This window comes from Pseudomonas sp. URMO17WK12:I12, assembly GCF_000514395.1.
Lineage (GTDB): Bacteria > Pseudomonadota > Gammaproteobacteria > Pseudomonadales > Pseudomonadaceae > Aquipseudomonas > Aquipseudomonas mucoides.
Window position 1 is genome coordinate 657,844 of the sequence record NZ_KI911392.1, and the last position, 57,671, is coordinate 715,514.

The following is a 57,671-nucleotide window of genomic DNA, read 5'->3' on the forward strand; positions in this document are numbered from 1 at the left end:
TCACCAGGTGCAGCGCCTCACGCCAGAGCGCTTCGAGCAAGCGGTCGGCGATAAAGCCGGGCACTTCCTTGCGCACATGCAGTGGACGCATGCCTAGGGATTCATACACTTTCATCGCCGCTTGAACGGCTTCGGGCGCAGTGTTTTTGCCACCGACCACTTCCACCAGCGGCAGCAGGTAGACCGGGTTGAACGGGTGGCCGACCACACAGCGTTCCGGGTGGGTTGCGCTCTCGTAGAACTCGCTTGGCAACAGGCCAGAAGTACTCGAGCCGATCAAGGCATTGGGCTTGGCGGCGGCGCTGATTTTGCTGTGCAGTTCCAGTTTAAGATCGAGGCGCTCGGGGGCGCTTTCCTGGATGAAATCGGCGTCGCGTACGCATTCTTCAATCGTCGCGACAAAGCGCAGGCGATCCTGAGAAGCACCAGGCGCCAAGCCTTGTTTCTCCAGTGCGCCCCACGCGTTGGCGACGCGTTTGCGCAGGGCGGCTTCGGCACCGGGCGCCGGGTCCCAGGCGATCACGTCAAGGCCATGGGCGAGGGCGCGGGACACCCAGCCGCTGCCGATGACACCGCTGCCCAGGGCTGCGAAGGTTTTGATTTCGGTGATAAAAGTCATGGCGACGTCCTGAAAGAATTCGGTGGTCCCGTAGGAGCCGAGCTTGCTCGCGATGGCGTCGGTAAATCCGGCACATTTTTGCGGCCGGGATACCGCAATCGCGAGCAAGCTCGGCTCCTACAGAGAGAGGGTTCGTGTTAACCGCGCTTGGTCAGGCCCATTTTTTCCCGGCCTTGCGCCGGCGTCAGAACCCGGGCGCCGAGGCGGCTGAGGATTTCGCCGGCGCGTTCGACCAGTTGGCCGTTGGTCGCCAGTACACCCTTGTCCAGCCAGATGTTGTCTTCCAGACCCACCCGAACGTTGCCGCCGAGCAGCACCGCTTGCGCTGCCATCGGCATCTGCATGCGACCGATACCAAAGCCTGCCCACACGGCATTGGCCGGCAGGTTGTCGACCATGGCTTTCATGGTGGTGGTGTCGGCCGGTGCGCCCCACGGGATGCCCAGGCACAGCTGGAACAACGGGTCGTCGAGCAGGCCTTCCTTGATCAACTGCTTGGCGAACCACAGGTGACCGGTGTCGAAGATTTCCAGCTCGGCTTTCACGCCCAGCTCTTGAATGCGTTTGGCGCCGGCACGTAGCTGGGCCGGGGTGGACACGTAAATGGTGTCGCCATCGCCGAAGTTCAGGGTGCCGCAATCGAGGGTGCAGATTTCCGGCAGCAGTTCTTCGACGTGGGCCAGGCGGGTCAGCGGCCCGACCAGGTCGGTGTTCGGGCCGAACTCCATCGGGTTCTCGCCGGCACCGATTTCCAGGTCGCCGCCCATGCCGGCGGTGAGGTTGACGATGATGTCAACGTCGGCCTCGCGAATGCGCTCCATCACTTCACGGTACAACGCCACGTCACGGCTGAACTTGCCGGTTTCGGGGTTGCGCACGTGGCAGTGGACCACGGTGGCACCGGCCTTGGCGGCTTCCACGGCGGCGGCGGCGATTTGTTTCGGGGTGACCGGCACGTGTGGGCTCTTGCTGGTCGTGTCGCCAGCACCGGTGAGTGCGCAGGTGATGATGACGTCGTGGTTCATGAGGCGGTTCCTTACAGGCGAGTGTTTTTCAGGAGAAAAGCCGGACGTAATAGTCCCGTTCGCAGCCCGCTCGGGCTGCGAATCGGTGGTTCGGTTCCAGGATTTATTTACTGGTCAGTTGCAGGTTTTCAGCCGCTGGTTTGCCATCGAAGGTGGTCACGCCTTCGAGCCAGCGCTGCTTGTCTTGCGGGTGATCTTTCAGCCATTGCTTGGCCGACTCGAAGGCGTCCTTGTGATCCAGCAGCGGCTGCATCATCCGGCTCTCGTCTTCGGCGGTGTAGGTCAGGTTGCTCAGCAAGCGACCGATGTTCGGGCACTGCTCGGCGTATTTCGGCGCGGTGACGGTCCAGACCGTGGCCATGCCTTCGTTTGGACCGAGGGCGTCGTCACTGCCGGTGAGGTAGGTCATCTTCACGTTGACGTTCATCGGGTGCGGCGCCCAGCCGAAGAACACCACGGCCTCGTTGCGGCGCACGGCGCGATCCACGGCGGCCAGCATGCCGGCTTCGCTGGACTCGACCAGCTGGAATTTGCCGAGGCCGAACTGGTTCTTGGCGATCATCGCCTTGATCTGGGTGTTGGCGCCCGAGCCAGGCTCGATGCCGTAAATCTTGCCGCCCAGTTCCTTCTCGAACTTGGCGATGTCGGCGAAGGTTTTCAGGCCCTTGTCGGCGAGGTACGTCGGTACGGCGAGGGTCGCGCGAGCGTCTTTCAGGCTCGGGGCTTGCAGCACTTTGACCTGGTTGCCATCGACGAACGGGGTGATGGTCTGGGTCATCAGCGGGTTCCAGTAGCCGAGGAACAAGTCCAGGCGCTGGTCGCGGATCCCGGCGAAGATGATTTGCTGGGACGCGCTGGTTTGTTTGGTGTTGTAGCCGAGGCCATCGAGCAGGACCTGGGTCATGGCGCTGGTGGCGATTACATCGGTCCAGTTCACTACGCCCATGCGTACGTTCTGGCACGATGCGGGTTCGGCGGCCATGACGCTGGCGCTCAGCAAAGCGGTACCACTGAGTGCAAGAACACAGCTGCTGATCAGTCGTTTCATCTCAGGTTCCTCGGCAGTTCGTTTATTGTGAGTTCCGGTGTCTGATGCGCCGGTGATGCCAAGTTACGCAGCTAAGCCCCCATGAAAGCGCACCACGGCGACCAGCTCTTGCACTGCAGCGACCTGTCCTCTTGAATGCCGCTTGCAAGTGGCGTATCAACGTCAAACGCTACCCGCCCTGACGTTACCCGCCTATCGAGTGCGCTCCATGTCCCAGGATTTCTACTTCTTGTTGATGCCGGGTTTCTCGGCGATTGGATTTATCTCGGCCATCGAGCCGCTGCGGGTCGCCAATCGCTTTCGCGGCGAGCTGTATCGCTGGCATGTATTGAGCGCCGACGGCGGGGCGGTGCTGGCCAGCAATGGCATGTCGGTCAACGCCGACGCGGCGCTGGAGCCGCTGAAGAAAGGTGCAACCCTGTTGGTGGTCGCCGGTTTCGAACCGCTGAAATTCGCTACCCCGGCGCTGGAACACTGGTTGCGCCGGCTGGACAACGAAGGCGTGACCCTCGGCGCCATCGACACCGGCAGCTTCATTCTCGCCGAGGCCGGCCTGCTCGACGGCCATCGCCTGACGCTGCACTGGGAAGCCATCGACGCGTTCAAGGAATCGTATCCACAGCTGAGCGTCACCCAGGAGCTGTTCGAAATCGACCGCCGCCGCATCACCTCGGCCGGCGGCACCGCCTCCATCGACCTGATGCTCGACCTGATCGCCCAGGCCCATGGCCCGGAACTGGCGATCCAGGTCAGCGAACAATTCGTACTCGGCCGCATTCGCCCGCGCAAAGACCACCAGCGTATGGAAGTCGCCACGCGGTATGGCATCAGCAACAAGAAGCTGGTTCACGTGATTGGAGAGATGGAGCAACACAGCGAGCCGCCGCTGAGTACGCTTGAGTTAGCCGAATCGATCAAGGTGACGCGGCGCCAGTTGGAGCGCCTGTTTCGGTTGCACCTGAACGACACGCCGAGCAATTTCTACCTGCGCTTGCGGCTGGAGAAGGCCCGGCAGTTGCTGCGACAGACGGACATGAGTGTGCTGGAGGTGAGCATTGCGTGCGGTTTTGAATCGCCGTCGTATTTCACCCGCAGCTATCGGGCGAAGTTTGCGCGGTGCCCGCGCGAGGATCGCCGACGGCTAGGGGATGGGCGAGAGCTGGTCTGAGCACAGATTCCAACAACAAGAAAACCTGTGGGAGCGAGGCTGCTCGCGAATGCAATCTGTCAGCCGCCATTGATGTCGACTGACCCACCGCTTTCGCGAGCAGGCTCGCTCCCACAGTTATGATTTGGTGTGGATCTTATTTCTTCATTAAAGCCGAGCAGGCTGCTTTGTAGGCTTCATGCTGATACTTGTTCAGCGTCGCCGGCAGTTCCACGTTGTGCTTCTTGCTCTGCGCATTGATCGTCTGCGGCGACAGCAGCGTCACCTCGCAATTTTCCAGCAGCTGAAACACACCCTCGATCTTGAACGTGGTCGGTCCACCGGCGAACTCGCCTTTCTTGCTGCGCTTCTTGATCGCGATCCGGTCGATGGAGTTCTCGCGTACAAACGACGCCACCTGAGCGGCGAAGACTTTGACGTTCGCGGCTTCGTCGTCATCGTCGAGGGCGATTTTCTTGGTGGGCAGGGCTACGTGACTCAGCGTCTGACCGTCTAGGGACGCGACGGCAATGATCGCTTCGCTGCCTTTGATTTCGATGCCGCAGATTTTCATTTCGATCCCTTTCACAAATGGTTGTGTGCAGCCTACAGCTCAAGTTGATTAGCCGTGATGCCAAACGCCGCGGCAATTTTCTCGCGGGTGGCCTTGCGAGGCTTCGCTACAGTCTCTTGCTGGGCAAAAGCAGGTTGAGAAATGCCCATGCGTTTGGCCACCTCATCCTGTGTAAGGTTCAGGTGCTCACGCCAGGCGCGAATCGGCGTCGCGCCATCGACGATGCGGCTGACCACTTCATGGGGAATCAGATCGGGCTCAATCTTCTGCGCCACATATTGCGCATAGGGAATGACCACAAACGCAGGATTCCCCTCTGCGTCATTGATGATTTGAACGTCAGTAGGTGCGTTCATCGCGTTTTTTGACCTCTTGAATACTGACCACTTTGATTGCGCCATCCCAGTCGAACATGACTCGATAGTTACCCACTCGAAGTCGATAGGCGTAGTCATGACCGACCAGTGCTTTGACATTGCCTATATCAGGCATGTCAGTCAGCACCGTGACGGCATCACGAACCTGGATCTGGTGAACGGAATGCAATTTCAGAAGCTGCTTAACGGCCTTTCGAGTCCAGTGAATGCTGTTCATGGGAGAATATAAGTCTTTTATAAGATTTTCCAATCGTTACTTATATTTCTCTCTCGGCCAATTAACGAAGCATGTCGGGATGTTACCCAGGCAATAGGGTCTGCTGCGAGGTGTAGGGAGTGCTGTAGGTTCAGTCAGCAAGGTTTGTAGGAAACAGCATCTCTTGAGAATCGAAAGCCGGCGAAGGTGCCAGCTTCTGACGGAAATACAGCGTCACTCCTGCCCAATCGACTCCAAAAACTCCGATCGCTCATCACTCATCCGCGCCACGCAATCATTCTGCGCAATGGTGAATGCCTTGCTACCACTGGTCGCTGGAAACGCTTCAACCGCGCAATCCGCATCCCGGGTCTTCAGCCATTGCTGTTGGGCGGCTTTGAGTTTGGCGGTGATGTCGGCCAGTTGTGCCGGGTTCTTGCCGTAGGCCGTTTGCATGCGTTCGGCCAGGCCCTGGTAGTTTTCTTTGAGCAGGTCTTCGGCGGTGGTTCGGCTAAAGGCCGAGCATTCGAGGGTCTGGACGTCGTTTTCGACTTTGTCGCAGGGGTTGTCGTCGGACTCTTCTGCCGCGTGTACGCCGGTCGCTATCAGTGCCAGAGCCAGGAAGATCGATTTCATTGCGTCGCCGCCTCAATCCAATAGTGCATTCAGTAATGCCGCGAATTCTGGCCCATGCGCAGGCCCTTGAACAGGTGGGCAATCGTGCCCCGCGGCGACCCTTTGTCGCGGATTGACGCTTTCGGCAAACCCCCTGTCGTTTTTGCACCCGGCTGCCCCGTCCCTCAGGCATATGCTGGCCCCAAAGCGCCGGCACACGATTCGGCGCATGAATTGCCAATAGGGGACAGCCTGATGAGCCCAGCCGAATTGCACGCCGACAGTATCGTTATCGACGGGCTGATTATCGCCAAGTGGAACCGTGAACTGTTCGAAGACATGCGCAAGGGCGGTCTGACCGCAGCCAACTGCACCGTGTCGGTGTGGGAGGGCTTCCAGGCCACCGTCAATAATATCGCCGCCAGTCAGAAGCTGATCCGCGAGAACAGCGACCTGGTGATTCCGGTGCGCACCACCGCCGACATCCGTAAGGCCAAGGAGCAGGGCAAGACCGGCATCCTGTTCGGCTTCCAGAATGCTCACGCGTTTGAAGACCAGATCGGCTATGTCGAGGTGTTCAAGCAGCTCGGCGTCGGCATTGTGCAGATGTGCTACAACACCCAGAACCTGGTGGGCACCGGTTGCTACGAGCGCGATGGCGGCCTGTCGGGTTTCGGCCGTGAAATCGTCGCCGAGATGAACCGTGTGGGCGTCATGTGCGACCTGTCCCACGTCGGCTCGAAAACCTCCGAAGAAGTCATTCTCGAATCGAAGAAGCCAGTGTGCTACTCGCACTGCCTGCCGTCGGGTCTGAAAATCCACCCGCGCAACAAGTCCGATGAAGAACTGAAGTTCATCGCCGATCACGGCGGTTTCGTCGGCGTGACCATGTTTGCGCCGTTCCTGGCCAAGGGCATCGATTCGACCATCGACGACTACGCCGAAGCCATCGAATACACCATGAACATCGTCGGCGAAGATGCCATCGGCATCGGCACCGACTTCACCCAGGGCCATGGCCAGGACTTCTTCGAATACCTGACCCATGACAAGGGCTACGCCCGCCGCCTGACCAGCTTCGGCAAGATCATCAACCCGCTGGGCATCCGCACCGTCGGCGAGTTCCCGAACCTGACCGAAACCTTGCTCAAGCGCGGTCATTCCGAGCGCGTGGTGCGCAAGATCATGGGCGAGAACTGGGTCAACGTCCTCAAGGATGTCTGGGGCGAGTAAACCCCTTTCAAACAACGATTCCTGTAGCAGCTGCCGAGGTACGAGGCTGCGTTGCGGTCCGCAGGACCGCCCTCGGGGGCCGCTTCGCAGCCCAACGCAGCCTCGCAGGCTCGACAGCTGCTACGGGACAACAGCACAACGAATTTTTCTGGAGTTAAGTTTCCATGGCCAAGATCGCCCCGCAATTACCAATCGAAGTCGACAGCGAAACCGGTGTCTGGACCTCCGACGCCCTGCCAATGCTGTACGTACCGCGTCACTTCTTCGTCAACAACCATATGGGCATCGAGGAAGTGCTGGGCGCCGAAGCCTACGCCGAAATCCTTTACAAGGCCGGCTACAAATCCGCCTGGCACTGGTGTGAAAAAGAAGCCGAATGCCACGGCCTGGAAGGCGTCGCGGTGTTCGAGCACTACATGAAGCGCCTGTCGCAACGCGGCTGGGGCCTGTTCAAGATCCAGGACATCGACCTCGACAAAGGCACTGCCAGCGTCAAGCTCGAACACTCGGCGTTCGTCTACGTCTATGGCAAGGTCGGGCGCAAGGTCGACTACATGTTCACTGGCTGGTTTGCCGGTGCCATGGACCAGATTCTGCAAGCCCGCGGCAGCAAGATCCGTACGGTTGCCGAGCAAGTCTACGGTGGCTCCGAAGAAGGCCACGACGACGGTTTGTTCACCGTCAAGCCGTTGTAAGTCGAGGACCCTGCCATGGCTTTCGAAGCAATGTTCCAGCCGATCCAGATCGGCAAACTGACCATCCGTAACCGCGTGCTCAGCACCGCGCACGCCGAGGTCTATGCCACCGACGGCGGCATGACCACCGACCGGTACGTCAAGTATTACGAAGAGAAAGCCAAGGGCGGGATCGGCCTGGCGATTTGCGGCGGTTCCTCCAGTGTGGCCATCGACAGCCCGCAAGGCTGGTGGAAGTCGGTCAACCTGGCCGACGACCGGATCATTCCGCATTTCCAGAACCTGGCCGATGCCATGCACAAGCATGGCGCCAAGATCATGATCCAGATTACCCACATGGGCCGTCGTTCGCGCTGGGACGGCGAGCACTGGCCAACCCTGCTGTCGCCGTCGGGCATCCGTGAACCGGTGCACCGCGCGACCTGCAAAACCATCGAGCCGGAAGAAATCTGGCGGGTGATCGGCAACTACGCCAGCGCCGCAGCGCGGGCCAAGGCCGGTGGCCTGGATGGCGTCGAACTGTCCGCCGTGCACCAGCACATGATCGACCAGTTCTGGAGCCCACGCGTCAACAAACGTACCGACGAATGGGGCGGCAGCTTCGAGAACCGCATGCGTTTCGGCCTGGAAGTCCTTAAAGCGGTACGCAAGGAAGTCGGTCCGGACTTCTGCGTCGGCATCCGTCTGTGCGGTGATGAATTCCACCCGGACGGCTTGTCCCACGAGGACATGAAACAGATTGCCAAGTACTACGACGACACCGGCATGATCGACTTCATCGGTGTCGTGGGCTCGGGTTGCGACACCCACAACACCTTGGCCAACGTTATCCCCAACATGAGTTATCCACCGGAGCCGTTCCTGCATTTGGCGGCCGGTATCAAGGAAGTGGTCAAGGCCCCGGTCCTGCACGCGCAGAACATCAAGGACCCGAACCAGGCGACCCGTATTCTGGAAGGCGGTTACGTCGACATGGTCGGCATGACCCGTGCCCACATTGCCGACCCGCACTTGATCGCCAAGATCAAAATGGGCCAGGTCGACCAGATCAAACAATGCGTCGGCGCCAACTACTGCATCGACCGTCAGTACCAGGGCCTGGACGTGCTGTGCATCCAGAACGCCGCGACCTCCCGTGAATACATGGGCGTGCCGCACATCATCGAGAAGTCGACCGGTGTGAAGCGCAAAGTCGTGGTGGTCGGTGCCGGTCCTGCCGGGATGGAAGCGGCGCGCGTGTCGGCGGAACGTGGCCACGACGTGACCCTGTTCGAGAAGAAAGAATTCATTGGCGGCCAGATCACCACCGCTTCGAAAGCCCCGCAACGGGACCAGATCGCCGGTATCACCCGCTGGTTCCAGCTGGAGCTGGCACGTTTGAAAGTCGACCTGCGCCTCGGCGTGGCGGCGGATGCGGCGACCATTCTCGACCTGCGTCCGGACGTGGTGGTACTCGCTGTCGGCGGTCATCCGTTCCTGGAGCAGAACGAGCATTGGGGCGCGGCTGAAGGCCTGGTGGTCAGCAGCTGGGACATCCTCGACGGCAAAGTGGCGCCGGGCAAGAACGTGCTGGTCTACGACACCATTTGCGAGTTCACCGGGATGTCGACCGCCGACTTCCTCGCCGACAAGGGCAGCCAGGTTGAGATTGTCACTGACGACATCAAGCCGGGCGTGGCGATTGGCGGCACCTCGTTCCCGACGTACTACCGCAGCATGTACCCCAAAGAAGTGATCATGACCGGGGACATGATGCTGGAGAAGGTCTACCGCGAAGGCGACAAGTTGGTGGCGGTGCTGGAAAACGAATACACCGGCGCCAAAGAGGAGCGGGTGGTGGACCAGGTCGTCGTCGAAAACGGCGTGCGTCCGGACGAAGAAATCTACTACGCCCTGAAGGAAGGCTCGCGCAACAAAGGCCAGATGGACATCGAAGCCCTGTTCGCGATCAAGCCGCAACCTTCGTTGAGCGAGGCGGGCGATGGCTACTTGCTGTTCCGCATCGGCGACTGCGTGGCGCAACGCAACACCCATGCGGCGATCTACGACGCGCTGCGGTTGTGCAAGGATTTCTAACGGCTTGCACATGACCCTGTGGGAGCGGGATTACCCGCGATAGCGGTGGGTCAGTCAATGCAGATGTGACTGACAAAATGCAATCGCGGGCAAGCCCGCTCCCACAGGAACCGAGTCAGGCATCTCGACCTGCAAGACCCCGAGGTCTTTGGGAGCTCCACCATGTTGAACACCCTTCTTCCAATCCTGTTGTTCGCCGCCCTGGGCCTTGCGGTCCTGGGCGCGTTGCGGCGGGTGGCCATGTGGCGCCGGGGCCGAGCCTCGAAAGTCGACCTGATCGGCGGCCTGTTCGCCATGCCCAAGCGCTACATGGTCGATTTGCACCATGTCGTCGCGCGGGACAAATACATCGCCAACACCCACGTCGCCACGGCCGGTGGTGCGGTGGCGTCCATTGTGCTGGCGATTCTGGTGCACGGTTTCGGCCTGCATAACCGCATCCTCGGTTACGCGCTGCTGTTGATGACGGCCGTGATGTTCGTCGGCGCGATCTTCGTTTACCTGCGTCGACGCAACCCGCCGGCGCGCTTGTCCAAAGGCCCGTGGATGCGCCTGCCGAAAAGCCTGTTGGCGTTCTCGGCATCGTTTTTCCTGTTGACCCTGCCGGTCGCCGGCATCCTTCCGGAAAACTTCGGTGGCTGGCTGGTGGCGGCGATCCTCGGTGTCGGCGTGCTGTGGGGCGTTAGCGAACTGTTCTTCGGCATGACCTGGGGCGGGCCGATGAAGCACGCCTTCGCCGGTGCCTTGCACCTGGCCTGGCACCGTCGCGCCGAGCGTTTTAACGGCGGCCGTTCCACCGGTTTGAAACCGCTGGACCTGAACGATCCGACTGCGCCACTGGGCGTGGAAAAACCCAAGGATTTCACCTGGAACCAACTGCTCGGCTTCGACGCCTGCGTGCAGTGCGGTAAATGCGAAGCCGCGTGCCCGGCCTATGCCGCCGGCCAGCCGCTGAACCCGAAAAAACTGATTCAGGACATGGTCGTCGGCCTGGCCGGTGGCACCGATGCGAAATTCGCCGGTAGCCCGTATCCAGGCAAAGCCATTGGTGAGCACGCGGGCAATCCGCATCAACCGATCGTCAACGGTCTGGTGGACGCTGAAACCCTGTGGTCCTGCACCACTTGCCGTGCCTGCGTCGAGGAATGCCCGATGATGATCGAGCACGTCGACGCCATCGTCGACATGCGCCGCCATCTGACTCTGGAAAAAGGCGCGACCCCGAACAAGGGCGCCGAAGTCCTGGAAAACCTGATCGCCACCGACAACCCGGGCGGCTTTGCGCCGGGCGGGCGGATGAACTGGGCGGCGGACCTGAACCTGACGTTGATGAGTGAGAAGACATCCGTCGATGTGCTGTTCTGGGTCGGCGACGGCGCCTTCGACATGCGCAACCAGCGCACCCTGCGCGCCTTCGTCAAAGTGCTGAAAGCGGCCAAGGTCGACTTCGCGGTGCTCGGCCTGGAAGAGCGCGACAGCGGTGACGTGGCCCGGCGTCTGGGCGACGAAGCAACGTTCCAGCTGTTGGCCAAACGCAACATCCAGACCCTGGCCAAATACAGCTTCAACCGCATCGTCACCTGCGACCCGCACAGTTTCCACGTGCTGAAAAACGAGTACGGTGCCTTCGACGGTAACTACCTCGTGCAACACCACAGCACTTACATGGCCGAAATCATCGGTGCTGGCGCCCTGAACCTTGGTCAGCACAAAGGCAGCAGCGTGACCTATCACGACCCGTGCTACCTCGGCCGCTACAACGGCGAATACGAGGCACCGCGTGAAGTGCTGCGTGCCCTCGGCATCGAAGTGAAAGAAATGCAACGCTCCGGTTTCCGCTCGCGCTGCTGCGGCGGCGGTGGCGGCGCGCCGATCACCGACATTCCGGGCAAGCAACGGATCCCCGACATGCGCATGGAAGACATCCGCGAAACCGGCGCCGAGCTGGTGGCCGTGGGTTGCCCACAATGCACCGCGATGCTCGAAGGCGTGGTCGAACCGCGTCCGCTGATCAAGGACATCGCCGAACTGGTGGCCGACGCGTTGCTCGAAGATGCCGCACCAAGCAAACCGGCTGCACCGGCCCAACGTGAACCTGCGGAGGCCCACTGATGAGCGACATTATCCGCCGCGACCCCCGCGCCGAATGGATTGCCCGTAACCGCTTGCACCCGCTGCACGCGGCCATGCAACCGGCGCAACACAGCTGGATGGGGCCCAACGGCGTCATCCGCAAGAATCTGCACGGCATCGGTTTTATCGGTCCCAACGGGATCAAGCGCATTGACCGCAGTGGCGCTCAGCAGGGCGGCGCGACCAAGCGCACGGCTGCTGTTGAAGTGCAATTGCCGCTGCATCAAGTGCCGGCCCCGGCGTTCTACATCAGCGTGGTGCCGGACATGGTCGGCGGCCGCCTGAGCAGCCACGACCGCGACTTGCTCGGCCTGGCTCATCAGTTGGCCGGCACGGACGGTGCGGTGTTGGCCGTGGTCTTCGGCGAACACAAGGAAAACGCCTTTGCGACGGCGGGCGTTGATCGCTTGCTGGTGCTGGAAGGCGAAGAATTCAGCGGTTATGCACCGGAACAACGAGTCCAGGGCCTGCGGGCTGTGGATAACCAGTTCAACCCACGTCATTGGTTGTTGCCGGACAGTCGTAGCGGTGGCGGTGAACTCGGTCGGCGCTTTGCCGCCGCACTGGGCGAACGCCCGGCCACGCGGGTCTGGCAGGTCAAGGACGAGGAATGCATCGGCCGCGCCGGTGCGGGGTTGCAAGACCTTGCGCGCCCGGTTGCACGCTTGATTCTGGCGGCGGCCGAATGCGCCGAACCGGTCAGCGAAACCCGTCACGAAGCACTGCCGGTGGAGTTATCCACAGCCGTGGCACGTAGCCTGTCGCGCATCGAAGACTTGGGCGCGGTAGCGGTGGACCCGGCGGCCATTCCCATGGCCGAAGCCGAGTTCATCTTCTCCGGCGGCAACGGGGTCAAGGACTGGGGACTTTTCCACAGGACCGCCGAGGCGCTGGGCGCCACCGAAGGCGCGTCCCGTGTGGCGGTGGACGATGGGTTCATGGCGCGCGACCGTCAGGTCGGCGCGTCCGGCACCTGGGTCACCGCACGGGTTTATGTGGCGGTGGGCATTTCCGGGGCAATCCAGCACCTGCAAGGCATCGGTGCCTGCGACAAGGTGGTGGCGATCAACCTCGACCCTGGCTGCGACATGATCAAACGGGCCGACCTGTCGGTGATCGGCGAGAGCGCCGAGATTCTTCAAGCCTTGATCGATGCGGTAGCGGCTTACCGCAACGACGCCAAGCGCGATGCGGCTTAAGGGAAGGAAAGGGTTATGAGCACGAAAATCATCAGCCTGGTGTCCATCGGCGCCCACCCGACCTCCGGCCGGCCACGTCGCGCGGAGCAGGATGCGCGAGCGGTGGAACTGGGCCTGCAACTGGCTGGGGATAACCTGCAAGTGCTGCATGCCGGCGACGTCGCGGAACCGGCGCTGCGCGCTTATCTGGGCATGGGCCTGGAGCAGTTGCAGGTGCTGGAACAACCGTCAGGCGCCGATGCCTTGCCGGCGTTGACCGCTTATTTGCGCGATGCCGGGGCGCAAGTCGTGCTGACCGGCAGTCAGGCGGAAACCGGTGAAGGCTCGGGCATGTTGCCGTTCCTGCTGGCGGAAAGTCTCGGCTGGCCGCTGGTGGTCGGTTTGGCGCAGGTGGAATCCATCGACGGCAATTCGGCGCTGGTGCTTCAAGCCTTGCCGCGGGGTCAACGTCGTCGCTTGAAAGTGCGCCTGCCGTTTCTCGCGACGGTGGATAACGCTGCACCGAAGCCTCGGCAAAGCGCTTACGGCCCGGCCCGGCGTGGCGTGTTGCAAGCCGATGATGTCGAAGTGATCGACGATGAACTGTTGGCGGTCGCCACGTTGCAACCGGCCAAACCCCGGCCTAAACGCCTCAAGGTGATCAAGGCCAAGAGCGGCGCCGACCGGATGAAAGCGGCGACAGCCAAGGCCAGTGGCGGCGGCGGGCAGGTGCTCAAAGGCGTTACGGCGCAAGCGGGGGCCGAGGCCATTCTCAAATTGCTGATCGAAGAAGGCGTGGTCCGCTAACCGATCACCCCCACACCTCTAAAACTGTAGGAGTGAGCCTGCTCGCGATCGCGGTGGTTCAGTCGACATTTATCTTGAATGTCCGTCCGCCTTCGCGAGCAGGCTCGCTCCCACAAGGAAAAACAATGACTGTTGAATTTCGTTCGGCCCTGCGCGCGGATGCGCGGGAGATTGCTCGCTTGTTCCAGATTTCATCAGAGGGCGCTTCGGATTACATCTGGAGCCAGATGGCAGAGCCCGGCCAGGACCTGTTGGACGTTGGTGCCCTGCGCTATGCCCGCGACGATGTGGACTTCTCCTGGCAAAATTGCCTGATCGCCGAGGCAAACGGGGAGGTCATCGGGATGATGCACAGCTACGTGATGCGCCATGACCCGATGGCGGCGCCCGTCACCGACCCGGTACTGGCGCCGTACGCCACCCTGGAAATCCCCGACACCCTCTACATTTCCAGCCTGGCGCTGCATGAGGGCTGGCGGAACCAGGGCCTGGGCAAACAATTCCTCGCTTACGCCTACGACCGCGCCAACCAGTTGGGCCTCAATGGCCTGAGCCTGATCGACTATGCGGCCAATACCGGCGCCCGGCGGTTTTACGAGCGGCATGGCTTCCGTATCGTCGACACCTGCCAGATCACGCCCCACCCGATGATCCGGGTCACAGGCGAAGCCTATCTGATGTACCGGCCGTAGGGCTGCTTTCCGCCCTACCGCTCGGTGAACTACAGTTTTGCTGTGCGCTGGTTAAGGGTGCAGCACGGTTCACGGAGCTTTCAGACGTTCAGCGCTGAGTCGTAAAACCCGTTTTCAGGCGTGGGTTGAACATGAAGGCGTTGCGTTGGCGTGCGGCCTGGTTGCTCTGTGGGGTGATGTGCGTGCCGGCCGGGTTGATGGCGGCTGCCAACACTGAAGCCGATCAGGATTTTTATCAGTGGCTGGAGTCGGACCAAGGGCAAACAGCCTCCTTGGCCCAACTGCGCCAGCGCTGCGACAAGGTCGTGGACGCTACAAACAATCTCAACTGTTCAGTGTCCGTGTTCGCCCGCATGTTCGAGGCCAAAGCCGCCAATCAATTGCCTGATTACTATCTGGCAATCAAGCGCCGCCATGCTCAGGCCATTGCGAGTGACCCCGAGCTCAACGTCCTGTTCTCCATGTTTGGCCGTCAATCGATCGCGACCCTGCGCGCGGTCGGCGATTTTTCGGTGTCCAGCACCAAACGGCATGAAGTCCTTACGGTTTATCCGCTCCCCAGTGACGGTTACGTCACGGACGAAGTGCTGCCGTACATCGACGTCAAAGCTGCCAATGGCGTCTCTTCACGCTTTATTGTCGATACCGGCGCACCGCAAACCCGGGTCAACGCCGAAACTGCGAAGCGCATGGGCATCACGCTGTTAACCGACTCCCATTACGGCTACAGCACGTTTTATGGCGAACATGACCTGTCGGCCAAGCTCGGGGTTTTTCATTCGTTGACGGTCGGCGGGAGCGAGTTCCGCAACGTCCTGGTGTTTGTCAGTGACCGGGATAACTTGTTAGGACTGGATCTGGTCGGCAAGCTGGGGCGTTTGAAGCTCACGAAAAAAACCCTGGAACTCAACGCGCAACCTCCCGCGCGGTGCGATTCGCCGGTGACCTATTCGCGCGCAGACATCAATCAACGACTGACCATTGCTGCACGGCTGGATCGTCGGGCGACGCTGGCGATTCTTGATACAGGTAATGTGGATTACTTGACGTCGGCCTCCCCCGGTGACTTGCCTGTTCACGTCGCCGAAAACTCGCGACACCAGACGTTCAAAGGCGAGTTGGATTTGTCTGGCGACGTCCGGGCAATCACCTACAAATACTATCCAGGCTTCACCATTCCTCCGTCTTTGGTGTTCGGGCAGTACGTGCCTTCGATTTTGCTCGGGTGGCGGGCATTCAATGACTATGAATTGAACCTGGACCCGCTTTCGGGTCGCTCGTGCCTGAATAAAATCTGATTTACCCACAAAGCCTGTTAGCGCTTCTGTGGATAACGTGTTCGCCCCTCGCTACGACCTATGCAAATCAAGGCCTGTAAGCCTTCGTACAAAAAACAACCAACCTAACGTGCGGTTTTTACAGGCTTTTTGCGGTGGATAAGGTTTCTCACTGTTCAATACTTGCCCCCAATCTCTGTTGGCGCTTCTGTGGATAAGATGTTTGCTAACCGCTACAGGCTATATAAACCGGGCTATTCGGGTGCTTGGTTAAAAAATGATCAAATCATGGGTTTGGACCGCTAAACATGCCGAATACCCCTATTTATCGCGGCTTTCAGCGGTTTTCCACAGATGTGCAGAAGTTGCCCCCAAAGTCTGTTGGCGCTTCTGTGGATAAGGTGTTTGCCATCCTCTGCAGGCCACGTAGAACGTGCCCCACAAGCTTTCGATCAAAAAATAACCAGCGACTGTTAAAAACCAGGCTTCTGGATAAGTCACGGATTTTCTTCGGTTTATGTGGAGAAAGTTTTGTGTAAAACCACACTTGTCCCCAATAGCTGTGGGTGGAGGTGTGGATAACTTGTTTGTGGAAGGCTGGGAGGTGCGTAGGGCATAGCGCTGAACGGAATAGATCATATTTCGTACAGTTCTGAATCGGGGAAAGGGTATCGGGGGCGGGGAAGGATGGGTTGTTGGGGAGGGCGCCATCGCGAGCAGGCTCGCGCCTACATTTGATCTGTGTCGGTCACAAATCCCTGTAGGAGTGAGCCTGCTCGCGATGCTTTTAGCTCTGTCAGCCTTGAACAGGAACGCCTTTGAGGTACGGTGCCGGCTCGGCCCCGAGGTTGTTCAGCAAACGCTCGCTGTACCAATCCACAAAGTTCACCACGCCAAACTCATAGGTCTTGGAGTAAGGCCCAGGCTGGTACGCCGTGGAGTTGATGCCGCGCTGGTTTTCTTCCGCCAGACGACGGTCCTGGTTGTTGGTTTCATCCCACACTTTGCGCATGCGTTCTACGTCGTAGTCCACGCCTTCGACTGCGTCTTTGTGCACGATCCACTTGGTGGTGACCATGGTTTCCTGAGCGCTGATCGGCCACACGGTGAAGACGATGATGTGATCGCCCATGCAGTGGTTCCACGAGTGCGGCAGGTGCAGGATGCGCATCGAGCCCAGGTCGGGGTTCTTGATGCGGCCCATGAGCTTGGCGCAGCCCTGTTTGCCGTCCATGGTCATCGACACGGTGCCTTTGAGCAGCGGCATGCGCACGATACGGTTACGCAGGCCGAAACTGGCGTGGGCGTACGGGATCTTCTCGGCTTCCCAGGCAGCGGCGGAGGCGGCGACGTGGTCCTTGAAGGCCTGGTCGGCGCGCGGGTCGGTGACGTCGTCCCATTCCAGCAGGGTTTTCAACAGTTCCGGGTGCGATGCGTTGCAGTGGTAGCACTCGCGGTTGTTTTCCAGCACCAGTTTCCAGTTGGCTTTTTCGTACAGGTTGGTCTGGATCGCCACCTTGGTGTTTTCCATGTCGTACGGTTCCATGTAATGGCTCAACGTCGACAGGAAGTCATCAATGGCCGGCGGGTTCTCCGACAGGCTGATGAAGATGTAACCACCGGCGGTCTTCACGTTCACCGGTTTGAGGCCGTACTGCTTCATGTCGAAGTCGGCGCCCATTTCGGTGCCGGCGAACAGCAGGCGGCCGTCCAGTTCATACGTCCACTGGTGGTAATGGCAGACCAGTTTGGCGACCTTGCCTTTTTCACTGGTGCACAGACGCGAACCGCGGTGGCGGCAGACGTTATGGAACGCATGCACCACGCCGTCGGCGCCGCGAATCACGATGATCGGGTTCTTGCCGACTTGCAGGGTCAGGTAGTTGCCCTTGGTCGGGATCTCGCAGGTCATGCCGGCGATCAACCATTCTTTCTGGAAGATTTCCTGCATGTCGATATCAAACAGCCGCTCGTCAGAGTAAAACGGCTGCGGCAGCGAGAAAGTCCGCTCGCGCTCTTGCAGCATCTGCGCGGTGGCCTTGCGTGCGGGTTCCAGTGGATCGCCCAGGCTCAGGGTAGTGGTGACGTCCATCGTGTATTTCCTCAAGGCCATCTGCGTGGCCGCGAAAGTGGCTGATCAGGTTTGCTACGCAAGGTGTAAAGGATGTGTCTTGGTATGGGGCGAGTGTGGGGCCGGCGTTGCCCGGAACCTTATCTACGAGCGACATGGCCCACTCTGTTCCCGACGCGCAACCCCCGGTAGTTGGGGCTTGGTCGCGATAAGTATGTGAATGTCGCAGATAGGTAAATGGGTGGTTCGCACGTTACGCAGAATCGCCAACATAAGGCCGAGCATCGGCGGTGGAGAACAGCATGTCCAACAGCTTCCTGAATCCGGTAACGACCCAGACCTGGGCCAATGGTCGTCACATCGTCCGTTGCGTCAAAGTCATCCAGGAAACCTGGGATGTGCGCACCTTCTGTTTTATGGCTGACCAGCCGATCCTGTTCTTTTTCAAGCCGGGGCAGTTTGTCACCCTGGAGCTGGAAATCGACGGCGTGCCGATCATGCGCTCCTACACCATTTCCAGCTCGCCATCGGTGCCTTACAGCTTCTCGGTGACGATCAAGCGCGTGCCCGGCGGCAAGGTCTCGAACTGGCTGCACGACACTCTGCATGAAGGTCAGGAGCTGGCGGTGCATGGCCCGGTCGGGCTGTTCAACGCCATGGACTTCACCGCGCCGAAGGTGCTCTACCTCAGCGGTGGTGTCGGCATCACGCCGGTCATGTCCATGACGCGCTGGTTCTATGACACCAACGGCAACGTCGACATGGTGTTTATCCACAGCGCCCGCTCGCCCAAAGACATCATTTACCACCGCGAGCTGGAACACATGGCGTCGCGGATCGACAACTTCAGCCTGCACCTGATCTGCGAGAAGCATGGTCTTGGTGAACCGTGGGCCGGTTATCGCGGTTACCTGAACCACAAGATGCTCGAATTGATGGCGCCGGACTTCCTCGAACGCGAAGTCTTCTGCTGCGGCCCGACGCCCTACATGAATGCGGTGAAGCGCATGCTCGAGACCGCCGGTTTCGACATGTCGCGTTACCACGAGGAATCGTTCGGTGCGACGCCACCGGAAGCCCGCGCAGACGCCGTGGAGCAAGCCGAGCAAGCAGCGGATGCACCGGAAATCGACGTGGCAGACCTGCATCAGGTGGAATTCACCGCCTCCGGCAAAAGCATTCGTGTGGCGCCGGGCGAAACGGTGCACGCGGCTGCGGCCAAGCTTGGGCTGTTGATACCGAAAGCGTGCGGGATGGGGATTTGCGGTACGTGCAAGGTGATGAAGCTGGGTGGCGAGGTCGAGATGGACCACAACGGCGGGATTACCGAGGAAGACGAAGCCGAAGGGTTCATCCTGTCGTGCTGCAGCGTGCCGAAGGGCGACGTGCGTATCGAGTTCTAAACCTGTGGGAGCGAGCTGGCTCGCGATAGCGTTGGATCAGTCAATATCAATGTTGAATGTTCCGGCGTCATCGCGAGCAAGCTCGCTCCCACAGTGGTTTGTGTTTCAGTCCACGAATAAGTCGGGCATCAGCTTGTCGTTGGTGCCGGGCTCAAAGCGGTAGTGATCGAATTCGGTCACGCCATGCTCCCGTAGAATCTCCTCATCAATCAGCAATCGCCCGGTGATGCTGCGACCGCTGCTGTCCAGAATGACGTGGGCGGCATCGGCCATGATTTCGGGCGTTCGCGCATGCTTGAACGATTCCCGTGAGCCAAGCTGAAACTCAATAGCGGCGGTGGCGATCATGGTCTGTGGCCACAGCGAATTGACGCTGATGCCGTAATTTTTGAATTCCTCGCTCATGCCAATCGTCAGCATGCTCATGCCGTATTTGGTCACGGTGTAGGGGCTGTACTGGGCGAACCACTGGGTCGCCAGGTTCAGCGGCGGCGACAGGTTGAGAATGTGCCCACCGGTTTTTTTCAGATAGGGCAGGGCAGCCTGGCTGCACAGCAACACGGCGCGGGTGTTGATCTGGTGCATCAGGTCGAAGCGCTTGAGTTCGATGTGTTGAACCCCGGTCAGCTTGATCGCCCCGGCGTTGTTGATCAGCGCATCGATGCCGCCGAAATGTTCGTTGGCCTGGGCGAGCGCGTTGCGCACGGCATCTTCGTCACGCACATCCACCTGCAAGGCCAGCGCCTTGCCTCCCGCTGCCTCAACTTCCTGCGCCACGCTGAAAATCGTGCCCGGCAACTTCGGGTGCGGCTCGGCGCTTTTGGCCGCAATCACAATGTTGGCCCCATCCCGCGCAGCTCGCAGCGCGATCTCACGACCAATCCCACGGCTGGCACCGGTAATGAACAGGGTTTTGCCTTGTAAGGACATGCGTACGCTCCTGATTATTATTGTCTGAGCGGATAGAGATGGCTCGCCAATCAATGTAGACCAAGAGTTTCAGGGTGAGTGATCAGGGGAGGGGGAAAGGGGGTTTGTGGCGAGGGAGCTTGCTCCCGCTGGGCTGCGAAGCGGCCCCGAATACTGAGAATGCGGTCTGTCTGGCAGACCGCATTGGCTGGTTCTACGACGGCTGCGCCGCCGAGCGGGAGCAAGCTCCCTCGCCACAGGGGATCGGGTTGCTGTTTGAAGGAATCAGCGGGACATGACTTCGCGGATGTCGGCGGCCAGTTCGCGTACGCGTTCTTCTTCGGTGTCCCACGAGCACATGAAGCGTGCGCCGCCGTTGCCGATGAAGGTGTAGAAGCGCCAGCCCTTGGCGGTCAGTGCGGCGATGGCCGGTTCCGAGAGTTGCAGGAACACGCCGTTGGCCTGCACCGGGAACATCAGTTCCACGCCCGGGATGTCGCTCACCAGTTCGGCCAGCAACTGTGCGCAGCGGTTGGCGTGGTGGGCGTATTTGAGCCAGGCGTCGTTTTCCAGAATCCCGACCCACGGGGCCGAGAGGAAGCGCATCTTCGAGGCCAGTTGACCGGCCTGTTTGCAGCGGTAGTCGAAGTCTTCAGCCAGTTTGTGGTTGAAGAACAGAATCGCCTCGCCGACCGCCATGCCGTTTTTCGTACCGCCGAAGCACAATACGTCTACGCCGGCCTTCCAGGTCAGGTCTGCCGGGGAGCAGCCGAGGAACGCACACGCATTGGAGAACCGCGCGCCGTCCATGTGCAGGTTCAGGCCCAGCTCTTTGCAGGTGGCGCTGATGGCGCGAATTTCTTCCGGGGTGTAGACGCTGCCGACTTCGGTGGCCTGGGTCAGGGTCACGACGCGCGGTTTCGGGTAGTGAATGTCCTGGCGCTTGAGAGCGACTTCGCGGATCGATTCCGGGGTCAGCTTGCCGTTTTCAGTGCGGGCGATCAGCAGTTTGGAGCCGTTGGAGAAGAATTCCGGTGCGCCGCATTCGTCGGTTTCGACGTGGGCGGTTTCCGAGCAGATCACGCTGTGGTAACTCTGGCACAGCGACGACAGGGCCAGCGAGTTGGCGGCGGTGCCGTTGAAGGCGAAGAACACTTCGCAGTCGGTTTCGAACAGTTTGCGGAAATCGTCGGACGCGCGAGCGGTCCATTCATCGTCGCCGTATGCGCGCTGGTGGCCGTGGTTGGCCTGTTCCATGGCCGCCCAGGCTTCAGGGCAGATACCGGAATAGTTGTCGCTGGCGAATTGTTGGCTCTTATCGGTCATGGCCCTGCTTTCCGTGGTCGAGACGCCTATGGTGAAGCGACTCGTGGTCAATGATGGTGCGCACTTTACCGAAGATCATCCGGGGAGCACACGCGATGCGTCTGACAGAAAAATACAAAGACGACGGGCAATTATGCACATGACTCAACGGGATGGGGCACTGGATCTGCTCAAGTGGCTGGCGCTATTGAGCATGGTGCTCGATCACCTGCGATATGTCGGTTATTCCGTCGATCTGCTGTATGTGCCGGGGCGGCTGGCGTTTCCGTGGTTCTGTCTGGCGATGGCGGTGAATGTTTCCCGTGCACGGGAAGTGCCCCATCAGTGGCGTTATCTGGGCTGGTTGCTGCTGTTCAGTGCCATCAGTGAGATCCCTTACAGGTTGTACATTCCTGATCCCGACACCTTGAACGTGTTGCCCACGTTGGCGCTTGGGCTGTTGGTCGCGCGGGGCTGGCAGCACCCGACGCTGCAATCGCGACTGTTGGCGGTCGCCGCTTTGACGCTGGCGGCAGTGTTCCCGGAGCGACTGATGTTTGGTTTCTTCGGGGTGTTGTTGCCGCTGGCGATGTTGCTGGTGATCCGGCGTCCCTGGTATTTCGCGCTGCTGCCGGGGCTGGTGTGCCTGGCGGCCAATGAATGGCGGGTGCTGATTCAAGCCGCGAAGCTGGGCAATAGTGCTGCGGTGCCAGGCATCGCCGCTTGTCTGATTGCGCCACTGTTGGGGACGCTGCTTTTGCGACATGCCAAAGGCATTCATCCACTGCCGATGCGGCGTTGGGCCTATGCCCTCTATCCGCTGCATTTTTTCCTGCTGCTACTCGTCCGCCAAATCGTCACCTGACCGCTGTGGGAGCGGGTTTGCTCGCGATATCGGTTTGTCATTCAACAGGGATATTGACTGACCCGCCGCCATCGCGAGCAAGCTCGCTCGCACAGGGATCTCTGGTGGTTCGGGGACCGTGTCCGGTCAGGCATTTCGGCTCATGTCGTAAACGCACCTTTGCGTGGCGTCCGTAGGCATTTGGCCTGTCTGCGCCGGTCATACCATCGCATCCAAAGGGCACTGTCGAAACACCAGTGCCTTACCGAGACGAATGGCGCATAGATGCCGCTGGGAGAGACGCGATGTTCAGCAAGCAAGACCAGATCCAGGGTTACGACGATGCACTGCTGGCGGCGATGAATGCCGAAGAGCAACGTCAGGAAGATCACATCGAGCTGATCGCGTCAGAGAACTACACCAGCAAACGCGTCATGGAAGCGCAAGGCAGTGGCCTGACCAACAAATACGCCGAAGGCTATCCGGGTAAGCGCTACTACGGTGGCTGCGAGCACGTCGACAAGGTTGAAGCCCTGGCCATCGAACGCGCCAAGCAACTGTTCGGTGCCGACTACGCCAACGTCCAGCCGCACTCCGGCTCTTCGGCCAACAGTGCTGTGTATCTGGCGCTGATCCAGCCAGGCGACACCATCCTCGGCATGAGCCTGGCCCACGGTGGTCACCTGACCCACGGCGCCAAAGTGTCGTCCTCGGGCAAGCTGTACAACGCCGTGCAGTACGGCATCGACACTAAAACCGGGTTGATCGATTACGACGAAGTCGAGCGCCTGGCCGTCGAATGCAAGCCAAAAATGATCGTTGCCGGCTTCTCGGCTTACTCCAAGACTCTGGACTTCCCACGTTTCCGTCAGATCGCCGACAAGGTCGGTGCCCTGCTGTTCGTCGACATGGCGCACGTTGCCGGTCTGGTGGCTGCTGGTCTGTACCCGAATCCGCTGCCGTACGCTGATGTGGTGACTACCACCACTCACAAGACCCTGCGCGGTCCACGTGGCGGCCTGATCCTGGCCAAGGCCAACGAAGAAATCGAGAAGAAGCTCAACGCCGCCGTTTTCCCGGGTGCCCAGGGCGGCCCGCTGATGCACGTGATCGCTGGTAAAGCGGTGTGCTTCAAGGAAGCGCTGGAGCCGAGCTTCAAGGCTTACCAACAACAAGTGATCGACAACGCCCAGGCCATGGCCGGCGTGTTTATCAAACGCGGCTACGATGTAGTGTCCGGCGGTACCGATAACCATCTGTTCCTGGTCAGCCTGATCCGTCAGGGCCTCACCGGCAAAGACGCGGATGCAGCACTCGGTCGCGCCCACATCACTGTGAACAAGAACGCTGTCCCGAATGATCCACAGTCGCCGTTCGTCACCTCCGGCCTGCGCATCGGCACCCCGGCGGTGACCACGCGCGGCTTCAAGGTGACCCAGTGCGTCACGTTGGCCGGCTGGATCTGCGACATCCTCGACAACCTCGGCGATGCCGATGTCGAGGCCAATGTTGCGCAGCAAGTATCGGCCCTGTGCGCGGACTTCCCGGTTTATCGCTGAGCGCGGTTTTGGAGTAAATGACTATGCAACGCTACTCGGGCTTCGGCCTCTTCAAACACTCCCTCAGCCATCACGAAAACTGGCAGAAAATGTGGCGCACGCCGACCCCGAAAAAGGTCTATGACGTAGTCATCGTCGGCGGTGGCGGGCATGGTCTGGCGACCGCCTACTACCTCGCCAAGGAACACGGCATCACCAACGTGGCCGTGGTCGAGAAAGGCTGGCTGGGAGGCGGTAACACCGCGCGCAACACCACCATCGTTCGCTCCAACTACCTGTGGGACGAGTCGGCGCACCTGTACGAACACGCGATGAAACTGTGGGAAGGCCTGTCCCAGGACCTGAACTACAACGTGATGTTCTCCCAGCGCGGCGTTTACAACCTGTGCCACACCCTGCAGGACATTCGTGATTCCGAGCGTCGGGTCAGTGCCAACCGCCTCAACGGCGTGGACGGTGAACTGCTCGATGCCAAACAAGTAGCCGACGAGATTCCGTACCTCGACTGCTCGAAAAACACCCGCTACCCGGTGATGGGCGCGACCGTCCAGCGTCGCGGCGGCGTGGCCCGTCACGATGCCGTGGCCTGGGGCTTTGCCCGTGCCGCCGACGCCTTGGGCGTGGACCTGATCCAGCAGACCGAAGTGATCGGTTTCCGCAAGGAAAACGGCGTGTGCATCGGTGTTGAAACCAATAAGGGCTTCATCGGCGCCAAGCGCGTCGGTGTGGTCACTGCCGGTAACTCCGGGCACATGGCCAAACTCGCCGGTTTCCGTCTGCCGATCGAATCGCACCCGCTGCAAGCGCTGGTGTCCGAGCCGATCAAGCCGATTATCGACAGCGTGATCATGTCCAACGCCGTACACGGTTACATCAGTCAGTCCGACAAGGGCGACCTGGTGATCGGCGCCGGTATCGACGGCTACAACGGCTACGGCCAGCGCGGTTCGTACCCGGTGATCGAACACACGATTCAAGCCATCGTCGAGATGTTCCCGGTACTGTCCCGCGTCCGCATGAACCGGCAGTGGGGCGGCATCGTCGACACCACGCCGGATGCCTGCCCGATCATTTCGAAAACGCCGGTACCGAACATGTTCTTCAACTGCGGTTGGGGTACCGGTGGCTTCAAGGCGACACCTGGCTCGGGCAACGTGTTTGCCGCGAGTCTGGCCAAGGGTGAAATGCACCCATTGGCTGCACCTTTCTCCATCGACCGTTTCCACAACGGTGCGTTGATCGATGAACACGGCGCTGCTGCGGTTGCCCACTAACAGGAGAAATCCCCATGTTGCATATCTTCTGTCCTCACTGCGGCGAACTGCGCTCCGAAGAGGAATTCCATGCATCCGGCCAGGCGCACATCCCGCGCCCACTGGACCCGACCGCCTGCACCGACGAGGAGTGGGGCGACTACATGTTCTTCCGCGATAACCCTCGCGGCCTGCACCACGAGTTGTGGGACCACGTTGCCGGTTGCCGTCAGTACTTCAACGTCACCCGCGACACCGTGACCTACGAGATTCTCGAGACCTACAAGATCGGCACCAAGCCGCAGTTCACCGACAAGACTGAAAGTCCGAAAGCGGCCGCGCAGGCTCTGGGAGCTAAGGTATGAGCCAGATCAATCGCCTGTCCAACGGTGGACGGATCGACCGCAACAAAGTGCTGAACTTCACCTTCAACGGCCAGAGCTACAAAGGCTTTGAAGGCGACTCGCTGGCCGCTGCACTGCTGGCCAACGGCGTCGACATCATCGGTCGCAGCTTCAAGTATTCCCGTCCGCGCGGCATCTTCGCGGCGGGCGCTGAAGAGCCAAACGCCGTGCTGCAGATCGGCGCGACTGAAGCCACGCAGATTCCAAACGTACGCGCCACGCAACAAGCGCTGTATCAAGGCCTGGTCGCCACCAGCACCAACGGCTGGCCAAGCGTGAACAACGACATGATGGGGATTCTCGGCAAGGTCGGCGGCAAGCTGATGCCACCGGGCTTCTACTACAAAACCTTCATGTACCCGCAATCGTTCTGGATGACTTACGAGAAGTACATTCGTAAAGCCGCCGGTCTTGGCCGCTCGCCAACCGAGAACGATCCGGACACCTACGACTACATGAACCAGCACTGCGACGTGCTGATCGTCGGCGCTGGCCCTGCTGGCCTGGCGGCTGCACTGGCTGCTGCGCGCAGCGGTGCCCGAGTGATTCTCGCCGATGAGCAGGAAGAGTTCGGCGGCAGCCTGCTCGACTCCCGCGAAAGCCTCGACGGCAAGCCTGCTGCCGAATGGATCGCCAGCGTCATCGCCGAACTGAAAGACACCCCGGACGTGCTGCTGTTGCCGCGCGCCACGGTCAACGGTTACCACGACCACAACTTCCTGACCATCCACGAGCGCCTGACCGATCACCTCGGCGACCGTGCTCCGATTGGCCAGGTGCGTCAGCGCATCCACCGCGTTCGCGCCAAACGTGTCGTGCTGGCGACCGGCGCTCACGAGCGTCCGCTGGTCTACGGCAACAACGACGTGCCGGGCAACATGCTTGCTGGTGCTGTGTCGACTTACGTGCGCCGCTACGGCGTGGCACCGGGCAAAAAACTGGTGCTGTCGACCAACAACGATCACGCCTACCGCGTTGCTCTGGACTGGCTCGACGCCAGCCTGCAAGTCGTCGCTATCGCCGACGCCCGCAGCAATCCTCGTGGCGCTTTGGTTGAAGAAGCACGTGCCAAAGGCATCCGCATCCTGACCGGCAGCGCCGTGATCGAAGCCCGTGGCAGCAAGCACGTGACGGCGGCTCGTGTGGCGGCGATTGATGTCAAAGCACACGCCGTGACCAGTCCTGGCGAGTGGCTCGAATGCGACTTGGTTGCCAGCTCCGGTGGTTACAGCCCGGTGGTTCACTTGGCGTCGCACTTGGGTGGCAAGCCGATCTGGCGCGAAGACATCCTCGGTTTCGTACCGGGCGAAGCACCGCAAAAACGCGTGTGCGTCGGTGGTATCAACGGTGTCTACGGCCTCGGCGATTCCCTGGCCGACGGTTTTGAAGGGGGCGCTCGCGCCGCTGCCGAAGCCGGGTTCCAAACGGTCGAAGGCGTACTGCCAAAAGCCTTGAGCCGTCTGGAAGAGCCAACGCTGGCGCTGTTCCAGGTGCCCCACGAAAAAGCCACCGCACGGGCGCCGAAGCAATTCGTCGACCTGCAAAACGACGTCACCGCTGCCGCCATCGAGCTGGCGACCCGCGAAGGCTTCGAGTCGGTCGAGCACGTCAAACGCTACACCGCACTGGGCTTCGGTACCGACCAGGGCAAGCTCGGCAACGTCAACGGCCTGGCCATCGCTGCCCGTTCGCTGAACGTGACCATCCCGCAGATGGGCACCACCATGTTCCGCCCGAACTACACGCCGGTGACGTTCGGCGCCGTGGCCGGTCGTCACTGTGGGCACATCTTCGAGCCGGTCCGTCACACCGCACTGCATCACTGGCACGTGAAAAACGGCGCTGAGTTTGAAGATGTCGGTCAGTGGAAACGTCCGTGGTACTTCCCGAAAAGCGGTGAAGACATTCATGCCGCGGTGAAACGCGAATGCAAAGCCGTGCGCGACAGTGTTGGTCTGCTGGATGCGTCGACCCTGGGCAAGATCGATATCCAGGGCCCGGATTGCCGTGAGTTCCTCAACCGCATCTACACCAACGCCTGGACCAAGCTCGACGTGGGCAAGGCGCGCTACGGCCTGATGTGCAAAGAAGACGGCATGGTCTTCGACGACGGCGTCACCGCTTGCCTCGCCGACAACCATTTCGTGATGACCACCACCACCGGCGGCGCTGCACGCGTGCTGCAATGGCTGGAAATCTACCACCAGACCGAATGGCCGGAGCTGAAGGTGTACTTCACCTCCGTGACAGATCACTGGGCAACCATGACCCTGTCCGGGCCGAACAGCCGCAAGCTGCTCAGCCACGTCACCGACATCGACCTGAGCAACGAAGCCTTCCCGTTCATGACCTGGAAAGAAGGTCTGGTCGGTGGTGTGCCGGCGCGGGTGTTCCGGATTTCGTTTACCGGTGAGCTGTCGTACGAAGTCAACGTGCAAGCCGACTACGCCATGGGCGTGCTCGAGAAAATCGTCGAGGCCGGCAAGCCATACAACCTGACGCCGTACGGCACCGAGACCATGCACATCCTGCGGGCCGAGAAGGGTTTCATCATTGTCGGCCAGGACACTGACGGCTCGATGACGCCGGATGACTTGAACATGGGCTGGTGCGTCGGTCGCACCAAACCGTTCTCGTGGATCGGTCAGCGTGGCATGAACCGCGAAGACTGCGTGCGTGATCAACGCAAGCAACTGGTGGGCCTGAAGCCGATCGATCCGACCAAATGGCTGCCGGAAGGTGCGCAACTGGTGTTCAACACCAAGCAAGCGATCCCGATGACCATGGTTGGCCACGTGACCTCCAGCTACTTGCACAACTCCCTGGGCTATTCATTTGCCATGGGCGTGGTGAAAGGCGGGTTGAAGCGTATCGGTGAGCGTGTGTTCGCACCGCTGGCGGATGGCAGCGTGATCGAGGCGGAAATTGTTTCTTCGGTGTTCTTCGATCCTAAGGGTGATCGCCAGAACATCTGACACCACAGAACCTGTGGGAGCGTGGCTTGCCCGCGATGAACGATAGCGCGGTGCCTCAGGCAGACCGAGTTGCTCCCATCGCGGGCAAGCCCGCTCCCACAGGGAAACGAATTCAGGAAAGGTGCTTTATGACCGCAGCCAATGTTTACCAACAACGCCCAACCACCGGGGCCAAGGCCGAGTCGTCGCTGCATCATGCCGACCTCGCCAGCCTGGCGGGCAAGGGCCGCAAAAACGCCGGCGTGACCGTGCGTGAGAAGAAACTCCTCGGCCACCTGACCATCCGTGGCGATGGCCACGATGCTGCGTTTGCCGCCGGCGTACACAAGGCGCTTGGCATCGAATTGCCGGGTGCGCTGACCGTCGTCATCAAAGGCGAAACCAGCCTGCAATGGATGGGGCCGGATGAATGGCTGCTGATCGTGCCGACCGGTGAAGAATTTGCCGCCGAGCAAAAACTGCGTGAAGCGCTGGGCGACCTGCACATTGCAATCACCAATGTCAGCGGCGGCCAGCAGATCCTCGAACTGAGCGGCCCGAACGTGCGCCAGGTGCTGATGAAATCCACCAGCTACGACGTGCACCCCAACAGCTTCCCGGTGGGCAAGGCCGTGGGCACGGTGTTCGCCAAGTCGCAACTGGTGATTCGCCATACCGCCGAAGACACTTGGGAACTGCTGATCCGCCGCAGCTTCTCGGATTACTGGTGGTTGTGGTTGCAGGATGCGGCCGCTGAATACGGCCTGAGCGTCCAGGCTTAATGATCGTTCCCCTGTGGCGAGGGAGCTTGCTCCCGCTCGGCTGCGCAGCAGTCGTAAAACCTGAGCCCGCATTCCTCCTGAGTGAATGCGGTCGCTGATTTTGGGGTCGCTTCGCAACCCAGCGGGAGCAAGCTCCCTCGCCACAGGTCTTCGCAGCCGTGTAGGTATTTTCGAACAGGAGTCACCGCACTATGAGCCGCGCCCCAGACACATGGATTCTGACCGCCGACTGCCCCAGCGTCCTCGGCACCGTGGACGCGGTGACCCGCTTTCTGTTCGAGCAGGGCTGCTACGTCACCGAGCACCACTCCTTCGATGACCGGCTCTCGGGCCGCTTCTTCATTCGCGTGGAATTCCGTCAGCCCGAAGGCTTCGACGAGCAAGCCTTCCGCGCCGGACTGGAAGAACGTGGCAAAGCCTTCGGCATGGTCTTCGAACTGACACCACCGAACTACCGGCCAAAAGTGGTGATCATGGTCTCCAAGGCCGATCACTGCCTCAACGACTTGCTCTATCGCCAGCGCATCGGCCAGTTGTCGATGGACGTGGCCGCCGTGGTTTCCAACCACCCCGACCTCAAGCCGCTGGCCGACTGGCACCAGATTCCGTACTACCACTTCCCGCTGGACCCCAACGACAAGCCGTCGCAGGAGCGTCAGGTATGGCAGGTGATCGAAGAGTCCGGCGCCGAACTGGTGATTCTTGCGCGCTACATGCAAGTCCTGTCGCCAGAGCTGTGCCGCAAACTCGACGGCAAGGCGATCAACATCCATCACTCCCTGCTGCCCGGTTTCAAGGGCGCCAAGCCGTATCACCAGGCCTACAACAAGGGCGTGAAACTGGTTGGCGCGACGGCGCATTACATCAACAACGACCTGGACGAGGGGCCGATTATTGCCCAGGGCGTGGAGGCGGTGGACCACAGTCATTACCCGGAAGACCTGATCGCCAAGGGGCGGGATATCGAAGGGCTGACCCTGGCGCGGGCGGTGGGTTATCACATTGAACGACGAGTATTTTTGAACGCCAATCGCACCGTCGTTCTCTAGATTGCTATCGCGAGCAAGCTCGCTCCCACAGGGTTTTGTGTCGTTCACAAGTCTTGTGGTCAACCGCTGCCACTGTGGGAGCGGGCTTGCCCGCGATGAGGCCCCAACAGACAAAGCAAAGACACACAGGCAATAACCCGAGCAATCAACGCGCCGCCGCTCCATGGCGACGCGACCGCTACATAAAAACAACAGCGAGGTGAAAGCATGTCTGGCAATCGTGGTGTGGTGTATCTCGGCAATGGCAAAGTCGAAATACAGAAAATCGACTATCCGAAAATGCAGGACCCGCGCGGCAGGAAGATTAATCACGCTGTCATCCTGCGTGTGGTTTCCACCAACATCTGTGGTTCCGACCAGCACATGGTGCGCGGCCGTACCACCGCTCAGACCGGTCTGGTGCTCGGCCACGAGATCACCGGCGAAGTCATCGAGAAGGGCAGCGACGTCGAAAACCTGCAAATCGGCGATCTGGTGTCCGTACCGTTCAACGTCGCTTGCGGGCGCTGCCGTTCCTGCAAAGAGATGCACACCGGTGTCTGCCTCAGCGTCAACCCGGCCCGTCCGGGCGGTGCTTATGGTTATGTCGATATGGGCGACTGGACCGGCGGCCAGGCCGAATACGCGATGGTGCCGTACGCCGACTTCAACCTGCTGAAACTGCCGGATCGCGATCGCGCGATGGAAAAAATCCGCGACCTGACCTGCCTCTCCGACATCCTGCCCACCGGTTACCACGGCGCCGTGACGGCGGGTGTTGGCCCAGGCAGCACCGTGTACATCGCGGGTGCCGGTCCGGTCGGTCTGGCAGCCGCCGCTTCCGCTCGCCTGTTGGGCGCGGCAGTGGTGATCATCGGTGACGTCAACACCGTTCGCCTGGCCCACGCCAAGGCGCAAGGTTTCGAAATCGCCGATCTGTCCCTGGACACGCCGCTGCACGAACAAATCGCTGCGCTGCTGGGCGAGCCGGAAGTGGATTGCGCTGTCGACGCCGTAGGCTTCGAAGCGCGCGGTCACGGCCATGACGGCGTGAAACACGAGGCCCCTGCCACCGTGCTCAATTCGCTGATGGGGGTGGTTCGTGTCGCCGGTAAAATCGGTATTCCAGGCCTCTATGTGACTGAAGACCCGGGTGCTGTAGATGCCGCCGCGAAAATGGGCAGCCTGAGCATTCGCTTTGGTCTGGGCTGGGCCAAATCCCACAGCTTCCACACCGGCCAGACGCCGGTGATGAAGTACAACCGCCAACTGATGCAGGCGATCATGTGGGACCGCATTCACATTGCCGACATCGTTGGCGTGGAAGTCATCAGCCTGGATGACGCGCCACGTGGTTACGGCGAGTTCGATGCGGGCGTGCCGAAGAAGTTTGTGATCGATCCGCACAAACTGTTCAGCGCGGCGTAAGCGTTACGCAAGACGGGAGAAGGGCGACAGAGATGTCGCCCTTTTTTATTTATTGCTGCTGTTGAATGAGCACTCGCTGATGGACTTCGTGCAGTGATTTGATTTGTCCCAAACTCCAGGTGCTGGCTTCCAATCTTTCACATTATCGAGAACCATCGCTATTTTCCCGTAGCGACAGCTCATTTGACTGACGGTCATGGGGAGGCCGTCCTCGCCTTCGTCTTCGGTGATGTAGGCCGCGCTTTCGAAGCTGAAAGAGGGGGCTTCGGTCTGCCAGTACTCACCTTTCCAGATCCGGCCCGACTTGTCTTTTGCGGTAAAAACGTTGTCTGCCTGTTTGAAAGTTGATGGATCAGGACAGGTGTCTGCGTAGGCGAAGTTGCTGATGGTCAGAATCGCAAAGGTGCTTGAAATAATAGTTGTGCGCAAAACGCTCTCCTTGTGTGTTTAATGTCCATGCGGCACACAAGTAATGTTGAGTGCTGTGGAGTTGTGAAGTTATAGGCAGGTAGCTAAGTGCCGACTGTCAGAGCTAACTCAAGTTAATTGGTTTTTTTGCGTCTAACTATTTGAATGTTTGTCGCGTAGTACCGGCCGTTATCACCTGGGACGATGTCATACGTTTACGGTATCCCCTGCAACTGGGAGATTAAGTTGTGCGATGGTGGTTGGCTACTGTCAGATCTAACAGTTTTTTATGAGGGTTCGGCGTAATAAATAACCTTTTTATAATTTGAGACAGACATTGATGTTTTCATTGCTACTGGTCTTGCTTAGTTACAGCGAAAAAAATGGCAACGCCAGCAAGGAACAACACCGCCAAAACCCCGGTCAAACCGGCAGTTTTCCCGTCCGCTCACAGGCGGTTTTCATGGCACAAGAGGATGTCTGGATGAAGATTTCACGCGGTTTTGCACTGGCTTCGCTGATGACCCTTGCGGCCAGCCCGGTCTTCGCAGGCTTCAGCCTGGACGACGTGACTAAAGCGGCGTCGAGCATGCAGGGCGGTAATACAGCCGCCGCCGCGGCGCCGACTTCAGAAACGGCCGGTTTGTTGAGCGCGCTCAGCCAATTGAACGTGACACCTCAACAGGCCGTCGGCGGGACTGGGGCGATGCTGGGGCTGGCGAAGAATCAGTTGAGCTCGACCGATTACTCGGAACTGGCCAAAAGCGTTCCGGGCATCGACAAGTTGTCCGGCGGCGGTGAGCTGGGCGCGCTGGCCGGCCTGCTTGGGTCTTCCGGCAAGGCGGCCGGTCTGGACAATGCCTTGGGTGCCGTGAAGAACACCAATGATCTGAACAACGCTTTTAGCGAGTTGGGCATGGACAGCGGCATGATCGGCCAGTTTGCCCCGGTGCTGTTGCAATACCTCGGTCAGCAGGGCGTTGGTGGCTCGTTGCTGGAAAGCCTGGGCGGGATCTGGGGCGCTGGCACCGGCAGTTGATTCAACGGCGCTCGGCGCGCAATGCGTCGATACGCTGGTCTTTTTCGATCCAGAGCTGGTTGACCCAGTTCTGGATTTTTTCGCGAAACAGCGGATCGTTTTCGTAATCGCCTTGCCACAGCGCGGGGTCTAGTTCGCGGGTCTTGATGTCGATGATGACCCTCGGCACATTACCGCTGATCAAATCCCAGAACCCCGGAATCGCCTGTTGCGGATACACCACCGTCACATCGAGCACGGCATCCAGCTGTTCGCCCAATGCCGCCAGCACAAACGCCACGCCGCCTGCCTTGGGCCGAAGCAGGTGAGTGAAGGGTGATTGCTGCTGGGCGCTTTTCGCGGCGGTGTAGCGAGTGCCTTCGAGGTAGTTGACCACCGTCACCGGCTGACGCTTGAACAGCTCGCACGCCGCTTTGGTGATCTCCAGATCCTTGCCGGCCAACTCCGGGTGCCTGGCCAGGTAGGCCTTGGTGTAACGCTTCATGAACGGGTAATCCAGCGCCCACCATGCCAACCCCAGGAACGGCACCCAGATCAGCTCTTTCTTGAGGAAGAACTTGAAGAACGGCGTGCGCCGGTTGAGGGTCTGGATCAACGCCGGGATATCAACCCAGGATTGATGGTTGCTGATCACCAGGTAAGACGTGTCGACGCGCAGGCCTTCGCCGCCGCGGATGTCCCAGCGGGTCGGGATGCATAGACGGAAGATCAGTTTGTCGATCTCGGCCCAGGTCTCGGCGATCCACATCACGGCCCATGAGGCGTAGTCGCGATAGCGACCGGGCAGGACCAGTTTGAGCAGGGCAAATACCATCAGCGGCCCGATCAGGACCAGGGTGTTGAGCAACAGCAGCAGGGTGACGAAACAGCCGGTGAGCAGGCGGCGCATAAGTAACTCTTGGGATCATGTGGGCGCGCCATGATAAGCAGCTTCGGGCGGGAGGCCAAATCGGGGGTGACGAATGTTTCACCTTTGGGGCGTTAATCTTGCGACACGCTCGCTCCCACGCAGAGCGTGGGAACGATCTACTCGACAACGGTCTAAAATCCCGCTGCCCACTCCTTATGGAAGCCCATTACGTGAAATCGATCCTCGCACTGCTTTCCCTGGTGGCCCTGCCAGTCCTGGCCGCCGAGCCGACCCTGTACGGGCGTTACGAATACATCGCGCTGCCGGAAATCGGCGGCGAAGTGCTCAAGGCCAAGATGGACACCGGTGCCCTGACCGCGTCGCTGTCGGCCAAGGACATCGAAACCTTCACCCGCGACGGCGAAGACTGGGTACGTTTTCGCCTTGCCACCAAGGACGCCAGCAACAAGGTCTACGAACACAAGGTCGCGCGGATCAGCAAGATCAAGACCCGTTCCGAAGAAGAGGACGATGACAAGGAGGCGACCGAGCCCACCAAGCGTCCGGTGGTCGATCTGGAGCTGTGCCTGGGCAACGTCAAGCGCACCGTCGAGGTCAACCTGACCGACCGCAGCAGCTTCAACTACCCTTTGCTGATCGGCGCCAAAGCCTTGCGTGAATTCGGCGCGGCGGTGAACCCGGCACGCCGTTTTACCGCCGACAAACCCGATTGCTGAATTCAAGTGGTCTCATTGACGTGACGTGAGCCTTGGGGCACCGTTCGCCCACTTCATAACCGGGCCAGGACGCCATGCCTCATATCTTGATTGTCGAAGACGAAGCGGCGATTGCCGACACCCTGGTTTTCGCGTTACAGGGTGAAGGCTTCACCACGACCTGGCTGAGCCTGGGCGCGGCAGCGCTGGATCATCAGCGTGCCATGCCAGCCGATTTGATCATTCTCGACATTGGTTTGCCCGACATCAGCGGCTTCGAGACCTGCAAGCAATTGCGCCGTTTCAGCGAAGTGCCGGTGATTTTTCTCAGTGCCCGCGATGCCGAAATCGATCGTGTGGTCGGCCTGGAAATCGGTGCCGACGATTACGTGGTCAAGCCGTTCAGCCCGCGGGAAGTCGCCGCGCGGGTCCGGGCCATTCTCAAACGCATGGCGCCAAGGACGGTGGCCGAATCCTCATCGGCGTTGTTTCGGATCGACAACGAACGGGTGCAAATCAATTATCGCGGTCAGCCGCTGAGCCTGACCCGTCACGAATTCCGCCTGCTGCAATGCCTGCTGGAACAACCCGAGCGGGTGTTCAGTCGCGAGCAATTGCTGGATGCGCTGGGCATCGCCGCCGATGCCGGTTACGAGCGCAGCATCGACAGCCACATCAAGAGCGTGCGCGCCAAATTGCGTCTGGTACGGGCAGACGCGGAGCCGATCCAGACCCATCGCGGCCTCGGCTACAGCTACAGCCCGGGGCACAGCTGATGCCGCTGGGGATCCGGATTTTTCTGGTCTATGTGTTGTTCATCGGCCTGACCGGTTACTTCGTGCTCAACACCGTGATGGAAGAAATCCGCCCCGGTGTGCGCCAGTCCACCGAAGAAACCCTGGTCGACACGGCCAACCTGATGGCCGAAATCCTGCGCGACGACTTCAAGGCCGGGACCCTCAACCAGAATCGCTGGCCCGAGTTGCTCAAGGCCTACGGCGAGCGGCAACCGAAAGCCAGCATCTGGGGCTTGCCGAAGAATCAGGTCAATCACCGCATCTACGTCACCGACGCCAAAGGCATCGTGGTGCTGGACTCCAGCGGGGCGGCGGTGGGGCAGGATTACTCGCGCTGGAATGACGTTTACCTGACCCTGCGCGGCGAATACGGCGCCCGCTCCACGCGTAGCGACCCGAACGACGCCCACTCTTCGGTGATGCACGTCGGTGCACCGATCCGCGACAACGGCCAGATCATCGGCGTGGTCACCGTGGCCAAGCCCAACAGCTCGTTGCAGCCTTACGTCGATCGCACCGAACGAAGATTGCTGGCCTATGGCGCCGGGTTGATCGGTCTTGGTCTGTTGTTCGGAGCGTTGTTGTCATGGTGGTTGAGCGCGGCACTGCGCCGGTTGACCGCGTATGCGCAAGCGGTGAGTGACGGCCGTCGGGTCGAGGTGCCGCATTATCGCGGCGGTGAGCTGGAGCAACTGGCGACAGCGGTGGAGCACATGCGCACGCAGCTCGAAGGCAAGGCCTACGTCGAGCGTTATGTGCACACGCTGACCCATGAGTTGAAGAGCCCGTTGGCGGCGATTCGCGGGGCGGCGGAATTGCTGCAAGGCGAGATGCCGTTGGCGCAGCAGCAGCGGTTCGTCAGCAATATCGATAGCGAAAGTGTGCGGATGCAGCAGTTGATTGAGCGGCTGCTGAACCTGGCTCAAGTCGAACAGCGGCAAGGTCTGGAGGAACGGGTAGCGGTGCCGTTGGCCGGGTTGGTGGATGAAGTGTTGAAGGCTCAGGCGGCTCGGATCGAGGGTAAGCAGTTGCGTGTGGAGCAACGGATTTCGGCGGACCTGACGCTAACCGGTGAGCCGTTTCTGTTGCGTCAGGCGTTGGGGAATTTGTTGGAGAATGCGCTGGATTTCACCCCGGTTCAGGGTGTGCTGCGTTTTAGCGCCGAGCGAATTGGGGAGCAGATTGAGTTCAGGCTGTTTAACCAGGCGGAGGCGATTCCTGACTATGCCTTGCCGCGTCTGAGCGAGCGGTTTTACTCATTGCCGCGTCCGGACAGTGGTCGCAAAAGCACTGGGCTGGGGCTTAATTTTGTCGAAGAAGTGGTCCAGTTGCATGGCGGGACATTGAGCATTGGCAATGTCGAAGGTGGGGTTGAGGTCAGGTTGCGCCTGGTTTAGGACCGAGTCGTTGCCATCGCGAGCAGGCTCGCTCCCACAGGGGGCGGTGCAGTCTCCACATAATCTCCACATTCCCCCCATAAATCCCCCACACAGCCCTCCCAGACTCTCCCCATCCAAACAGGGAGAGTCCCATGAACCGCAGCCTGACCCTAAAACTCGGGGCCATTGCCCTTCTGATTTTGTTGCTACTGATTCCGCTCTTGATGATCAACGGCCTCATCCAGGACCGCCAGCAACGGCGTGACGGTGTACTCGAAGACATCGCCCGCAGCGCAAGCTTCAGCCAGCAACTGAGCGGCCCGCTGATGGTGGTGCCGTATCGCAAAGTGGTGCGCACCTGGAAGCTCAACGAGAAAACCAACCAGCGCTACCAGGACATCGGCGAAGAGCGCGGTCGTTTGTACTTCCTGCCAGAGCGTTTCGAGCTCGATGGCCAGATCCAGACCGAGCTGCGCTCGCGAGGCATTTACGAGGCGCGCCTGTTCCACGCGGAAAACCACATCAGCGGGCATTTCTCGGTGCCGGCGCAATGGGGCATCAAGGAAGACTTCGCGGATTACCGGTTCGACCAGCCGTTCCTGGCGGTGGGTATCAGCGACATTCGTGGCATCGAAAATGCGTTGAAGCTGGACCTGAATGGCCAGACGCTGGACTTCGTTCCGGGCAGTCAGGTGGGTTGGCTGGGTGAAGGCGTACACGTAACGCTGCCGGCGCTGGACACAAAACAAGTCACGGAACTGGCCTTCGGTTTTGACCTGCGTTTGCAGGGCACCGGGCAGTTGCAGATTCTACCGGTGGGCAAGACCAGCAAAGTCTCGCTGAGCGCGAACTGGCCGCATCCGAGCTTCATCGGCAACTACCTGCCGGCCCAGCGTGAAGTCACCGATCAAGGTTTTACGGCCAACTGGCAGACCTCGTTTTTCTCCACCAACCTGCAAGAAGCGCTGAGCAGTTGTGTGTCCGGCGGTGGTTGCGAGGCGTACAACGGGCGCAGTTTCGGCGTGAGCTTTATCGATCCGGTGGATCAATATCTGAAGAGTGATCGGGCGATCAAATACGCCTTGCTGTTTATCGTCCTGACCTTCGCGGGGTTCTTCCTGTTCGAAGTGCTGAAAAGCCTGGCGGTGCACCCGGTGCAATACGCGTTGGTCGGCGTGGCTTTGGCGTTCTTCTATCTGTTGTTGCTGTCGCTGTCCGAGCACATTGGTTTTGCCCTGGCGTATCTGTTGTCGTCGGCGGGCTGTGTGTTGTTGATCGGGTTCTATGTCTGCCATGTGCTGCGCAGCGTGCGCCATGGCTTGAGTTTTTCGGCGGGGTTGGCGGCGTTGTACGGCTTGCTCTATGGCTTGCTGAGTGCCGAGGATTACGCGTTGCTGATGGGCTCGTTGTTGCTGTTCGGGTTGCTCGGGGTGTTCATGGTGCTGACCCGCAAGCTGGACTGGTACGGGATCGGGCAGAAAAGCGCCAAGCCGATGGTGTTTGATCTGGGGGCGGTGGAATGAGCCGGTCGATTGGGTTGCGTGAGGATCAGCGTGAAGGGGAGGTATTGGCGACGCTGATTTTTGAGCTGTTTCCGGTGGATTTTGTGTGGTGCCATCGCAAGCAAGCTCGCTCCCACAGGGGATCTCCAGTTAACACAAAATCTGCGCACACCAAAGAACAAATGTGGGAGCGAGCTTGCTCGCGATGAGGCCAGTGCAGTCAGCGAAAATCTAAACCTTAGGCATCGTCGCCAACATCGAAGGCCGCTGACTTACCTCGAAATACCACGCCGCCAACTGCGGATTCGCCTCGCGCCATTCCAGATCCGGATGGCGCAAGTCGATGTAGCCCAGCGCACAGGCCACGCTGATCGCCGCCACATCGAAATGGCTGGTCAGCTCGGCAATCGCGTCTTTTTCGAGCAATGCCAACCCGCGACGAATCTTGTCGCGCTGGGCATCCAGATACTCGTCCCAGTGCTTCTGCGGGTCGCGCAGGACCATTTCGTAACGAACCAACACCGACGCGTCCATGATCCCGTCGGCCAGGGAGGCCAGGGTCAGGCGCCGCCAGCGGGCCGAGCCTTCGCGCGGAATCAGCGGGTTGCCGACGTGCTGGTGATCGAGGTAATCGAGGATTACCCGGCTGTCATGGATGACACTGCCGTCGGCCAGGCGCAGGGCGGGAATTTTGCCCAGCGGGTTGTCTTCGTTGAGTGACTGGTCCGGGTTGACCGGCGTGAGCACACAGTCCTGCAACGCCACGCGGCCGGTCTGACCGGTCTCGTGCAGCAGCACCATGACTTTACGAACGAAGGGCGATAGCGAGTTGTGGTACAGGGTCATGCTGGGGGCGGACATGGCAACGTCTCGGTCGGTGGCAGTGTCGGGCAGCATAGCGCGTTGACCCGATAGCTCAAGCTCGCTCCTACATAGTTCAGTGGCGTTGCAGCAGGCCGCGCAGGGCAAAGAAGGCGGGCACGCCCAGGCCGAGCCAGCTCAGGGCGTCCCACACGCCATCACCCAACAGCGCGGCGAACAATCCGGCGGCGCTGAGCAAGGCGATGAACGCGGGCGTGCCGAAGACCTTCCAGAAGTTCGATTGCCTGCGCTTCATGCATGAGCCTCGGCAGGTTCGAGCACAGGTTTTGCCGCTTTGCGCCGCACCACCCACAGGTAAACCCCGCTGCCGAGCACGAGGATGGTCAGCACGTCGAGGGTCGCCCACAGGATCTTCATCGGCAGGCCGCCGTAGTCGCCAAAGTGCAGGGGCTGCGACATGCCCATGGCGTCCATGTACCACGGTCTTTCAGCCACCGCGGTGACTTGCAGGGTACTGGCGTCGATCAGCACCGGTGTCAGCAAATGCGATGTCAGGTGGGTGCTGCCTTTCATGAACACCGCGTAATGGTGTTCGCTAGAAAACCGCGTGCCAGGGAAGGCGATGAAATCGGGCGTCATGTCCGGTGCCACCTCCGTGGCAATGTCGAGTAGACGGCTCGCCGGTGCGAGGTGCGTCAGTGGTGGCGCGTCGCGGTACGGCGCGACCATCGCGGTCAGGCTGTCGTTGCGCCAGGCAGCAATCAGCAGGTCGGCACAGGCGCTGATCACGCCGGTGACGCCGACGACCAGCGCCCAGGTCAGTGTGACCACACCAATCAGGTTGTGCAGATCCAGCCAACGCAGGCGGGTGGATTTGTCCTGGCGCACGGTGGCGAACTTCAAACGACGCATAAACGGCAAATACAGCACCGTCCCGGAAATGATGGCCGCCACAAACATCAACCCCATGAACGCCAGCAGCAACTTGCCCGGCAGACCGGCAAACATGTCCACGTGCAGGCGCAGCATGACCATCATGAAACCGCCATTGGCCGAGGGCATTTCCACGGCTTCACCGGTGCGGGCATCGAGCATGAAGGTGTGCGAGGCGTTCGGCTCGGTGCCGGCGGTTGCCGCCATGATCGTAACGGCGCCGTTGGGCTCGTCGTCCTCAAAACCGAAATACTGCATGACTTCGCCGGGGCGGTGCTTTTCAGCCGCCTGCACCAACTGCTGCAAGTCCAGCCTCGGCGTGTCCGCCGGCATCGACTTCAACTCGGCGGCATCGCCCAGCAGATGGTCGATCTCGTGGTGGAAGATCAACGGCAACCCGGTCAATGCCAGCATCAGCAGCAAGACCGTGCAGATCAGGCTGGTCCAGGTGTGGACGAAGGACCAGCGGCGAATTGTTTTACTTTTCATTTCCAGGCCTTCAGAAATACCAAAGCCGTCCTGAAGAGGACGGCCTGGTTGTGGGGCATGTCAGGTCAGACGATTACCACTTGTAGGTTGCACTGGCGACGACGCTGCGCTGGTCACCGTAGTAGCAGTAGAAACTGTCACAAGTCGAGATGTAGTCCTTGTCGAACAGGTTGGTGGCGTTCAGCGCCAGGGACGCACCTTTCAGGGTGTTGTCCAGGCGGCCGAGGTCGTAATGAACGGCGGCGTCGAACACGGTGTAGGCATCTGCCTTGCCCAGTTCGGTGTTGGCCTGGTCACCGTAGGTATTGCCGGTGTAGCGAACGCCGGCGCCTACGCCGAAGCCGTCCAGTACGCCGTTGTGCCAGGTGTAGTCAGTCCACAGCGAGGCCTGTTGGTTAGGCATCAGCTGCAGGCGATTGCCTTTGAAGTCGCCATCCTGCACTTCGGATTTGGCCAGGGTGTACGCGGCGATGAGCTTGAGGTTTTCGGTCACGTCGGAAACCGCTTCCAGTTCCAGGCCTTTGACTTTGACTTCACCGGTCTGGCTGGTGATTGGCGTGGCGCCGACGGTGGTGGTGACGGAGACGTTTTTCTGGGTCAGGTCGTAGATTGCAGCGGTCAGCAGGGTATTGCTGCCGGGCGGCTGGTACTTGATGCCCAGTTCCCACTGTTTGCCTTCGGTGGGTTTGAACGATTCAGTGGACGAGGCCGCTGCACCGGTGGTCGGCTGGAAGGATTCGGCGTACGACAGGTACGGCACAAAGCCCGAATCAAACACATAGCTGATCGCTGCGTTGCCGCTGAAATTCTTGTCGCGCTCGGTGTTGGTGGCATCGCCCTTGTTGAAGAACTTGGTGCCGGTGTGCACCCAGTCTTCACGGCCGCCGAGGGTCAGGCGCCATTGATCGAGGGCCATTTGGTCCTGCACGTACAGGCCGGTCTGGTAGGTCTTCTGGTCATAGTCGTAGAACGCGGTGGAACGGTCCGGACGCTCGATCGGCAAGCCATGGATCGGGTTGTTGACGTTGATCGGCGGTGCGCTGCCGAAAATGGAGAGGTAGTTGGTGTTGCTGCGCTGGTGGTCGAGACCCAGCAGCACGGTGTGATTCACTTCGCCGGTGGCGAAGTCGGCCTGGAAGTTGTTGTCCACGGCGAACTGGCTGATGTCTTCTTCGACGCTGGTGGTGGAGCGGCCCACGTTGCCGGCGTCATCCACCTGGGTGAACGGATACGAGCCAACGGTGACGGCCTGGAACGACAGGTCCGACTTGGTGTAACGCAGGTTCTGCCGGAATTGCCACACGTCGTTCAGACGATGTTCGAACGCATAGCCCAGCGCGTAGTAGGTGCGGTCGTAGTATTCCCAGTCCGGATCACCGAGGTTCTTGTGATGGGAAATATCGCCGAACGGCATGTCGATTTTGGTGCCTTGCACCGGCAGGAACTGGCTGGTGATGCCGGTATCGTCACGGGTGAACTGGGTCAGCAGGGTGAACCGGGTGTCTTCGTCGATGTTCCAGGTCAGGCTCGGCGCGATGTTGTAGCGCTTGTTCTCGACGTGGTCGATCTGCGTATCGCTGTCGCGCACCACGCCGCTCAAACCGTAGAGAAACTGGCCTTCGTCATCGATCTTGCCGGTGCTGGCGAAGTTGATCTGGCGATGGTTGTCGCTGCCGTATTGCACCTCGATCTCGTGGCTATCCACCGCTGATGGGCGGCGGCTGACCATGTCAAGCAGGCCGCCCGGCGGGGTCTGGCCGTACACCGAAGACGCCGGGCCGCGCAGCACGGCGAGGCGATCGAGGTTCCAGGTTTCCTGTTTCGGGTTGGCGTACACGCCTTTAGGCAGGGGCAGGCCGTCGAGGAACTGGGTCGGTTCGAAACCACGCACGCGCAACCAGTCGGCGCGGGTGTCGCTGCCGTAGCTACTGGCGGTGGTGCCGGGCATGTAGCGTACGGCGTCATCGAGGTTCTGGACGTTGCGGTCGTCCATTTGCTCGCGAGTCACGACGGAAATCGAGCGCGGTGCTTCGACCAGCGCGGTATCGGTCTTGGTGCCAGCGGCGGTGCGTTTGGCGAGGTAGCCGTCTACCGGGCCCCAGGCGCTTTCGGTATTTTCCACACCAATGACCGCGGTTTCCGGCAGGGCCAGTGTGCCCTCGGGAATGGCGACCAGGCTGTACGTGCCGGCGCTGCTTTGTTCCAGTTGCAGACCGGTGCCGCGCAAGGCTTCACGCAGGGCGGCGGCCGGGTCGAACTGCCCCTTCACCGGCGCCGAGGTCTTGCCTGCGGCCAGGGATGGATTCAGCGACAGCGCCAGGCCGGCCTGACTGGCGATCTGGTTCAGGGTGTTGGCCAATGGCGCGGCCGGCAGGTTGTAGGCGTGAACACTGGAGGCCTGTTCAGCGGCGATCAGCTGAGTGCTGGCCAGAGGGGCGCAAAGGGCAATGGCAATTGCCAGCAGACTGGGGCGCAACAAGGTGTTCAGCGAACGGGACATACGGCGGCTCCTGAATGGAAACATTTCTCAATTGCTTAGGTGCCGGACGAGAATTGAAAAGTGATAGGGCTGGATGAAAATAATTTCGATTCAGAAATCGGGTGCTGATCTGTCGACATGATTGTTCCCACGCAGAGCGTGGAGCGATCATCACTTAAGGCCGGGCGTCAGCCTTCGCCACCGTCACCCACCACGGCGTGTGCTGTTCGATCTGCACCGGCAAGGTCGGCAACAGGGCGCTCAAGGCTTTATCGGTGTCGTGCAGCGGGAAGCTGCCGGTGATCCGCAGGTCGGCAATCTCGGGTGCAACCCCCAGGTGCCCGGGCCGATACCGGCCGAGTTCGTGCACCAGGTCTTTCAGGCGCGCGTTATCGACCACCAGCATGCCGCGAGTCCACGCATCGGCGCCGGCATTCACGGCGACAATCGGTCCCAGGCCATTGCTGCGCATCAGCACTTGCTGACCTTCTTGCAGAATCTGTTCTTCAGCGCTCGACTCGGGATGCGCGGCGACAGCGGACTTCAACACGCTCAGACGTGTGCCTTCTTCCTCGCGCTTGACCAGGAACAACGTCCCGAGGGCGCGCATGCTACCTTCGCGGGTTTCGACGATAAACGGTCGGGCATCGCCATGACCGGTTTCGACGAGGATTTCGCCTTCCTGAAGGATGATCCGCCGCCGCTTCTCATCAAAACGGATGTCCACGGCACTGTGGGTGTTGAGGTTGAGCAGCGTGCCATCCGCCAGGCGCAGGGTGCGCTGCTCGCCCGTGGCGGTGCGCTGGTCGGCCAGCCAGTAGTCGAGGGGCAGATAACGCTCACCGGCAAACAAGGCCAGCCCGATCACTGCGATAACACTGGCCACGCCGTTGCCCAGTTTGCGCACGCGGCGGCGAATGCTTTCACGTGATTGCAGCAATGCCGTACGGGCCGGGCCGTTGGCGACGCTGAAACGCTGGTCGAGCATGCCCAACTGGCGCCAGGCGCGGGCATGTTCCTCGTGGGCTGCGTGCCACTGGCTGAACGCTTCGCGCTCCACCGGGCTGCCGGAGTCGAGGGACAATTGCCAGGCAATCGCTGCATCCAGCACCTTGGCCGACACGGGTTTGGAACTGACCGGGCTCATACCGGTTCACCGTACAACGCGATGTAGCACTGACGAATCCCCTGGGCCAGGTATTGCCGGACACGCGGCACCGAGACGCCCAGTCGTTCGGCGATTTCGGCATGGGTGAGGCCGTCGAGGCGGTTATAGAGAAACGCGGCGCGAGCCTTGCTCGACAGCTGACCCAGCAAACGGTCGATGGCTTTGAGGTCTTCGAGGATTAACTGCTGCTCCTCGATCGACGGTTGTTCGCCTTCGGGGATCAGCATCAGTTCGGTGAGGTAGGCCTGTTCCAGCGCGGCGCGGCGGAAGTAGTCGAACAGCAGGCCTTTGGCAATCGCCACCAGAAACGCCCGCGGCTCGCGAGGTTCTTTCAGCTCATCGCGGCCCAGTAACCGTACAAAGGTGTCCTGGCTCAGGTCTTCGGCACGCTGCGGGCACGCCACGTTACGTCGCAGCCAGGCCAATAGCCAACCGCGGTGGTCGCGATATAACGCACCAACGAGCTCACTGTGGGGGCTTTGGATTGACGACACGCAGCATCACCGATTGGGAAGTGTTAACTAACGAGAATTGTTCGCGATTGTGGCAGAGGCGGGGAAGGTAAGCAATTGGCGCTGGTCGGGCGAATTGTGGCGGTAGGCATGCAGTTCGACCGCGTTATCGTTCATCGCGGGCAAGCCACGCTCCCTGTGGGAGCGAGCTTGCTCGCGATGAGGCCAGAAAAGTCACTGCATAGTTAAAAGGACGGCGCATGTTGCCGGCGTTTCCACTGACTCAACCGCTGCTGCAAGTTCAACGGACTATGAATCTGCTGCTGCCGCGCCCGGCTAAACAGGATCAACGCCAACTCAGCCGTCGCCAACGCGTCGGCACTGGCGTTATGTCGCTCGAACACTTCCAGTTTGAACCAGTCGATCCACTCATCCAGACCGGCCTCGCGAATGTGCGCCTGAGGGCACAGCAGCGGGGCGATGTCTGCCACGTCCAGAAACGGATGAGTCAACTTGTAGCCCAAGTGGTCTTTCAGCGCGCGGCCCAGCATGTGCTGATCGAACGGCGCATGAAACGCCAACACCGGGCTGTCGCCGAGGAACTCCATGAAGTCGAGCAAGGCTTGCGCCGGATCGCTGCCGGCCGCAATGGCGCTGGGGCCGAGGCCATGAATCAGCATGCTGGGCGCGAGCTTCAGGTCGGCGCACTGCAGCGTGCGTTCGAACTGCTGGCTGAAGTCGATGGCGCCGTCCTCGATCACCACGGCACCAATGGACAACACCCGATCTTTGTTCAGGTTGAGCCCGGTGGTTTCCAGGTCGAGCACCACCCAGCGCTGTTCACGCAGGCTGCATTCACCCAGCTCGGTCACCGATGGCAAGCGCTTGAGTCGTTGCTGCAACTCCTCCGTCAGCAGCGGCGTGGCCGGGCGCAGCCATGAAAACAGGCTCATAGCTGATACCGCAGGGCCAGGCTGCTTTGCAGGCGTTGCGCCTGGCGCAGGGATTCCCGCAGGATCCGCCGGTCCAGATGATTGAGGCTGTCCGGATCGACCCGGTTGGAGTAGGGCAAGTTCTCCCGCGTTTGCAGCTGATGTTGCTGCATACGGGTTTGCTGAATGAAGTGGTACGCCTCTTCATAGGCGGCACCGTCCAGCGGCTGAATGATTTCCTTGGCCACCAGTTGGCGAAAACGCTCCAGGGTATTGTTGGTCTCGATCCCGTGGGCCAATGCCAGCAACCGTGCGCCATCGACGAATGGTGTCAGGCCCTGCACCTTGAGGTCCAGCGTGGCTTTTTCACCGTTCTTGCGCGCCAGTACGAACTCACGGAAACGCCCCACGGGCGGACGATTGCGCAAGGCGTTCTCGGCCAGCATCCGCTGGAACAGCCGGTTATCGGCGACCTGCTCGAGGATCCCGCGACGCAGTTGCTCGCACCCTTGTTCGTCGCCCCAGACCACGCGCAGGTCGAAATAGATGCTCGAGCCCAGCAGGTTCTCCGGCGTCGCCTCGCGGATAAACGCCGCAAACCGTCGCGCCCATTCGGCCCGCGACAAGCACAACTCCGGGTTGCCAGCCATGATGTTGCCCTTACACAGCGTGAAGCCGCAGAGCGCCAGGCTCTGGTTGATCTGCTGGGCAATAGGCAACAGCTTGCCGCGAATCTCGGCTGCGTGCGCGGCGTCTCGGGCCTCGAACAGAATGCCGTTGTCCTGATCGGTATGCAGCGTTTGCTCACGGCGGCCTTCGCTGCCGAAGCACAACCAACTGAACGGCACACCGGGGTCACCTTTATCGGCGAGGGTCAGCTCGATCACCCGGCACACGGTGTGGTCGTTGAGCAGCGTAATAATGTGGGTGATCTGCGTCGACGAGGCGCCGTGAGCCAGCATGCGCTCGACCAGTTGGCCGATCTCGCCACGCATCAGCACCAGGTTTTCGATGCGCTGGGCGCTGCGAATCGTCCGTGCCAGGTGTACCAGATCCACCCGTTGCAGGGAAAACAGGTCACGTTCCGAGACCACGCCGCACAGGCGCTGATCTTTCACCAGGCAGACGTGAGCGATGTGCCGCTCGGTCATGGCGATGGCCGCGTCGAAAGCGCTGTGGTCCGGCGACAGGAAAAACGGCGCCTGGGTCATGTGCCGCTCGATCGTTTCATTGAAGTCATTGGTACCGGCCGCCACCACATGGCGCAGGTCGCGCAGGGTGAAGATTCCCAGCGGGGCTTTGTGTTCATCGACCACGACGATGCTGCCGACCTGTTGCTCGTGCATCAGCGTCACCGCTTCACGCAGCGGCGTCGCCGGGCTGCAGGTCACCGGGTGGCGCATGGCCAATTCGCCCAGGCGTGTGTTCAGCGAGTACTGCGTGCCGAGGGTTTCCACGGCTTTTTGCTGGACTTGCTGGTTGACCTGATCCAGCAGACTGCTGACGCCGCGCAGGGCAAAGTCGCGAAAGGTGCTGGAAAGCGCGAACAGTTTGATGAACGCCAGCTTGTTTAGCTGAAGGCAAAAGGTGTCTTCGGCGGCGAGGTGTTCGGTGCGGGTCGCACGTTCACCCAACAACGCTGCGAGGGGGAAGCACTCGCCGGTGGTGATTTCGAACGTGGTTTCGGTGCCGCCTTTGGCCGTGTGCGGGCGCTCACCGACGACGCGGCCCTGTTTGACGATGTAGAAGTATTCAACCGGGCCATCGGCGGGCTTGATAATGCTGTCGCCGGGGGCATAAAAACGCAGCTGGCATTGTTCAACCAGGTACGCCAAGTGAGCGTGTTCCATCTGATTGAAGGGCGGGAACCGCTGAAGGAATTGCAAAGTGCCCTGGATGTTTTGCAATACGGCGGTTTTCCCTGCCTGTGTGAAGGCGTCCGTTTTACTCATAACCATTACCGCAGTCTTTTTTGAATTGTTGTTGTCGGATGACGCTGTCATCGTCCGCCCCTGCGTGCGGGGTGCCCATTGGACGTAAGTCTAGGTAGGCCATGCAGGTGTCGGAAGTTAGGAAATGTCTGACGCAAATGTGGGAAAAACCTCCTACATTGGCTATAGAAATACTTTCCGACGAAGTGCACATTGATGGTCTGCTTAGCGGTGTCTGACGATTGAGCTAGGGGATTGCATTGAAAACGTAGAGAACGCCATGTCCGACCACGATATTTTGAGTGATGCCGAGCGCGAGGCGCTGAGTGCCGTCATGCTCGAACCCGATTTACCGGCGCAGCGGGTGCTGATCGTTGACGACGATAAAGACGCGCGTGAGTTGTTGTCGGAGATTCTTGCGTTGGACGGTATTCGCTGCATCACCGCTGCCAGTGGTGAAAGCGCACTCAAGTTGCTGGTTGCGGAAGACGAAGTGAGAAAGCCTTCAATCGGTCTGGTGATCACTGATTTGCGTATGGGCAATGTCGATGGCCTGGACCTTATCCGTCAGGTCCGAGAGTCGGTTCGGGCGGCCTTGCCCATCATCATCGTTTCCGGCGACGCTGACGTGAAAGACGCCATTGAGGCGATGCATTTGAGTGTGGTGGATTTCTTGCTCAAGCCTATCGACACCGAGATGTTGTTGGGACTGGTCAAGCGTGAGCTGGGAATCAAGCCTTAAGTAGTCCTCTCTGAATCACGCATCCCCCCTGTAGGAGTGAGCCTGCTCGCGATAGCGAAGTGTCAGGCGATATAAAAGTTTACTGACACACCGCCATCGCGAGCAGGCTCACGCCTACAAGGGAATGCATTCGCAAATAAAAAGGCCCTGATCGAAAGATCAGGGCCTTTTTTTGTCCGGCATCGGCGACTAGTTACAGGCCATTGGCAGCCTTGAACTCGCGGCGACGACGGTGCAGGACCGGCTCGGTGTAGCCGTTTGGCTGCTTCGTGCCTTCAACCACCAGTTCGACCGCCGCCTGGAAGGCGATGTTGCTGTCGAAGTTCGGTGCCAGCGGACGATACAGCGCGTCGTTGGCGTTCTGGCGGTCAACCACCGGCGCCATGCGCTTGAGGCTTTCCATGACCTGGTCATGTGTGACGATGCCATGACGCAGCCAGTTGGCGATGTGCTGGCTGGAAATCCGCAGCGTCGCACGGTCTTCCATCAGGCCGATGTCGTTGATGTCCGGTACTTTCGAGCAACCCACGCCCTGGTCGATCCAGCGCACCACATAACCGAGAATGCCCTGGGCGTTGTTGTCCAGTTCGTTCTTGATCTGTTCTGCGGTCCATTGCGGGTTCACCGCCAATGGGATGGTCAGGATGTCGTCCACCGAAGCACGGGCACGTTTGGCCAGTTCGGCCTGACGGGCGAACACGTCGACCTTGTGGTAGTGCAACGCGTGCAGCGCTGCGGCGGTCGGCGATGGAACCCAGGCAGTGTTTGCGCCGGCCAGCGGGTGGGCGATTTTCTGTTCGAGCATCGCCGCCATCAGGTCGGGCATCGCCCACATGCCTTTACCGATCTGCGCGCGACCTTGCAGGCCGGTGCTCAAACCGATATCGACGTTCCAGTTCTCGTAGGCACCGATCCACTTCTCGGCCTTCATGTCGGCCTTGCGCACCATCGGGCCGGCTTCCATGGAGGTGTGGATTTCATCGCCTGTACGGTCGAGGAAACCGGTGTTGATGAACACCACGCGCTCGCTGGCAGCCTTGATGCAGGCCTTGAGGTTGACCGTGGTGCGGCGCTCCTCGTCCATGATCCCGACTTTCAGCGTGTTGCGCGGCAGACCGAGTACGTCTTCGATGCGACCGAACAACTCGTTGGTGAACGCGGCTTCTTCCGGGCCGTGCATTTTCGGCTTCACGATGTAGACCGACCCGGTGCGGCTGTTCTTGCGCGAGCTGTTGCCATTGAGGCTGTGGATCGCGGCAAGGCTGGTCACCAGACCGTCAAGGATACCTTCCGGCACTTCGTTGCCGTCCTTGTCGAGAATCGCGTCGATGGTCATCAGGTGACCGACGTTGCGCACGAACAACAGCGAACGACCGTGCAGGCTCAGTTCTTTACCATCGACACCGGTGTAAGTGCGATCAGCGTTCATGGTGCGGGTAAAGGTCTGACCGCCCTTGGAGACTTCTTCCGACAGGTCGCCCTTCATCAGGCCGAGCCAGTTGCGGTAGATCACCACTTTGTCATCGGCATCGACAGCGGCGACGGAGTCTTCGCAGTCCATGATGGTGGTCAGTGCGGCTTCCATCAGGATGTCTTTGACGCCGGCAGCATCGGTCTGGCCGACCGGGGTGCTGGCATCGATCTGGATTTCGAAGTGCAGGCCGTTGTTCTTCAGCAGAATCGCGGTCGGTGCGGCCGCATCGCCGTGGAAACCGATCAGCTGAGCGTCGTTGCGCAGGCCGGTGTTGCTGCCGCCTTTAAGGGCGACCACCAGTTTGCCGTCAACGATTTTGTAGCCGGTGGAATCGACGTGGGAGCCGGCTGCCAATGGCGCGGCTTCGTCGAGGAAGGCGCGAGCGAAGGCAATCACCTTGTCGCCGCGAACCTTGTTGTAGCCTTTGCCTTTTTCCGCGCCGTCAGCTTCGCTGATGGCGTCGGTGCCGTAGAGCGCGTCATACAGCGAACCCCAGCGGGCGTTCGAGGCGTTGAGCGCGAAACGGGCGTTCATGACCGGAACCACAAGTTGCGGACCGGCCATGCGGGCGATTTCGTCATCGACGTTTTGCGTCGTTGCCTGGAAATCGGCTGCTTCTGGCAGCAGATAACCGATGTCTTGCAAGAAGGCTTTATAAGCCACAGCGTCGTGTGGTTGACCGGCACGGGATTGGTGCCAGCCATCGATACGAGCCTGGAAATCATCGCGTTTGGCGAGTAGGGCTTTGTTCTTCGGGGCCAGGTCGTGAATGACCTTGTCGGCACCGGCCCAGAACTTATCGGCGGTGAGGCCGGTACCGGGAATGGCTTCGTTGTTCACGAAGTCGAACAGGACTTTGGCGACCTGCAGGCCACCGACTTGAACGTGTTCAGTCATTGCTTGCCTCACTCTGCTCAGCTATTTCGCTTTTCAGCTCTTCAATTTTGACAATGAAGCCTCAGGCCATTTAAACCACAAACCCGTCCGCCAGTACATGCCCTTGCGGGCGGCTGGGTTCGGTCCGATCAACGGCTTGTAGGCCTTGCTGACAGGGCTTTTCAGGGTTGCGAGTGTGCCGGTGGCAGACATCGATCCAACGTTATGTAGTGCGCGCTGCGGCATACTACATGATGAATTGCGCTTGTGAAAATTAGACTAATTACGTCGTTCTGCGACCCCATGACGCATTGCAGTCATGTCGGGGAACGGGATGTTCTCAAAAAACCATTGGATTGTTCCAGTTAAATATAAAAAGTTGTACACGATTTGTTATTGACAGGATCTTCAGCGGCGCTCCCATCGCGAGCAGGCTCACTCCTACAGGATCGCGCAAGACGTTGTAGGAGTGAGCCTGCTCGCGATGGCGTCAGACGAATCAACGCAGTATCAGCCCTTGCCTATACTTCTGTTTCTATAACAAAAGAGGGCTGCGCCATGGACCACCTCGTACTCACAGTGTTTGCTCCGGACAAGGCTGGGCAGGTCGAGCGCATCGCCCAGTGCATTGCCGAACACGGCGGCAACTGGCTGGAAAGCCGTATGTCGCGCATGGCCGGGCAGTTCGCCGGGATTCTTCGGGTGGGGGTGCCGGCCGAGGCCTACGATGAATTGGTCGATGCCCTGCAGGCGCTGTCCGCCCAAGGCATACGCGTATTGATTGCCGAAAGCGGCATCGAACAATCCTGCACCTGGAAGCCGATTGCGATGGAGTTGGTGGGCAACGATCGTCCGGGGATCGTGCGTGACATCACCCGTCTACTCAGCGAGCAGGGTGTGAACCTGGAAAGATTGGTCACAGAAGTACGCCCGGCGCCGATGAGCAGCGAGCCGCTGTTCCACGCTGAAGCAATCCTCGCCGTGCCACTGACCTTGTCGCTGGACGTATTGCAGTCGCGCCTGGAAACCCTGGCGGACGATTTGATGGTCGAACTGGTGCTGCGCAGTGAACCGTGAAAGGGTTATCCAAGTTAAACGTGCACCTGCCTGTGGATAACCTGTAGAGACAGCCCGCCAGCCCACGCCGGCCGGGCTTCTTCAGGGTCTGATCAAAAAACCATCAGTTTCAACAAGTTGCGCACAAACAGCGGGGATCACGCTGTGGATAACCTTGGGAAGGATCGATGCAGGCCACGGAAGACGTGGCCTGTAGAGGTTTGTGTGTTTTTTGATCAGCTGCGACGACGCAAACTTATCCACGCATCAACGCTGTACACCGCCAGGCCTGCCCAAATAAAGATGAACGCAACCAGCGTGCTGGACGACAGCTTTTCGCCAAACAGCAGTACGGCTTGCAACAGCACCAACGTCGGCGCCGTGTACTGGAGGAATCCCAAAGTTGTGTAGGGTATATGCCGTGCGGCGGCGTTGAAACAGATCAGCGGCACCAGCGTGACCGGGCCGGCGGCCACCAGCCACCAGGCTTCGGAGGTGGTCCAGAACTCGGGTTGCGCGCTGGCCGCCGTCGGGTTGAACAGCAGCCAAGCGACCGCAATCGGCACCAGCATCCAGGTTTCCACTACCAGACCGGGCAGCGCTTTGACCGGTGCCTGTTTACGGATCAATCCATAGAATCCAAACGTCAGCGCCAGCACCAGCGACACCCACGGCAGGCTGCCGACTTGCCACACCTGTTGCGCCACGCCGACCGCCGCCAGACCCACCGCCAGCCATTGCATGCGCCGCAGGCGTTCGCCAAGGATCAACATCCCCAGCAACACGTTCACCAGCGGGTTGATGTAGTAACCGAGGCTGGCCTCAAGCATCCGCCCGTTGTTCACCGACCACACGTAAGTCAGCCAGTTGGCCGCGATCAGCGTGCCGCTCAAGGCCAGGATCCCCAGGCGTTTCGGGTTGTCGCGCAACTCGCGCCACCAGCCGGGATGTTTCCAGACCATCAGCAACAAGGCGCCGAACAACGCGGACCACAACACGCGATGGATGATGATCTCCACGGCGGGTACATTGGCGATGGCTTTGAAATAGAGCGGGAACAATCCCCAGATGATGTAGGCGCTCAGGCCCAGAATGTACCCGCGACGCGGGTTGGCAGCTTGCATGCAGAATCCTTGCTTAGGCAGCTAACAAAGAAGGGATTGTAAGGAGATTTGTCTACGAATGTCCTGCCTGAATAGGTTGGGCAATTGTGAACACAGTCCTGTAGGAGTGAGCCTGCTCGCGATAGCGGTGTGTCAGCCACTGATGTGCTGAATATTTCGCCGCCATCGCGATAAGGCTCACTCCCACAGGTGGGAACTGTGCGAGTCAGAAAAGTTTGAGGGGTTCTTCGTTCAGGGCTGCAAGTTGCTCACGCAACGCCAACACCTGGTCACCCCAATACCGCTCGCTGCCGAACCACGGAAAACTGTGCGGGAACGCCGGGTCGTCCCAGCGGCGGGCGAGCCAGGCGCTGTAGTGCATCAGGCGCAAGGCGCGCAGCGGTTCGATCAACGCCAGTTCCCGCGGATCGAAATCGTGAAACTCGTTGTAGCCGTCCATCAATTCCGACAATTGGCCGAGGCACTCCTGGCGGTCACCGGCGAGCATCATCCAGATGTCCTGCACCGCCGGGCCCATGCGGCAGTCATCGAGGTCGACGATGTGGAACATTTCGTCACGGCACATCATGTTGCCGGGGTGGCAATCGCCGTGCACGCGGATGTTCTGGTGCGGCGTGGCCTTGTAGACATCTTCCACTCGCTTGAGCAGATCGCGGGCCACGGACTCGTAGGCGGGCAACAAACTCTTGGGGACAAAATTGCCTTCGAGCAAGGTGGTCAGCGAATCGTGACCGAAGTTCTTCACGCCCAGCGCTTCACGGTGCTCGAACGGTTTGGTGGAGCCCACGGCGTGCAGGCGACCGAGCAACTGACCCAGGCGATAGAGTTGATCGAGATTGCCCGGCTCTGGCGCACGGCCACCGCGGCGCGGGAACAGGGTGAAACGAAAGCCCTTGTGTTCGTGCAGGCTGGCGCCGTTGTGAATCATCGGCGCCACCACTGGCACGTCGCACTCGGCGAGTTCGAAGGTGAACTGGTGCTCTTCGAGAATCGCTTCGTTGGTCCAGCGCTGCGGGCGGTAGAACTTGGCGATCAGCGGTTCGGAGTCTTCGATGCCGACTTGATAGACGCGGTTCTCGTAGCTGTTGAGCGCCAGAATGCGCGCGTCGCTGAGAAAGCCGATGCTTTCGACGGCATCGAGCACGAGGTCTGGGGTGAGGGTTGCAAACGGGTGGGCCATGCTGACTCCTGCGCGCAGCAGGCTGCCGCGTCCGGCCAAGCATGGTAGCGCAGACCGGGCTTCTTTAGGGGGATCGTTCCCACGCAGAGTGAACTGACCCCCAAAGGTTGGACGCAACCTTTGGGGGGACGTTGATCAGGCGCCGACGACCCCGCCATCTTCACGGGAAATCGCCATCACCGAAGACCGCGGTTTGCCATTCGGCAGATGCTCCGGGAATGTCGACCCCCCGTTCTCCCCCGGGTGCTGAATCCCGACAAACAACGTCTTCTGGTCTGGCGAGAAACTGATCCCCGTCACTTCGCAACCAATCGGCCCGACCATGAACCGGCGAATCTCCCCGGTCACCGGGTCGGCACATAGCATCTGGTTGTTGCCCATCCCGGCGAAATCACCGGCATTGCTCGAGTCGCCGTCAGTGAGAATCCACAACCGCCCGGCCTTGTCGAAACCCAAGCCATCCGGGCTGTTGAACATGTTCTGCGGCGTGATGTTCGACGAGCCACCCTTCGGCGTGCCGGCGTGGACACCCGGGTTGCCGGCGACCACAAACAGGTCCCAGGCAAAGCTTTTCGAGCCATGATCATCGCGGTCGGTGCGCCAGCGCAGGATCTGCCCGTAGACGTTTTTCTCGCGCGGGTTTGGCCCGCCCACCGGTTGGCCTTCCTCACCGCGCTTGGCGTTGTTGGTCAGGGTGCAATAAACCTGGCCGTCCTTGGGGCTGACCACAATCCATTCCGGGCGGTCCATGCGCGTGGCTTTCACCACGCTGGCAGCGAGACGTGCATGGATCAGCACTTCGGCCTGATCAGCAAAACCGCTGCTGGCGTCGATGCCGTTTTTGCCGTGGGTCAGCTCCACCCACTCACCTTTGCCTTTCGGGTGATCGGCATTGCCGTCGCCGGCGTCGAAGCGCGCCACGTACAAGGTGCCGTGGTCGAGCAGGTCGCGGTTGGCCTTGGGGTTTTTGTGGTTGATCTTGTCGCGGCTGACGAACTTGTAGATGAACTCGCCGCGCTCGTCGTCGCCCATGTACACCACGGCGTGGCCGTCATGGGTTTCTGCCAGGGCGGCGTTTTCATGCTTGAAGCGGCCCAGGGCCGTGCGCTTGACCGGGGTTGATTGCGGGTCGAACGGGTCGATTTCCACCACCCAGCCGTGACGGTTGAGTTCGTTCGGGTTTTTCGCCAGGTCGAAACGTTCGTCGTGCTGGTGCCAGTTGATCTCTTTACTGGCCGCCACCGCGCCGTAGCGTTTTTGCGCCGCGTCGAATTTTTGCTCGGCATTGCTGCTGCCGAAGCAGTCGGTGAAGTTCTCTTCGCAGGTCAGGTACGTGCCCCATGGCGTCTTGCCGTTGGCGCAATTCTGGAAGGTGCCGAGGACATTTTTGCCATGCGGGTCAGCGCTGGTTTTCACCCGTTCATGGCCAGCAGCCGGGCCACTCAGGCTGATCGGCGCGTTGCCGTGAATACGACGGTTGTAGCGCGAGCCCTGGACGAACTGCCACTGGCCGTTCTTGCGCTGCACTTCGATCACCGACACGCCTTCGCAGGCCAGTGCCTTGCGCACTTCTTCGGCCGACTGCGGCATGCCGCCATGTGCGTAGAGGTAGCGATAGTTGGTGTATTCGTTGTTGATTGCCATCAGCGCCCGGTCTTTTTCACCGGGAAATTCGAACAGGCTCATGCCGTCGTTGTTGTCACCGAACTGGACTTCCTGATGCTCGGCCGTGCCGTTGCCACTCGGGTCGAAGGCCGGACCGTTTTTTTGCAGAGGCTGGCCCCAGCTGATCAACACCGAGGACTTGTAGCCGGCCGGCAAGGTAATGGCGTCGCTGGTGGCGGCGGGGATGCTGTCGAAACCCAACAGTTTGCTGGTGCCGGCGCTGACACTCGCGGCCATGACGCTGCGGCTCAGCAGGTTGCCCCCGAGGAACATGGCGGCACCGCAAAGGGCGCCGGCGCTGATGAAACCGCGACGGCTGAGGCCGACCATTTTTTCGAGGTCGGTGGACTGGTTTTCTTCTAATAGGCTCACATCAGGCTCCCTGCGGTTTTTGCAGTCACCTTAGTGAGCGGACATGACGCTTTTGTTTCAGAGCGGAGTACCCAACAGGACGTTGGAGGGTAAAAACTGCACCAGCACCGGTTTGTCAGTGGTCAGCCCTTGGGTTCGCAAGTGCAGTGGCTCGGCCAAGGCGCACAGCGTCTGGCCATTGGGCAGGCTGATGCGCACTTCGCTGGGCCCGTCTTCGGCGTCGAGAATTTCTTCGATAATGCCCTTGAGGCAATTGTTGCCGGGTGTTGCGTGTTGCTCGATAGCCAGCACGTCCAGCCAACCGGCCTTGATCAGGGCGACCACCTCGGTGCCGGTTTCCAGCTCCAGGCGCAGGGTGCTGTCGTGGGTGATCTGCGTATCAATATTCAAGCCTTCGGCCAGTTCGAGCCGGATCCGGTCGTTGCGTCCCTGAGCTTCGATCTCGACAACCCGGCCGTGCAGTTGATTGCGCGCGCTGGTTCTGAGCATCAGGCGGCCGAGCAGGTCCAGATCGCTGGCATCTTCGGCGGCCGCCAGCACCTGGGCCTGGAGGACTTGCAGCTTTTGATAAAGGCGCAACACGCGCAAGCCTTCGCTGGAAAGTTTGGCACCACCGCCACCCTTGCCGCCGACGCTGCGCTCCACCAACGGCTTCTGCGCCAGGTTGTTCAGCTCGTCGATGGCGTCCCATGCTGCCTTGTAGCTCAGGCCCGCGCTTTTAGCGGCGCGGGTGATCGAGCCTTGTTCGGCGATGTGTTGCAGCAACGCGATGCGCTGCGGACGACGGACAATGTGCTGGGACAACAACGTAGGCAAGGACATGGCGAGGCGCTTTGGCTGTGACAATTGAGAAGACGTTGGCCGCTTGCAACTCGGTAGTCAAGTCAGGTCGCACTCCTACAGGTTTTGTGTTCGCGGGTTAAGCCGTGTCGCCCGGTTTGGGTGTGCGGGCCAGGCAGTAGACGTCAACCCGCGCCGCCCCTGCGTCCATCAGCAGCCGGGCGAGGGCTTGTGCGGTGGCGCCGGTGGTCAGCACGTCGTCCACCAACGCCAAATGGCGCCCCTTGATCTGCGCGCCGGGTGTCAGGGCGAACGCGTTGCACAGGTTCTTCTTGCGGGCCTCGGCATTCAAATCCTGCTGTGCGCTGGTGTCTTGAATCCTCAACAGCAGCGTTTCGTCGCAAGGAATGTCCAGATGGCCGCCGAGCCAGCGGGCGAGCATCGCGGCTTGATTGAAACCCCGTTGGCGCAGTCGTTTAGCGGCCAGCGGCACCGGAACCAGTGCGTCGGGCCGATTCAGGTCTTCGTCGAAGCGATGTTGCAGGTATTGCGCGAGAAGATCGGCGAGCAGGCGGCCAAATGGCCATTTTGCCGAATGCTTGAAGCGCGTGATCAGCGTGTCCAGCGGAAAGCTGTACGACCACGGCGCGGCGACTCGCTCGAAAGCGGGTGGCTGTTTCAGGCACTGACCGCAGGTCAAGCCTGTGCCGGGCAAGGGCAGGGCGCAGGTCTGGCAGTGGTCGCCCAGCCACGGCAACTCCGTTTCGCAGGCCATGCAGATCGGAGTCTGCTCCTCGGCCGGTTCAGCACAGAGCAAGCAGTGCTGTATGTTTTTTAACCAGATGTAAACCGGTCCATCGTATCGTGGTTGAC

At 60.3% G+C, this 57,671-nt stretch carries 51 protein-coding genes (2 of these 51 only partly in view); 25 read left to right on the top strand and 26 right to left on the bottom strand.

What is annotated here, in order from left to right:
• The 3 genes from D882_RS0129995 to choX form a co-directional block, all read right to left on the bottom strand.
• A protein-coding gene (locus tag D882_RS0129995; RefSeq protein ID WP_027926646.1) for an L-carnitine dehydrogenase crosses the window boundary here: on the bottom strand, positions 1–619 show its 5' portion. 347 nt of this gene lie to the left of the window's left edge; 619 of the gene's 966 nt are visible here — the first part of the coding sequence; its start codon is at positions 617–619; its stop codon lies beyond the left edge, outside the window.
• Positions 620–756: 137 nt separating this feature from the next.
• Positions 757–1,644, bottom strand: a complete 888-nt coding sequence (locus D882_RS0130000; RefSeq protein WP_027926647.1) for a 3-keto-5-aminohexanoate cleavage protein — start codon at positions 1,642–1,644, stop codon at positions 757–759.
• 103 nt (positions 1,645–1,747) lie between these two features.
• Positions 1,748–2,692 (bottom strand): choline ABC transporter substrate-binding protein, encoded by a 945-nt coding sequence (gene choX, locus D882_RS0130005; protein WP_027926648.1) that lies wholly within the window; start codon positions 2,690–2,692, stop codon positions 1,748–1,750.
• Between the two features lie 208 nt (positions 2,693–2,900).
• Here choX and D882_RS0130010 point away from each other — a divergent pair, with 208 nt between their 5' ends.
• Positions 2,901–3,860, top strand: coding sequence for a GlxA family transcriptional regulator (locus tag D882_RS0130010; protein WP_027926649.1), 960 nt, complete (start codon positions 2,901–2,903; stop codon positions 3,858–3,860).
• A gap of 136 nt (positions 3,861–3,996) precedes the next feature.
• Here D882_RS0130010 and D882_RS0130015 read toward each other — a convergent pair whose 3' ends face one another.
• From D882_RS0130015 to D882_RS0130030, 4 genes are all read right to left on the bottom strand, one after another.
• Complete coding sequence (locus tag D882_RS0130015; protein ID WP_027926650.1) at positions 3,997–4,413, bottom strand: DUF3010 family protein; 417 nt, start codon at positions 4,411–4,413, stop codon at positions 3,997–3,999.
• A gap of 32 nt (positions 4,414–4,445) precedes the next feature.
• A complete protein-coding gene (locus tag D882_RS0130020) occupies positions 4,446–4,769 on the bottom strand; it encodes a helix-turn-helix domain-containing protein (protein ID WP_027926651.1) in 324 nt (107 codons plus the stop codon).
• Positions 4,753–5,007 (bottom strand): type II toxin-antitoxin system RelE/ParE family toxin, encoded by a 255-nt coding sequence (locus D882_RS0130025; RefSeq protein WP_027926652.1) that lies wholly within the window; start codon positions 5,005–5,007, stop codon positions 4,753–4,755. Before D882_RS0130025 ends, D882_RS0130020 begins: the two co-directional genes overlap by 17 nt.
• A gap of 213 nt (positions 5,008–5,220) precedes the next feature.
• Positions 5,221–5,622 (bottom strand): lysozyme inhibitor LprI family protein, encoded by a 402-nt coding sequence (locus D882_RS0130030; protein ID WP_027926653.1) that lies wholly within the window; start codon positions 5,620–5,622, stop codon positions 5,221–5,223.
• 234 nt (positions 5,623–5,856) lie between these two features.
• On the opposite strand from D882_RS0130030, the gene D882_RS0130035 reads away from it, so the two are divergent.
• The 8 genes from D882_RS0130035 (at position 5,857) to D882_RS0130070 (ending at position 15,713) form a co-directional block, all read left to right on the top strand.
• Positions 5,857–6,834, top strand: coding sequence for a dipeptidase (locus tag D882_RS0130035; protein ID WP_008033250.1), 978 nt, complete (start codon positions 5,857–5,859; stop codon positions 6,832–6,834).
• A gap of 164 nt (positions 6,835–6,998) precedes the next feature.
• Complete coding sequence (locus tag D882_RS0130040) at positions 6,999–7,529, top strand: DUF5943 domain-containing protein (RefSeq protein WP_007947752.1); 531 nt, start codon at positions 6,999–7,001, stop codon at positions 7,527–7,529.
• 15 nt (positions 7,530–7,544) lie between these two features.
• On the top strand, positions 7,545–9,605 hold the full coding sequence (gene dgcA, locus D882_RS0130045; RefSeq protein WP_027926654.1) for a dimethylglycine demethylation protein DgcA: 2,061 nt from the start codon (positions 7,545–7,547) through the stop codon (positions 9,603–9,605).
• 162 nt (positions 9,606–9,767) lie between these two features.
• Positions 9,768–11,717, top strand: coding sequence for a dimethylglycine demethylation protein DgcB (gene dgcB, locus D882_RS0130050; protein ID WP_027926655.1), 1,950 nt, complete (start codon positions 9,768–9,770; stop codon positions 11,715–11,717).
• Positions 11,717–12,937 carry an electron transfer flavoprotein subunit alpha/FixB family protein gene (locus D882_RS0130055; RefSeq protein WP_027926656.1) on the top strand — a complete coding sequence of 407 codons (1,221 nt, stop codon included), beginning with the start codon at positions 11,717–11,719 and terminating at the stop codon, positions 12,935–12,937. Before dgcB ends, D882_RS0130055 begins: the two co-directional genes overlap by 1 nt.
• 15 nt (positions 12,938–12,952) lie before the next feature.
• On the top strand, positions 12,953–13,723 hold the full coding sequence (locus D882_RS0130060) for an electron transfer flavoprotein subunit beta (RefSeq protein WP_027926657.1): 771 nt from the start codon (positions 12,953–12,955) through the stop codon (positions 13,721–13,723).
• Positions 13,724–13,848: 125 nt separating this feature from the next.
• Positions 13,849–14,415 carry a GNAT family N-acetyltransferase gene (locus D882_RS0130065; RefSeq protein WP_027926658.1) on the top strand — a complete coding sequence of 189 codons (567 nt, stop codon included), beginning with the start codon at positions 13,849–13,851 and terminating at the stop codon, positions 14,413–14,415.
• A 131-nt stretch (positions 14,416–14,546) separates the two neighbouring features.
• Positions 14,547–15,713: a retropepsin-like aspartic protease gene (locus D882_RS0130070; RefSeq protein WP_027926659.1), complete on the top strand. Its 1,167-nt coding sequence runs from the start codon at positions 14,547–14,549 to the stop codon at positions 15,711–15,713.
• A 775-nt stretch (positions 15,714–16,488) separates the two neighbouring features.
• Here the strand turns inward: D882_RS0130070 and gbcA are convergent.
• Positions 16,489–17,784, bottom strand: coding sequence for a glycine-betaine demethylase subunit GbcA (gene gbcA / locus D882_RS0130075; protein WP_027926660.1), 1,296 nt, complete (start codon positions 17,782–17,784; stop codon positions 16,489–16,491).
• A gap of 281 nt (positions 17,785–18,065) precedes the next feature.
• Between gbcA and gbcB the strand changes: the two genes are divergently transcribed.
• A complete protein-coding gene (gene gbcB / locus D882_RS0130080; protein ID WP_027926661.1) occupies positions 18,066–19,166 on the top strand; it encodes a glycine-betaine demethylase subunit GbcB in 1,101 nt (366 codons plus the stop codon).
• 105 nt (positions 19,167–19,271) lie between these two features.
• Here gbcB and D882_RS0130085 read toward each other — a convergent pair whose 3' ends face one another.
• Positions 19,272–20,096, bottom strand: coding sequence for an NAD(P)-dependent oxidoreductase (locus tag D882_RS0130085; protein ID WP_027926662.1), 825 nt, complete (start codon positions 20,094–20,096; stop codon positions 19,272–19,274).
• Between the two features lie 264 nt (positions 20,097–20,360).
• Positions 20,361–21,401 carry a low specificity L-threonine aldolase gene (locus D882_RS0130095; RefSeq protein WP_027926663.1) on the bottom strand — a complete coding sequence of 347 codons (1,041 nt, stop codon included), beginning with the start codon at positions 21,399–21,401 and terminating at the stop codon, positions 20,361–20,363.
• A 133-nt stretch (positions 21,402–21,534) separates the two neighbouring features.
• On the opposite strand from D882_RS0130095, the gene D882_RS0130100 reads away from it, so the two are divergent.
• The 8 genes from D882_RS0130100 (at position 21,535) to fdhA (ending at position 31,632) form a co-directional block, all read left to right on the top strand.
• On the top strand, positions 21,535–22,245 hold the full coding sequence (locus D882_RS0130100) for a TraX family protein (RefSeq protein ID WP_027926664.1): 711 nt from the start codon (positions 21,535–21,537) through the stop codon (positions 22,243–22,245).
• Positions 22,246–22,529: 284 nt separating this feature from the next.
• Positions 22,530–23,783 (top strand): serine hydroxymethyltransferase, encoded by a 1,254-nt coding sequence (glyA, locus tag D882_RS0130105; RefSeq protein WP_027926665.1) that lies wholly within the window; start codon positions 22,530–22,532, stop codon positions 23,781–23,783.
• A gap of 23 nt (positions 23,784–23,806) precedes the next feature.
• Positions 23,807–25,057, top strand: a complete 1,251-nt coding sequence (locus D882_RS0130110; RefSeq protein WP_007947735.1) for a sarcosine oxidase subunit beta — start codon at positions 23,807–23,809, stop codon at positions 25,055–25,057.
• A gap of 14 nt (positions 25,058–25,071) precedes the next feature.
• On the top strand, positions 25,072–25,401 hold the full coding sequence (locus D882_RS0130115) for a sarcosine oxidase subunit delta (protein WP_027926666.1): 330 nt from the start codon (positions 25,072–25,074) through the stop codon (positions 25,399–25,401).
• Entirely contained in the window at positions 25,398–28,415 is a 3,018-nt protein-coding gene (locus tag D882_RS0130120; protein ID WP_027926667.1) for a sarcosine oxidase subunit alpha, read from the top strand. The genes D882_RS0130115 and D882_RS0130120 overlap by 4 nt, the downstream gene beginning before the upstream one ends.
• 128 nt (positions 28,416–28,543) lie before the next feature.
• A complete protein-coding gene (locus D882_RS0130125) occupies positions 28,544–29,176 on the top strand; it encodes a sarcosine oxidase subunit gamma (protein ID WP_027926668.1) in 633 nt (210 codons plus the stop codon).
• Between the two features lie 191 nt (positions 29,177–29,367).
• Positions 29,368–30,225, top strand: coding sequence for a formyltetrahydrofolate deformylase (gene purU, locus D882_RS0130130; RefSeq protein WP_027926669.1), 858 nt, complete (start codon positions 29,368–29,370; stop codon positions 30,223–30,225).
• Between the two features lie 207 nt (positions 30,226–30,432).
• The gene (gene fdhA, locus D882_RS0130135; protein ID WP_007947729.1) at positions 30,433–31,632 is read left to right on the top strand and encodes a formaldehyde dehydrogenase, glutathione-independent; all 1,200 of its coding nucleotides are present in this window, start codon (positions 30,433–30,435) and stop codon (positions 31,630–31,632) included.
• 45 nt (positions 31,633–31,677) lie between these two features.
• Here fdhA and D882_RS0130140 read toward each other — a convergent pair whose 3' ends face one another.
• Positions 31,678–32,061, bottom strand: coding sequence for a DUF3757 domain-containing protein (locus D882_RS0130140; RefSeq protein ID WP_027926670.1), 384 nt, complete (start codon positions 32,059–32,061; stop codon positions 31,678–31,680).
• Positions 32,062–32,524: 463 nt separating this feature from the next.
• Here D882_RS0130140 and D882_RS0130145 point away from each other — a divergent pair, with 463 nt between their 5' ends.
• Positions 32,525–33,079 (top strand): DUF2780 domain-containing protein, encoded by a 555-nt coding sequence (locus D882_RS0130145; protein WP_027926671.1) that lies wholly within the window; start codon positions 32,525–32,527, stop codon positions 33,077–33,079.
• Position 33,080: 1 nt separating this feature from the next.
• On the opposite strand, the gene D882_RS0130150 is transcribed toward D882_RS0130145, so the two are convergent.
• Entirely contained in the window at positions 33,081–33,968 is an 888-nt protein-coding gene (locus D882_RS0130150) for an acyltransferase (RefSeq protein WP_027926672.1), read from the bottom strand.
• Positions 33,969–34,159: 191 nt separating this feature from the next.
• Here D882_RS0130150 and D882_RS0130155 point away from each other — a divergent pair, with 191 nt between their 5' ends.
• The 4 genes from D882_RS0130155 to creD all read left to right on the top strand — a co-directional run bounded on the left by D882_RS0130155 (position 34,160) and on the right by creD (position 38,344).
• Entirely contained in the window at positions 34,160–34,666 is a 507-nt protein-coding gene (locus D882_RS0130155; RefSeq protein ID WP_027926673.1) for an ATP-dependent zinc protease, read from the top strand.
• A gap of 74 nt (positions 34,667–34,740) precedes the next feature.
• Positions 34,741–35,421, top strand: coding sequence for a two-component system response regulator CreB (creB, locus tag D882_RS0130160; RefSeq protein ID WP_027926674.1), 681 nt, complete (start codon positions 34,741–34,743; stop codon positions 35,419–35,421).
• On the top strand, positions 35,421–36,839 hold the full coding sequence (creC, locus tag D882_RS0130165) for a two-component system sensor histidine kinase CreC (protein ID WP_027926675.1): 1,419 nt from the start codon (positions 35,421–35,423) through the stop codon (positions 36,837–36,839). Before creB ends, creC begins: the two co-directional genes overlap by 1 nt.
• A gap of 134 nt (positions 36,840–36,973) precedes the next feature.
• Positions 36,974–38,344: a cell envelope integrity protein CreD gene (gene creD / locus D882_RS0130170; protein ID WP_027926676.1), complete on the top strand. Its 1,371-nt coding sequence runs from the start codon at positions 36,974–36,976 to the stop codon at positions 38,342–38,344.
• A 210-nt stretch (positions 38,345–38,554) separates the two neighbouring features.
• On the opposite strand, the gene D882_RS0130175 is transcribed toward creD, so the two are convergent.
• The 8 genes from D882_RS0130175 to D882_RS0130210 all read right to left on the bottom strand — a co-directional run bounded on the left by D882_RS0130175 (position 38,555) and on the right by D882_RS0130210 (position 47,556).
• A complete protein-coding gene (locus tag D882_RS0130175; protein WP_027926677.1) occupies positions 38,555–39,184 on the bottom strand; it encodes a glutathione S-transferase family protein in 630 nt (209 codons plus the stop codon).
• A gap of 76 nt (positions 39,185–39,260) precedes the next feature.
• A complete protein-coding gene (locus tag D882_RS0130180; protein ID WP_027926678.1) occupies positions 39,261–39,440 on the bottom strand; it encodes a hypothetical protein in 180 nt (59 codons plus the stop codon).
• Positions 39,437–40,567, bottom strand: a complete 1,131-nt coding sequence (locus D882_RS0130185) for a PepSY domain-containing protein (RefSeq protein ID WP_027926679.1) — start codon at positions 40,565–40,567, stop codon at positions 39,437–39,439. The genes D882_RS0130180 and D882_RS0130185 overlap by 4 nt, the downstream gene beginning before the upstream one ends.
• Before the next feature lie 73 nt (positions 40,568–40,640).
• Positions 40,641–43,067: a TonB-dependent siderophore receptor gene (locus tag D882_RS0130190; protein WP_027926680.1), complete on the bottom strand. Its 2,427-nt coding sequence runs from the start codon at positions 43,065–43,067 to the stop codon at positions 40,641–40,643.
• Between the two features lie 154 nt (positions 43,068–43,221).
• The gene (locus tag D882_RS0130195) at positions 43,222–44,193 is read right to left on the bottom strand and encodes a FecR domain-containing protein (protein WP_027926681.1); all 972 of its coding nucleotides are present in this window, start codon (positions 44,191–44,193) and stop codon (positions 43,222–43,224) included.
• Positions 44,190–44,708 (bottom strand): RNA polymerase sigma factor, encoded by a 519-nt coding sequence (locus D882_RS0130200; RefSeq protein WP_027926682.1) that lies wholly within the window; start codon positions 44,706–44,708, stop codon positions 44,190–44,192. The genes D882_RS0130195 and D882_RS0130200 overlap by 4 nt, the downstream gene beginning before the upstream one ends.
• 203 nt (positions 44,709–44,911) lie before the next feature.
• On the bottom strand, positions 44,912–45,619 hold the full coding sequence (locus D882_RS0130205) for a PolC-type DNA polymerase III (protein ID WP_027926683.1): 708 nt from the start codon (positions 45,617–45,619) through the stop codon (positions 44,912–44,914).
• Positions 45,616–47,556 carry a putative nucleotidyltransferase substrate binding domain-containing protein gene (locus tag D882_RS0130210; protein ID WP_027926684.1) on the bottom strand — a complete coding sequence of 647 codons (1,941 nt, stop codon included), beginning with the start codon at positions 47,554–47,556 and terminating at the stop codon, positions 45,616–45,618. Before D882_RS0130210 ends, D882_RS0130205 begins: the two co-directional genes overlap by 4 nt.
• Before the next feature lie 253 nt (positions 47,557–47,809).
• On the opposite strand from D882_RS0130210, the gene D882_RS0130215 reads away from it, so the two are divergent.
• Complete coding sequence (locus tag D882_RS0130215) at positions 47,810–48,271, top strand: response regulator (RefSeq protein ID WP_027926685.1); 462 nt, start codon at positions 47,810–47,812, stop codon at positions 48,269–48,271.
• 193 nt (positions 48,272–48,464) lie between these two features.
• Here the strand turns inward: D882_RS0130215 and D882_RS0130220 are convergent, their stop codons facing one another.
• Positions 48,465–50,642 carry a malate synthase G gene (locus D882_RS0130220; protein ID WP_027926686.1) on the bottom strand — a complete coding sequence of 726 codons (2,178 nt, stop codon included), beginning with the start codon at positions 50,640–50,642 and terminating at the stop codon, positions 48,465–48,467.
• Between the two features lie 537 nt (positions 50,643–51,179).
• Between D882_RS0130220 and D882_RS0130225 the strand changes: the two genes are divergently transcribed.
• Positions 51,180–51,698 carry a glycine cleavage system protein R gene (locus D882_RS0130225; RefSeq protein ID WP_027926687.1) on the top strand — a complete coding sequence of 173 codons (519 nt, stop codon included), beginning with the start codon at positions 51,180–51,182 and terminating at the stop codon, positions 51,696–51,698.
• A gap of 215 nt (positions 51,699–51,913) precedes the next feature.
• On the opposite strand, the gene rarD is transcribed toward D882_RS0130225, so the two are convergent.
• The 5 genes from rarD to D882_RS0130250 all read right to left on the bottom strand — a co-directional run.
• Positions 51,914–52,801 carry an EamA family transporter RarD gene (gene rarD, locus D882_RS0130230; RefSeq protein ID WP_027926688.1) on the bottom strand — a complete coding sequence of 296 codons (888 nt, stop codon included), beginning with the start codon at positions 52,799–52,801 and terminating at the stop codon, positions 51,914–51,916.
• A 205-nt stretch (positions 52,802–53,006) separates the two neighbouring features.
• Positions 53,007–53,981 (bottom strand): serine/threonine protein kinase, encoded by a 975-nt coding sequence (locus tag D882_RS0130235; protein WP_027926689.1) that lies wholly within the window; start codon positions 53,979–53,981, stop codon positions 53,007–53,009.
• 135 nt (positions 53,982–54,116) lie between these two features.
• A complete protein-coding gene (locus tag D882_RS0130240) occupies positions 54,117–56,018 on the bottom strand; it encodes a PhoX family phosphatase (protein WP_027926690.1) in 1,902 nt (633 codons plus the stop codon).
• Positions 56,019–56,075: 57 nt separating this feature from the next.
• Positions 56,076–56,840, bottom strand: coding sequence for a TOBE domain-containing protein (locus D882_RS0130245; protein ID WP_027926691.1), 765 nt, complete (start codon positions 56,838–56,840; stop codon positions 56,076–56,078).
• A gap of 97 nt (positions 56,841–56,937) precedes the next feature.
• Positions 56,938–57,671 carry the 3' portion of a ComF family protein gene (locus D882_RS0130250; protein WP_027926692.1) on the bottom strand. 7 nt of this gene lie beyond the right edge of the window, so 734 of the gene's 741 nt are visible here — the last part of the coding sequence; its start codon lies beyond the right edge, outside the window — the gene reads right to left on this strand; its stop codon occupies positions 56,938–56,940.

Bases quoted from the DNA above. Each gene is read 5' to 3' on its own strand.
- D882_RS0130060 (WP_027926657.1), top strand. From the start codon at position 12,953: ATGAGCACGAAAATCATCAGCCTGGTGTCCATCGGCGCCCACCCGACC.
- D882_RS0130115 (WP_027926666.1), top strand. From the start codon at position 25,072: ATGTTGCATATCTTCTGTCCTCACTGCGGCGAACTGCGCTCCGAAGAG.
- D882_RS0130245 (WP_027926691.1), bottom strand. From the start codon at position 56,840: ATGTCCTTGCCTACGTTGTTGTCCCAGCACATTGTCCGTCGTCCGCAG.
- D882_RS0130235 (WP_027926689.1), bottom strand. From the start codon at position 53,981: ATGGCCCACCCGTTTGCAACCCTCACCCCAGACCTCGTGCTCGATGCC.
- dgcB (WP_027926655.1), top strand. From the start codon at position 9,768: ATGTTGAACACCCTTCTTCCAATCCTGTTGTTCGCCGCCCTGGGCCTT.
- creC (WP_027926675.1), top strand. From the start codon at position 35,421: ATGCCGCTGGGGATCCGGATTTTTCTGGTCTATGTGTTGTTCATCGGC.
- D882_RS0130190 (WP_027926680.1), bottom strand. From the start codon at position 43,067: ATGTCCCGTTCGCTGAACACCTTGTTGCGCCCCAGTCTGCTGGCAATT.
- D882_RS0130120 (WP_027926667.1), top strand. From the start codon at position 25,398: ATGAGCCAGATCAATCGCCTGTCCAACGGTGGACGGATCGACCGCAAC.
- D882_RS0130055 (WP_027926656.1), top strand. From the start codon at position 11,717: ATGAGCGACATTATCCGCCGCGACCCCCGCGCCGAATGGATTGCCCGT.
- D882_RS0130145 (WP_027926671.1), top strand. From the start codon at position 32,525: ATGAAGATTTCACGCGGTTTTGCACTGGCTTCGCTGATGACCCTTGCG.
- D882_RS0130125 (WP_027926668.1), top strand. From the start codon at position 28,544: ATGACCGCAGCCAATGTTTACCAACAACGCCCAACCACCGGGGCCAAG.
- D882_RS0130095 (WP_027926663.1), bottom strand. From the start codon at position 21,401: ATGACCGATAAGAGCCAACAATTCGCCAGCGACAACTATTCCGGTATC.
- D882_RS0130000 (WP_027926647.1), bottom strand. From the start codon at position 1,644: ATGAACCACGACGTCATCATCACCTGCGCACTCACCGGTGCTGGCGAC.
- D882_RS0130150 (WP_027926672.1), bottom strand. From the start codon at position 33,968: ATGCGCCGCCTGCTCACCGGCTGTTTCGTCACCCTGCTGCTGTTGCTC.
- D882_RS0130030 (WP_027926653.1), bottom strand. From the start codon at position 5,622: ATGAAATCGATCTTCCTGGCTCTGGCACTGATAGCGACCGGCGTACAC.
- D882_RS0130225 (WP_027926687.1), top strand. From the start codon at position 51,180: ATGGACCACCTCGTACTCACAGTGTTTGCTCCGGACAAGGCTGGGCAG.
- purU (WP_027926669.1), top strand. From the start codon at position 29,368: ATGAGCCGCGCCCCAGACACATGGATTCTGACCGCCGACTGCCCCAGC.
- D882_RS0130195 (WP_027926681.1), bottom strand. From the start codon at position 44,193: ATGAGCCCGGTCAGTTCCAAACCCGTGTCGGCCAAGGTGCTGGATGCA.
- D882_RS0130205 (WP_027926683.1), bottom strand. From the start codon at position 45,619: ATGAGCCTGTTTTCATGGCTGCGCCCGGCCACGCCGCTGCTGACGGAG.
- D882_RS0130035 (WP_008033250.1), top strand. From the start codon at position 5,857: ATGAGCCCAGCCGAATTGCACGCCGACAGTATCGTTATCGACGGGCTG.
- D882_RS0130040 (WP_007947752.1), top strand. From the start codon at position 6,999: ATGGCCAAGATCGCCCCGCAATTACCAATCGAAGTCGACAGCGAAACC.
- D882_RS0130185 (WP_027926679.1), bottom strand. From the start codon at position 40,567: ATGAAAAGTAAAACAATTCGCCGCTGGTCCTTCGTCCACACCTGGACC.
- choX (WP_027926648.1), bottom strand. From the start codon at position 2,692: ATGAAACGACTGATCAGCAGCTGTGTTCTTGCACTCAGTGGTACCGCT.
- dgcA (WP_027926654.1), top strand. From the start codon at position 7,545: ATGGCTTTCGAAGCAATGTTCCAGCCGATCCAGATCGGCAAACTGACC.
- glyA (WP_027926665.1), top strand. From the start codon at position 22,530: ATGTTCAGCAAGCAAGACCAGATCCAGGGTTACGACGATGCACTGCTG.
- D882_RS0130085 (WP_027926662.1), bottom strand. From the start codon at position 20,096: ATGTCCTTACAAGGCAAAACCCTGTTCATTACCGGTGCCAGCCGTGGG.
- D882_RS0130065 (WP_027926658.1), top strand. From the start codon at position 13,849: ATGACTGTTGAATTTCGTTCGGCCCTGCGCGCGGATGCGCGGGAGATT.
- rarD (WP_027926688.1), bottom strand. From the start codon at position 52,801: ATGCAAGCTGCCAACCCGCGTCGCGGGTACATTCTGGGCCTGAGCGCC.
- gbcA (WP_027926660.1), bottom strand. From the start codon at position 17,784: ATGGACGTCACCACTACCCTGAGCCTGGGCGATCCACTGGAACCCGCA.
- D882_RS0130215 (WP_027926685.1), top strand. From the start codon at position 47,810: ATGTCCGACCACGATATTTTGAGTGATGCCGAGCGCGAGGCGCTGAGT.
- D882_RS0130025 (WP_027926652.1), bottom strand. From the start codon at position 5,007: ATGAACAGCATTCACTGGACTCGAAAGGCCGTTAAGCAGCTTCTGAAA.
- D882_RS0130110 (WP_007947735.1), top strand. From the start codon at position 23,807: ATGCAACGCTACTCGGGCTTCGGCCTCTTCAAACACTCCCTCAGCCAT.
- D882_RS0130010 (WP_027926649.1), top strand. From the start codon at position 2,901: ATGTCCCAGGATTTCTACTTCTTGTTGATGCCGGGTTTCTCGGCGATT.
- D882_RS0130210 (WP_027926684.1), bottom strand. From the start codon at position 47,556: ATGGTTATGAGTAAAACGGACGCCTTCACACAGGCAGGGAAAACCGCC.
- D882_RS0130175 (WP_027926677.1), bottom strand. From the start codon at position 39,184: ATGTCCGCCCCCAGCATGACCCTGTACCACAACTCGCTATCGCCCTTC.
- D882_RS0130015 (WP_027926650.1), bottom strand. From the start codon at position 4,413: ATGAAAATCTGCGGCATCGAAATCAAAGGCAGCGAAGCGATCATTGCC.
- D882_RS0130180 (WP_027926678.1), bottom strand. From the start codon at position 39,440: ATGAAGCGCAGGCAATCGAACTTCTGGAAGGTCTTCGGCACGCCCGCG.
- creB (WP_027926674.1), top strand. From the start codon at position 34,741: ATGCCTCATATCTTGATTGTCGAAGACGAAGCGGCGATTGCCGACACC.
- D882_RS0130100 (WP_027926664.1), top strand. From the start codon at position 21,535: ATGCACATGACTCAACGGGATGGGGCACTGGATCTGCTCAAGTGGCTG.
- fdhA (WP_007947729.1), top strand. From the start codon at position 30,433: ATGTCTGGCAATCGTGGTGTGGTGTATCTCGGCAATGGCAAAGTCGAA.
- D882_RS0130020 (WP_027926651.1), bottom strand. From the start codon at position 4,769: ATGAACGCACCTACTGACGTTCAAATCATCAATGACGCAGAGGGGAAT.
- creD (WP_027926676.1), top strand. From the start codon at position 36,974: ATGAACCGCAGCCTGACCCTAAAACTCGGGGCCATTGCCCTTCTGATT.
- gbcB (WP_027926661.1), top strand. From the start codon at position 18,066: ATGTCCAACAGCTTCCTGAATCCGGTAACGACCCAGACCTGGGCCAAT.
- D882_RS0130070 (WP_027926659.1), top strand. From the start codon at position 14,547: ATGAAGGCGTTGCGTTGGCGTGCGGCCTGGTTGCTCTGTGGGGTGATG.
- D882_RS0130220 (WP_027926686.1), bottom strand. From the start codon at position 50,642: ATGACTGAACACGTTCAAGTCGGTGGCCTGCAGGTCGCCAAAGTCCTG.